General features: G+C 63.7%; 58 protein-coding genes and 2 riboswitches (2 of these 60 running past the window's edge). Of the genes, 20 read left to right on the top strand and 38 right to left on the bottom strand.

Going from position 1 to position 56,764, the window contains the following annotated elements; translation table 11 throughout:
- Positions 1–881: the 3' portion of an HNH endonuclease signature motif containing protein gene (locus YH3_RS09345; RefSeq protein ID WP_064443287.1), read on the top strand. It extends 358 nt beyond the left edge of the window; the window shows 881 of its 1,239 coding nt (coding positions 359–1,239); its start codon lies off the left edge, out of view; it ends in the stop codon at positions 879–881.
- An 88-nt stretch (positions 882–969) separates the two neighbouring features.
- Here YH3_RS09345 and YH3_RS09340 read toward each other — a convergent pair whose 3' ends face one another.
- Genes YH3_RS09340 through YH3_RS09330 form a run of 3 tightly spaced genes read right to left on the bottom strand, consistent with a single transcriptional unit; the run spans position 970 to position 4,059 of the window.
- On the bottom strand, positions 970–1,989 hold the full coding sequence (locus YH3_RS09340; RefSeq protein WP_003945035.1) for a DUF2804 domain-containing protein: 1,020 nt from the start codon (positions 1,987–1,989) through the stop codon (positions 970–972).
- Positions 1,990–1,991: 2 nt separating this feature from the next.
- Positions 1,992–2,744 (bottom strand): isocitrate lyase/phosphoenolpyruvate mutase family protein, encoded by a 753-nt coding sequence (locus YH3_RS09335; RefSeq protein WP_003945055.1) that lies wholly within the window; start codon positions 2,742–2,744, stop codon positions 1,992–1,994.
- A gap of 46 nt (positions 2,745–2,790) precedes the next feature.
- Entirely contained in the window at positions 2,791–4,059 is a 1,269-nt protein-coding gene (locus YH3_RS09330) for a cytochrome P450 (protein WP_007730097.1), read from the bottom strand.
- Positions 4,060–4,187: 128 nt separating this feature from the next.
- On the opposite strand from YH3_RS09330, the gene YH3_RS09325 reads away from it, so the two are divergent.
- From YH3_RS09325 to YH3_RS09315, 3 genes are all read left to right on the top strand, one after another.
- Positions 4,188–4,823: a TetR/AcrR family transcriptional regulator gene (locus YH3_RS09325; RefSeq protein ID WP_042926208.1), complete on the top strand. Its 636-nt coding sequence runs from the start codon at positions 4,188–4,190 to the stop codon at positions 4,821–4,823.
- A 9-nt stretch (positions 4,824–4,832) separates the two neighbouring features.
- Positions 4,833–6,260 (top strand): hypothetical protein, encoded by a 1,428-nt coding sequence (locus tag YH3_RS09320; protein WP_064443286.1) that lies wholly within the window; start codon positions 4,833–4,835, stop codon positions 6,258–6,260.
- Positions 6,261–6,327: 67 nt separating this feature from the next.
- On the top strand, positions 6,328–7,707 hold the full coding sequence (locus tag YH3_RS09315) for a hypothetical protein (RefSeq protein ID WP_223304380.1): 1,380 nt from the start codon (positions 6,328–6,330) through the stop codon (positions 7,705–7,707).
- Here YH3_RS09315 and YH3_RS09310 read toward each other — a convergent pair.
- Positions 7,664–8,089 (bottom strand): NUDIX domain-containing protein, encoded by a 426-nt coding sequence (locus YH3_RS09310; protein ID WP_007730102.1) that lies wholly within the window; start codon positions 8,087–8,089, stop codon positions 7,664–7,666. The genes YH3_RS09315 and YH3_RS09310 overlap by 44 nt on opposite strands.
- Positions 8,090–8,279: 190 nt before the next feature.
- On the opposite strand from YH3_RS09310, the gene YH3_RS09305 reads away from it, so the two are divergent.
- Genes YH3_RS09305 through mnhG form a run of 6 tightly spaced genes read left to right on the top strand, consistent with a single transcriptional unit; the run spans position 8,280 to position 14,619 of the window.
- Positions 8,280–11,117, top strand: a complete 2,838-nt coding sequence (locus YH3_RS09305) for a Na+/H+ antiporter subunit A (protein ID WP_007730104.1) — start codon at positions 8,280–8,282, stop codon at positions 11,115–11,117.
- Positions 11,114–11,746, top strand: coding sequence for a Na(+)/H(+) antiporter subunit C (locus tag YH3_RS09300; RefSeq protein ID WP_003945054.1), 633 nt, complete (start codon positions 11,114–11,116; stop codon positions 11,744–11,746). Before YH3_RS09305 ends, YH3_RS09300 begins: the two co-directional genes overlap by 4 nt.
- The gene (locus YH3_RS09295) at positions 11,743–13,443 is read left to right on the top strand and encodes a Na+/H+ antiporter subunit D (protein WP_003945059.1); all 1,701 of its coding nucleotides are present in this window, start codon (positions 11,743–11,745) and stop codon (positions 13,441–13,443) included. The genes YH3_RS09300 and YH3_RS09295 overlap by 4 nt, the downstream gene beginning before the upstream one ends.
- The gene (locus YH3_RS09290; protein ID WP_003945063.1) at positions 13,440–14,012 is read left to right on the top strand and encodes a Na+/H+ antiporter subunit E; all 573 of its coding nucleotides are present in this window, start codon (positions 13,440–13,442) and stop codon (positions 14,010–14,012) included. The genes YH3_RS09295 and YH3_RS09290 overlap by 4 nt, the downstream gene beginning before the upstream one ends.
- Complete coding sequence (locus YH3_RS09285) at positions 14,009–14,278, top strand: monovalent cation/H+ antiporter complex subunit F (protein WP_003945061.1); 270 nt, start codon at positions 14,009–14,011, stop codon at positions 14,276–14,278. Before YH3_RS09290 ends, YH3_RS09285 begins: the two co-directional genes overlap by 4 nt.
- Entirely contained in the window at positions 14,275–14,619 is a 345-nt protein-coding gene (mnhG, locus tag YH3_RS09280; protein ID WP_003945045.1) for a monovalent cation/H(+) antiporter subunit G, read from the top strand. Before YH3_RS09285 ends, mnhG begins: the two co-directional genes overlap by 4 nt.
- On the opposite strand, the gene YH3_RS09275 is transcribed toward mnhG, so the two are convergent.
- The 5 genes from YH3_RS09275 to YH3_RS09255 all read right to left on the bottom strand — a co-directional run bounded on the left by YH3_RS09275 (position 14,585) and on the right by YH3_RS09255 (position 19,057).
- Positions 14,585–15,952: a phosphatase PAP2 family protein gene (locus tag YH3_RS09275; RefSeq protein ID WP_003945056.1), complete on the bottom strand. Its 1,368-nt coding sequence runs from the start codon at positions 15,950–15,952 to the stop codon at positions 14,585–14,587. The two genes, mnhG and YH3_RS09275, sit on opposite strands and share 35 nt — an antisense overlap.
- 107 nt (positions 15,953–16,059) lie before the next feature.
- Positions 16,060–17,184, bottom strand: a complete 1,125-nt coding sequence (locus YH3_RS09270) for a glutamate--cysteine ligase (protein WP_003945034.1) — start codon at positions 17,182–17,184, stop codon at positions 16,060–16,062.
- A 90-nt stretch (positions 17,185–17,274) separates the two neighbouring features.
- Entirely contained in the window at positions 17,275–17,976 is a 702-nt protein-coding gene (locus YH3_RS09265) for a superoxide dismutase family protein (RefSeq protein WP_007730117.1), read from the bottom strand.
- Between the two features lie 95 nt (positions 17,977–18,071).
- Entirely contained in the window at positions 18,072–18,653 is a 582-nt protein-coding gene (locus tag YH3_RS09260; RefSeq protein WP_064443285.1) for a LytR C-terminal domain-containing protein, read from the bottom strand.
- A gap of 53 nt (positions 18,654–18,706) precedes the next feature.
- Positions 18,707–19,057, bottom strand: coding sequence for a DUF3263 domain-containing protein (locus YH3_RS09255; protein WP_007730120.1), 351 nt, complete (start codon positions 19,055–19,057; stop codon positions 18,707–18,709).
- 244 nt (positions 19,058–19,301) lie between these two features.
- Here YH3_RS09255 and YH3_RS09250 point away from each other — a divergent pair, with 244 nt between their 5' ends.
- From YH3_RS09250 to YH3_RS09240, 3 genes are read left to right on the top strand one after another with little or no spacing between them, the layout of a single operon-like run.
- Positions 19,302–19,901, top strand: a complete 600-nt coding sequence (locus YH3_RS09250) for a peptide deformylase (RefSeq protein WP_003945053.1) — start codon at positions 19,302–19,304, stop codon at positions 19,899–19,901.
- Positions 19,902–19,941: 40 nt separating this feature from the next.
- Positions 19,942–20,853, top strand: a complete 912-nt coding sequence (locus YH3_RS09245) for an N-acetyltransferase (protein WP_082920556.1) — start codon at positions 19,942–19,944, stop codon at positions 20,851–20,853.
- 16 nt (positions 20,854–20,869) lie between these two features.
- Positions 20,870–21,670 carry an exodeoxyribonuclease III gene (locus tag YH3_RS09240; RefSeq protein WP_054186900.1) on the top strand — a complete coding sequence of 267 codons (801 nt, stop codon included), beginning with the start codon at positions 20,870–20,872 and terminating at the stop codon, positions 21,668–21,670.
- A 44-nt stretch (positions 21,671–21,714) separates the two neighbouring features.
- On the opposite strand, the gene YH3_RS09235 is transcribed toward YH3_RS09240, so the two are convergent.
- Entirely contained in the window at positions 21,715–22,146 is a 432-nt protein-coding gene (locus tag YH3_RS09235) for a GNAT family N-acetyltransferase (RefSeq protein WP_007730124.1), read from the bottom strand.
- 156 nt (positions 22,147–22,302) lie between these two features.
- On the opposite strand from YH3_RS09235, the gene thiD reads away from it, so the two are divergent.
- Entirely contained in the window at positions 22,303–23,145 is an 843-nt protein-coding gene (gene thiD, locus YH3_RS09230) for a bifunctional hydroxymethylpyrimidine kinase/phosphomethylpyrimidine kinase (protein WP_003945044.1), read from the top strand.
- Between the two features lie 18 nt (positions 23,146–23,163).
- On the opposite strand, the gene YH3_RS09225 is transcribed toward thiD, so the two are convergent.
- The 7 genes from YH3_RS09225 to thiO form a co-directional block, all read right to left on the bottom strand.
- Positions 23,164–24,015 (bottom strand): adenylate/guanylate cyclase domain-containing protein, encoded by an 852-nt coding sequence (locus YH3_RS09225; protein ID WP_007730127.1) that lies wholly within the window; start codon positions 24,013–24,015, stop codon positions 23,164–23,166.
- Positions 24,016–24,112: 97 nt separating this feature from the next.
- Positions 24,113–25,564: a M20/M25/M40 family metallo-hydrolase gene (locus tag YH3_RS09220; protein WP_007730129.1), complete on the bottom strand. Its 1,452-nt coding sequence runs from the start codon at positions 25,562–25,564 to the stop codon at positions 24,113–24,115.
- A 132-nt stretch (positions 25,565–25,696) separates the two neighbouring features.
- Positions 25,697–26,467, bottom strand: coding sequence for an ABC transporter permease (locus tag YH3_RS09215; RefSeq protein ID WP_003945038.1), 771 nt, complete (start codon positions 26,465–26,467; stop codon positions 25,697–25,699).
- Positions 26,467–27,456: an ABC transporter ATP-binding protein gene (locus YH3_RS09210; protein ID WP_064443283.1), complete on the bottom strand. Its 990-nt coding sequence runs from the start codon at positions 27,454–27,456 to the stop codon at positions 26,467–26,469. Before YH3_RS09210 ends, YH3_RS09215 begins: the two co-directional genes overlap by 1 nt.
- Positions 27,457–27,585: 129 nt before the next feature.
- Positions 27,586–28,338 (bottom strand): thiazole synthase, encoded by a 753-nt coding sequence (locus tag YH3_RS09205; protein ID WP_007726857.1) that lies wholly within the window; start codon positions 28,336–28,338, stop codon positions 27,586–27,588.
- Entirely contained in the window at positions 28,331–28,546 is a 216-nt protein-coding gene (gene thiS, locus YH3_RS09200) for a sulfur carrier protein ThiS (RefSeq protein ID WP_003944402.1), read from the bottom strand. Before thiS ends, YH3_RS09205 begins: the two co-directional genes overlap by 8 nt.
- Entirely contained in the window at positions 28,543–29,622 is a 1,080-nt protein-coding gene (gene thiO / locus YH3_RS09195; protein WP_003944311.1) for a glycine oxidase ThiO, read from the bottom strand. Before thiO ends, thiS begins: the two co-directional genes overlap by 4 nt.
- Positions 29,622–29,768, bottom strand: a riboswitch (TPP riboswitch). (Overlaps the previous gene by 1 nt.)
- 26 nt (positions 29,769–29,794) lie before the next feature.
- Here thiO and thiE point away from each other — a divergent pair.
- Positions 29,795–30,490 carry a thiamine phosphate synthase gene (thiE, locus tag YH3_RS09190; protein WP_003944422.1) on the top strand — a complete coding sequence of 232 codons (696 nt, stop codon included), beginning with the start codon at positions 29,795–29,797 and terminating at the stop codon, positions 30,488–30,490.
- Between the two features lie 248 nt (positions 30,491–30,738).
- Complete coding sequence (locus tag YH3_RS37135) at positions 30,739–30,870, top strand: hypothetical protein (protein ID WP_003944354.1); 132 nt, start codon at positions 30,739–30,741, stop codon at positions 30,868–30,870.
- A gap of 92 nt (positions 30,871–30,962) precedes the next feature.
- On the opposite strand, the gene YH3_RS09185 is transcribed toward YH3_RS37135, so the two are convergent.
- Entirely contained in the window at positions 30,963–31,562 is a 600-nt protein-coding gene (locus tag YH3_RS09185) for an NUDIX hydrolase (protein ID WP_042925897.1), read from the bottom strand.
- 158 nt (positions 31,563–31,720) lie between these two features.
- Between YH3_RS09185 and YH3_RS09180 the strand changes: the two genes are divergently transcribed.
- Genes YH3_RS09180 through YH3_RS09170 form a run of 3 tightly spaced genes read left to right on the top strand, consistent with a single transcriptional unit; the run spans position 31,721 to position 36,418 of the window.
- The gene (locus tag YH3_RS09180) at positions 31,721–33,082 is read left to right on the top strand and encodes a hypothetical protein (protein ID WP_042452116.1); all 1,362 of its coding nucleotides are present in this window, start codon (positions 31,721–31,723) and stop codon (positions 33,080–33,082) included.
- A gap of 14 nt (positions 33,083–33,096) precedes the next feature.
- The gene (locus YH3_RS09175) at positions 33,097–34,083 is read left to right on the top strand and encodes a glutamate ABC transporter substrate-binding protein (protein ID WP_064443503.1); all 987 of its coding nucleotides are present in this window, start codon (positions 33,097–33,099) and stop codon (positions 34,081–34,083) included.
- Between the two features lie 7 nt (positions 34,084–34,090).
- A complete protein-coding gene (locus YH3_RS09170; protein ID WP_064443282.1) occupies positions 34,091–36,418 on the top strand; it encodes a serine/threonine-protein kinase in 2,328 nt (775 codons plus the stop codon).
- Between the two features lie 33 nt (positions 36,419–36,451).
- Here YH3_RS09170 and YH3_RS09165 read toward each other — a convergent pair whose 3' ends face one another.
- The 6 genes from YH3_RS09165 to YH3_RS09140 all read right to left on the bottom strand — a co-directional run bounded on the left by YH3_RS09165 (position 36,452) and on the right by YH3_RS09140 (position 42,539).
- On the bottom strand, positions 36,452–37,651 hold the full coding sequence (locus YH3_RS09165; protein WP_047269457.1) for an acetate kinase: 1,200 nt from the start codon (positions 37,649–37,651) through the stop codon (positions 36,452–36,454).
- Positions 37,648–39,732, bottom strand: coding sequence for a phosphate acetyltransferase (gene pta / locus YH3_RS09160; protein WP_042452123.1), 2,085 nt, complete (start codon positions 39,730–39,732; stop codon positions 37,648–37,650). Before pta ends, YH3_RS09165 begins: the two co-directional genes overlap by 4 nt.
- A 146-nt stretch (positions 39,733–39,878) precedes the next feature.
- Positions 39,879–40,892: a glucose-6-phosphate dehydrogenase (coenzyme-F420) gene (gene fgd, locus YH3_RS09155; protein ID WP_054186924.1), complete on the bottom strand. Its 1,014-nt coding sequence runs from the start codon at positions 40,890–40,892 to the stop codon at positions 39,879–39,881.
- A 95-nt stretch (positions 40,893–40,987) separates the two neighbouring features.
- On the bottom strand, positions 40,988–41,335 hold the full coding sequence (locus tag YH3_RS09150; RefSeq protein WP_003944317.1) for a YidH family protein: 348 nt from the start codon (positions 41,333–41,335) through the stop codon (positions 40,988–40,990).
- Positions 41,332–41,805 carry an RDD family protein gene (locus tag YH3_RS09145; RefSeq protein WP_003944375.1) on the bottom strand — a complete coding sequence of 158 codons (474 nt, stop codon included), beginning with the start codon at positions 41,803–41,805 and terminating at the stop codon, positions 41,332–41,334. Before YH3_RS09145 ends, YH3_RS09150 begins: the two co-directional genes overlap by 4 nt.
- Positions 41,805–42,539, bottom strand: coding sequence for a hypothetical protein (locus YH3_RS09140; RefSeq protein ID WP_003944326.1), 735 nt, complete (start codon positions 42,537–42,539; stop codon positions 41,805–41,807). The genes YH3_RS09145 and YH3_RS09140 overlap by 1 nt, the downstream gene beginning before the upstream one ends.
- Positions 42,540–42,654: 115 nt before the next feature.
- On the opposite strand from YH3_RS09140, the gene YH3_RS09135 reads away from it, so the two are divergent.
- On the top strand, positions 42,655–43,503 hold the full coding sequence (locus tag YH3_RS09135; protein ID WP_064443281.1) for an alpha/beta hydrolase family protein: 849 nt from the start codon (positions 42,655–42,657) through the stop codon (positions 43,501–43,503).
- A 30-nt stretch (positions 43,504–43,533) separates the two neighbouring features.
- Here YH3_RS09135 and YH3_RS09130 read toward each other — a convergent pair whose 3' ends face one another.
- From YH3_RS09130 to YH3_RS09070, 14 genes are all read right to left on the bottom strand, one after another.
- Complete coding sequence (locus tag YH3_RS09130; RefSeq protein ID WP_076948810.1) at positions 43,534–44,031, bottom strand: nucleoside deaminase; 498 nt, start codon at positions 44,029–44,031, stop codon at positions 43,534–43,536.
- A 28-nt stretch (positions 44,032–44,059) separates the two neighbouring features.
- Positions 44,060–45,202, bottom strand: coding sequence for an LLM class flavin-dependent oxidoreductase (locus tag YH3_RS09125; RefSeq protein ID WP_063314815.1), 1,143 nt, complete (start codon positions 45,200–45,202; stop codon positions 44,060–44,062).
- A complete protein-coding gene (locus YH3_RS09120) occupies positions 45,199–46,023 on the bottom strand; it encodes a DUF1684 domain-containing protein (protein WP_042925888.1) in 825 nt (274 codons plus the stop codon). Before YH3_RS09120 ends, YH3_RS09125 begins: the two co-directional genes overlap by 4 nt.
- Positions 46,020–47,390: an NtaA/DmoA family FMN-dependent monooxygenase gene (locus YH3_RS09115; RefSeq protein WP_007726841.1), complete on the bottom strand. Its 1,371-nt coding sequence runs from the start codon at positions 47,388–47,390 to the stop codon at positions 46,020–46,022. Before YH3_RS09115 ends, YH3_RS09120 begins: the two co-directional genes overlap by 4 nt.
- Positions 47,391–47,414: 24 nt before the next feature.
- Entirely contained in the window at positions 47,415–48,533 is a 1,119-nt protein-coding gene (locus YH3_RS09110) for an LLM class flavin-dependent oxidoreductase (protein ID WP_007726840.1), read from the bottom strand.
- Complete coding sequence (locus YH3_RS09105; RefSeq protein ID WP_007726839.1) at positions 48,520–50,142, bottom strand: ABC transporter ATP-binding protein; 1,623 nt, start codon at positions 50,140–50,142, stop codon at positions 48,520–48,522. The genes YH3_RS09110 and YH3_RS09105 overlap by 14 nt, the downstream gene beginning before the upstream one ends.
- Positions 50,139–51,029 (bottom strand): ABC transporter permease, encoded by an 891-nt coding sequence (locus YH3_RS09100; protein WP_064443280.1) that lies wholly within the window; start codon positions 51,027–51,029, stop codon positions 50,139–50,141. The genes YH3_RS09105 and YH3_RS09100 overlap by 4 nt, the downstream gene beginning before the upstream one ends.
- On the bottom strand, positions 51,022–52,020 hold the full coding sequence (locus YH3_RS09095) for an ABC transporter permease (RefSeq protein ID WP_003944382.1): 999 nt from the start codon (positions 52,018–52,020) through the stop codon (positions 51,022–51,024). The genes YH3_RS09100 and YH3_RS09095 overlap by 8 nt, the downstream gene beginning before the upstream one ends.
- 2 nt (positions 52,021–52,022) lie before the next feature.
- On the bottom strand, positions 52,023–53,660 hold the full coding sequence (locus YH3_RS09090; protein ID WP_003944291.1) for an ABC transporter substrate-binding protein: 1,638 nt from the start codon (positions 53,658–53,660) through the stop codon (positions 52,023–52,025).
- Between the two features lie 137 nt (positions 53,661–53,797).
- A complete protein-coding gene (locus tag YH3_RS37290; protein WP_310504006.1) occupies positions 53,798–53,887 on the bottom strand; it encodes a putative leader peptide in 90 nt (29 codons plus the stop codon).
- Between the two features lie 8 nt (positions 53,888–53,895).
- Positions 53,896–53,990, bottom strand: a riboswitch (SAM riboswitch).
- 17 nt (positions 53,991–54,007) lie between these two features.
- On the bottom strand, positions 54,008–54,598 hold the full coding sequence (locus YH3_RS09085; protein ID WP_054826010.1) for a GNAT family N-acetyltransferase: 591 nt from the start codon (positions 54,596–54,598) through the stop codon (positions 54,008–54,010).
- 8 nt (positions 54,599–54,606) lie between these two features.
- On the bottom strand, positions 54,607–55,716 hold the full coding sequence (locus YH3_RS09080; RefSeq protein ID WP_064443279.1) for an FAD-dependent oxidoreductase: 1,110 nt from the start codon (positions 55,714–55,716) through the stop codon (positions 54,607–54,609).
- A gap of 10 nt (positions 55,717–55,726) precedes the next feature.
- On the bottom strand, positions 55,727–56,698 hold the full coding sequence (locus tag YH3_RS09075) for an ABC transporter substrate-binding protein (protein WP_007726832.1): 972 nt from the start codon (positions 56,696–56,698) through the stop codon (positions 55,727–55,729).
- Between the two features lie 34 nt (positions 56,699–56,732).
- Positions 56,733–56,764: the 3' end of an amino acid ABC transporter ATP-binding protein gene (locus tag YH3_RS09070; protein ID WP_020968833.1), read on the bottom strand. Its footprint extends 754 nt past the window's final position; 32 of the gene's 786 nt are visible here — the last part of the coding sequence; the start codon falls outside the window, past its right edge; the stop codon is at positions 56,733–56,735.

Genomic DNA, 56,764 nt, shown 5'->3' with positions numbered 1-56,764 from the left:
CTCGCGGGATTCTGTTGGGTTTGGCGTCGAAGAACATTGCGGATTGTGATGCGGTGCGGGCGGCGATTCGGCGGATCGAGAAGCAGTACGGCAAACGCGAGGACGGCGTTCCGGTCGGTGAGGATTCGGAGCGCAACGAGTTCTACGCCTCGAAAGGTTTGTACGGGCGCGTGTCGGTGAAGGGTGATCTGGATGCGATCAACGGGGCCCGTCTGATCACGTTGCTGTCGAGCCTGTCGGCGCCGACGCCGGAGAAAGACGGCGTCAAGGACACCCGCACGCCGGCGCTGCGGCGGGCGGATGGGTTCTGCGAATTGTTGCGCCGGTACGAGCGGGCGGGGTTGGGTCCGATCGAGGGCGGGGTGAAACCGCACATCACGGTGACTGCGTCGGCGAAAGACATGACCGACCTCAAGGCGTTGAAAGACCTCCTGCCGTCCACGGAGGAACTCGGGTTTGCGTGGGCGGATTGGGTGGGCCCGATCAGTATCGATACCGCGCGGATGTTGGCGTGCGACTGCACCGTGACGCGGATCTTGTTGGATGCGAATGGTGTTCCGCTCGACTGCGGTAAGGAAGCGAGAACGGCGACGGTTCCGCAGCGCCGGGCTCTTGCGGTTCGGGATGGTGGGTGTGCGTTTCCGGGGTGCGGGACACCGTCGGGGTGGTGCGATGACCATCATATTGTTCACTGGAACGATGGTGGCCCAACGGATCTCGACAACCTGATCTTCTTGTGCGGTCATCACCACCGGACGATGCACCACACCGAATGGCGGGTGGAGATCGGGCCGGATCGGAAAACAGTGTTCTATCCACCGATGTCGATCGATCCGTATCAGCAGCCGATCGGCGGGAACAGCCCACCGACAGCAGCCTGAAGTGAAACAACTCGAGACGCGAGCACCGGGGCACGATCATGCCCCGGTGCTCATGCTGCGTTCCGCCATCTTCGCGGAGACGTACGGCCTACCAGCGGTTCCGAACCTCCTCGGCAAATCCGAGGAGATCTCGAACCACCACGGAGGTACCGTCGTCGAGGATTACTGTGCCGGAGAACTTTCCGAACACCTGATGCTGAATCGAACGCAGCACCCCGACGTCGAAAGTCGCGGCACGGTCGATGATCGGCTCGAAAGTCATCTCGAAGCGACCATCGTTGCTCGAGAAGTTCCACGGAGCGCCGTCGTACGTTCCCTGCGGGATGCCGAAGTCGATCCTGTCCAGTTTGTGTGCCCGCCCTCCGACAAACACGATGTTCTCGCTGGCCGCCGTAGTATCGCCGAAGCCGTACCCGATGTTGAATCCGAACCGCTCGCCGTTCACCAGTCCGGATGCAGAACCCCAGTACCAGGTGTTGTCGTAAGTCCAGACTCCCCTGCCCCAATCGAGAACGCCGAACGAGTCCTCCGAGCGAAATGTGAAGTCGTCGCTCCCGATTCGCACGGTCCCGGCAGCGGGCAGGCAGTTGATCTTCTGGTTGTAGTAAAACGAACGGGACGCCTTCGGAAACGGTGTGGCGATCACCATCCGGTCATCGGCAGGACTCGCCAGGAACAAATCGGCATGAAGACCTCGCCCACCGTCGAAAGCCGGGTAGTCGACAATCAGGTGGCGCCCACCGTCCACATGGCGAAACTCGAAGCGAGCTTTACCTTTCGACACCACCACATCACCGTCGTCCGCGCTTTCGGGCAGACCGAGCCTTCCCATCGGGAACGGCAGCATCACGTTTTCGGTGATCTCGTGTGGTGTTCGGAAATCGAGCCAGGAGACTCCGAGCAAGCCCATGTACCCGTTGTCGGCGACGGTCAGCGCGATGCCGTAATCCGCAGTGAGAACGCAGTAGTAGTCCCACTCCTTGATCCGGAACTTGGGAGCGGTGATCGCAGAGCGTCGATACTTGCGAATCTCCGATGGGGCCCAACCCGTCTCGACCAAATGTCCGCCATCGTCGAGAAGCGGGCCGGGCGACATCAGTGTCTGCATTCTTACTTCCAGCGTCCCAAGATCTCGTTCGCACGGTTGGCCAATGCCATCTGGAAGAACGGACCGAAGCTCACACGTGCCACTCCGAGCGGCCCGAAACTTGCCGGATCGTCCTGGTCCGGGATTCCGATCGCGTTGATCGGAAGTGGAAGTTCGGACGTCAGGCGGCGCTGGGTCGCGTCGTCATGCCGCCCGACGGGGTAGAGAACGTCGGCGCCGGCGTCGGCCGCCAGCTTGAGGCGTGCGATGGCGCGATCGACGCGATCGGCCTCGTCACCGACCTGCTTCACGAACAGGTCGGTGCGCGCGTTGACGACAACGTGAACTCCGGCTGCGTCGGCGGCCTGACGAAGCCCACCCACGAAGTCGGCGTGCTCCTGCGCCTCGCGCAAGCGTCCGCCTTCACTGTGAACGGTGTCCTCGATGTTGAGTCCGACAGCGCCGGCATCGATCAACCCGTCGATGAGAACTGCCGGCTCGAGCCCGTAACCACCCTCGATGTCCACCGAGATCGGGGCGTCGACCGCACCGGTGATCTGCTTGATCCGGTGCAGAAGTTCGTCGAAGGTGATGCCCTCGTTGTCCGGCTTGCCGATGGAATCGGAAACCGGATGACTGCCTACCGTCAGGGCTGCAAAACCGGCAGCCACCGCAAGATTCGCCGACCACGCGTCCCATACCGTCGGGAGAATGACCGGATTACCTGGCTGGTGCAACGCCAATAGAGCAGTTGCCTTGTCGTTGATCGAAGTCATGCGGTGGCTCCTCGAGATCGTGGGGTGTACCTCTCACCTACCGACTCTAGTGAGCGACCGGGCAGCCTGTGCTCTTGTAATCGACCTGGAACTCCTTGATGCCGTTGATCCAACCCGAGCGCAGACGGCGCGGATCACCGATCTTGGTGATGTCCGGGACGTTGTCGGCAATCGCGTTGAACATCAAGTCGATCTCCATACGAGCGAGGTTGGCACCGATGCAGAAGTGCGCGCCCGTTCCGCCGAAGCCCAAGTGCGGATTGGGGTTACGAGTGATGTCGAACGTCATCGGGTTCTCGAAGACGTCCTCGTCGAAGTTCGCGGAGCTGTACAGCATCACCACGCGCTGCCCCTTCTTGATCGACACTCCTGCCAATTCCGTGTCCTCGAGCGCGGTGCGCTGGAAGGCGGTGACGGGTGTCGCCCAACGGACGATCTCGTCGGCCGTCGTCTTGGGACGTTCCTTCTTGTACAGCTCCCACTGCTCGGGGTTGTCCAGGAACGCGATCATTCCGTGCGTGATGGCGTTGCGAGTGGTCTCGTTCCCTGCGACCGCCAGGATGAGCACGAAGAACCCGAACTCCTCCGGGCTCAAGGAGTCGCCGTCGATGTCGGCCTGGACCAGAGTGGTGACGATGTCGTCTGCCGGGCAGGTACGACGTGCGTCTGCCATTTGGTACGCGTATCCGAGGACCTCGGTGGACGCGACTGCCGGATCACCCTGGTATTCCGGGTCGTCGTAGCCCATCATCTCGTTGGACCACTTGAACAGCTTGTCCCGATCGTCCTGCGGTACACCGATCAGATCCGCGATCGCTTGGAGCGGCAGCTCGCTGGCAACCTGCTTCACGAAGTCGCCCGGGCCTTCGCTCACAGCGGTGTCGACGATGCTCCGTGCACGACGGTCCAATTCGTCGCGCATGCCGTTGATCGCGCGAGGCGTGAACAGCTTCGAAATCAGCTTGCGGAGCTTGGTGTGCTCCGGTGCATCCTTGTTGAGCAGAAGATGCCGGAGCATCTCGACGGCCTCACGTGGCATGTCGTCGGCGAAACGCGCGATCGCGGTGTTCTCCCAGCTCGAGAACACATCGCTGCGCTGGCTGACCTCTTTGACGTCAGCGTGACGCGAGACCACCCAGTAGCCCTCGTCGTGGAATCCACCGACCGTCGGCGGCTGCTCACACCACCACACGGGTGCGTTGCGACGCAGTTCGGCGAATTCCTCGAAAGGGATCCGCTCCCCGAGGACAGCAGGATCGGTGACGTCGAATCCGGCCGGCAGGTCAGGCGTGCGTGTTGTGTCCGAGATGGTCATGGCGTCCTCTGATCGGTCGAATGTGCGCTACACCACAGAGTAGCTTTCACTAACGGACTGTCAAGTGAAAGACGGAGAGTCTCGTGCAACTGACCCGTGAGAGCCCCCGCGGCACTAGGATCCTGGTAATGACAGATACCTCCGGCAGACTGACGCTGCGAGAGAAGCAGAAGCAGCGAACCCGCGCAGACCTCGTGGATGCCGCCGGCGCGCTCTTCACCGAACGCGGATACGCGGCTGTCACCGTCGAGGACATCGCCGGCCGGGTCGGTTGCAGCCGAGCCACCTTCTACCTGCACTTTCCCGGAAAGATCGACATCCTCAAGGCGCTCGGCTCGAACACCGTCGTATCCAGCACCCTCGCCATATTCCAGGATCTCGACCACGTACTCGATTCCGGTTCGCGCGAAGAATTCGCCGGCTGGATCAACCGCGCTCTCGACTGGTGCCGCGATCACCACCACATGATGCGGGCGTGGGACGAGGCCATGGTCCTCGAACCCGAGTTCCGCACACTGGCCCGCGAAGGCATCTCTGCACTGCCCAACGCGATGCCGTCGTACCTCGCCCGTTGGCCGCAGAGCCGACACGACGAGGCGAAACTCCGGGTCGAACTCCTGCTGACACAGGTCGAGCGCTTCTTCATTCGCTGGGCGGAACAGGGCGCGATCACCGCGGGTGCGGACGTCGCAGCAGACGTTCTCACCGACATCTGGTTTCCGGCACTCACGCCGCCCACGACCGATGTCGCGGCGCCGCGATAGGTTGGCCCGATGCCACTCGATCTTCGAGCGATCCTCACCACCGTCGCTGCGCTCCTGTCCGGGATACTCGCTGCGCTGGCCCTGACCAATCCGGTTCTCCGTGACTGGGCCATCGTGGCCTCTCCGTCGGAAGTAGATCGCTGGATCAGCAGTGGACCCACCGCTGTCGGGCTCGGCGCCGTGGTTGCCGTGCTTGCCTGCGCACTCTCACAGCGTCGCGGCTCCCGTCGGGCAGCCTGGATCGCGATCACCGTCGGGGTCGCCGTCATCGCGATCATTCGGGCAGTCGTGCCCGAGGTTGCGTCACTGGACCTGCTGATCGCCGTGATCATCGTCAAAAGTGTTGCAGCCGGTGCGATTCTGGGTTGTGTGGTTGCCGTCAGTTGGGATCGCACCGCCACGAAGAACGCCACCCTCCTCGGCGTGCTTGCCGCCTTCCTCGCGGTTCGCACGTTCGCCGGCGGGACGGGCCGGATGAGTACGTCTTCGGTAGGTGAGCCGTCGTGGTGGCTGATCGGCGCCACGGCCGCAGCAGCAATCGCCTGTGCAGTGACCGCGCAATCCGGCTTCCGGATCCGCAAGCCCGACGCGGGCGAAATCCGCATCGCGCTCGTGGTGATCGCCGCGCTGGCGATCGGGCATCGAGTGCTCGGCGCCGTGATCGATCGCCAGCAGTACGCGTCCGAGGCAACTGCCTGGATCGTCATGGTCTTGGCAGCGGGCGCTGCGCTCGCGTTGACATGGATCGCCGCCTACCGTCTCGGCGACACCTCCGGTGCTGGTGGCAAGTTCCTCTGGGCCGCAACCGCTCTGGCCGCTGCGTCGGCTCCGCTGTTCGTCGACATCGCGAAGGGTTCCGGTCACTGGGGTCCACTGAAGTCCCCCTGGGTACTGGTGCTTTTCGCAGCCCTGCCGGTCGCCGTCGGATTGCGACTGCACAAGCAGGTGCCAAACCTCGTTCCCATCGCCGTTCTCGTTGCGGTACCGCTGTCAGAACTACTGCCCTTCGACTCCGCGCACGGTGTCTGGTCAATCGCACTGAAGATCGCCTCGCTGGGTCTCGCCGCCGGATTGCTGTTCGGTGCCCTGGCTCCCGGCAGCCTGGTCGACGCCACACTCGGACTCGCCATTCCCTTTGCCGCAATGACCTTCTCGTCGATCGCCATTCTCACCGATCAGCTCACCGCGCCGCCAGAGTTGACAGCGGCAGACATTCAGCGATTGATGGAACTTCCCATCCCGGCGCACGTCAGCGCCAACGGAGGACTATTCGGACGCGGAATAGGCATCACCATCGACTACGTCACCCCTCAGACCGTCGGCGCTGCAATCCTCTTCGCCTTGATCATCGGCTTCTGCGGTGCAGCGATCCTCCGACGGTCCCATCCACCCGTCGACACCACGGAATCTCGGATCGAACCGGAGCCAGTCGACTGACACACCGTCACCGGACTGAGACCTGCTATTGCGGTGCAACTGGTACCGGATTGACTATTTTGGAGCAGTGCCCATCGCCCGCAGGACGCTGCTCGTCGCGCTGAGTGGTGTGACGGCATTCGTCGTCACCGTCGTCGCCTTGGCACCGTTCGTGAACAGCCAGTCGACGTCGATTTCGACGGGCGACCGATTCTGGTCCATCTCGACCATCGGCGCCGGCGTCTTGGCTGTCGTCGCGGTCGGGACAGCCGCGATGATGGCCCGCTGCCGGTTGCGGACCGCGGCCATGACGGTCTTCGGTGGACTCCTACTCGAACTGCCCGGGCTCTACGATCACAACTTCGAGGCACTCTCACCCGTCGGTGCGGGAGTCGCTGTCGGCGCGGTCACGGTTGCTGCCGCTCCCCGGGTCCGAGCCGCTTCCGTCGCGGGAACGATTGTTGCCGTGCATGTCTCGGATTCACTCCTCGACGAGGACGCTATTCCTCGGCGGTACGCAGACTACATCGCCGACAACACCAACCAGTTTCAACCACCAGTGTTGGGGGCAACACTGCTCGCGCTCGCTTTGGCCGCCGCCTGCGTCGCCGCGTTCTGGTTCCACGACTTCGACAAGGACCACCCCAAGGAACGGATGGCCGTTCGACCGGTGACTATCGCGGCGGTGCTCACTCTCTTCGGGGTCGCTGCGAATTGGTGGTTCGAGATCACCACCGTCACGGCGGCGGTGCCTCTACTACTCGTCGCGCTGGTGATCACGGTGATCTGCGCGCGGGTGCTGGGCGACGGCAGTCGAATCCTGCTGATGTGTACCGCTGCCGTCGCAACTCTGGCGGCGGTCTCGGCGAACCGTCCCGCAACCGAAGCCATGGAATGGTCGAAAACCCCCGCCTCCACCGCCGTCGTGATCGGACTCGTCATCGTCGCCGCGGCAGCGATCGGCGCGATCGCTCCCTCGCGAGTCGTCGGCTACGGATTGCTCCTGACGGTCACGGTCGCCGGGATCGTCAGCTACGCCACGTCGCCGTCGCCGAAGATCGGTGACGTTCTCACGATCAGCGATCTTCTTGTCGCCTTCACCGCTGCGGTCGTCACGTACGCGATCGCCAGCGCGATGTACCGAGAGCCACCGCGGACCGGAGCGTCACGAGCCCTCGTCGGACTCGGTGTCATCTTCGGCCCGACGGCGCTGGCCCTGCTCGTCTATCCGCAGTTCGACTACGGATGGACGGCGTACACGCCGCTCGACGAGAACAAGCCCTTCAACGGCATCACGACGGTCGGCCCGTTCGAAATCTCGACCGACATTCTGATACTCGACGCCGTGGCGCTGATCATCGTGGCCGTCTGCGCCTACGTGAGTCTCCGATTGGGGCGGATCAATCGATCCGTTCCTCCGCCGATCAGTCGATCAGATCCATCGACGCCAGGCGATGGAACACTTTGAGCGATCCGGGCGCCACCTCGTCCATCGCTGCGTACTCGGCGAGCGTGAAGTAGCGGAACTCGGCGATCTCGCTGGTCGGGTGCGGGTCTCCGGCCATCTCCGCCAGATAACAACTCATGTGCAGGCCCGTGTCCGCGGAATGTCCGAAAGCGTGAGCCTCGAAGACGTCGAGGAACGTGACCGTCCCGTCGACCAGATCGACGTCGAGTTCCTCCCGAATTTCGCGGTGCAGTGCCTGCTCGGGCGTCTCCCCCGGGTCGATCTTTCCGCCGGCCATGTAGAACGCCGTCTTGCCCACGGAGCGGGTCTGGATCAGCTTGCGGTCACGAATGTGTGCAAGGGCAGCGGTACGGATGATCGTGGTGGGTGTCGACGAATTCACGTCGTCCAACCTACGTGTATCAGCGAGTGCCGATGATGTCCGAATCGACTCGCTGCACATCGAAACTGCCACGCCCGGTAATATGTACGCAAAGACAACCTCTCCGACAAGGTGAATTGTCTCGTTAATCCGATAGGTTCGATTTTGTTCGGACACCCCGCCGCCCGCTGACAACACGACGGAGTGCCTTTTGCTCGCTATCTTGCTTGCCCATGCCGTTGCCGCCCTCTTGGCTCCGCTTGTGGTGCGCAGGTTAGGGCGAAACGGCTTCTTCCCCCTCGCGATAGTCCCCCTCGCCGGCCTCGGCTGGGTCATCGACAAATGGGGCACCGTCGAGACGCTGCACATCACCTGGGTTCCAGGGCTGTCGATGGACATCGACTTCAGGTTCGACGCGCTTTCGGCCATCATGGCCGTGCTCGTCCTGGGTGTCGGCACGCTCATCCTGGTCTACTGCGCCCGCTATTTCACCGACGACGAACCTCGACTCGGTATCTTCGCCGCCGAGATGGTCGCCTTCGCGGGTGCCATGTTCGGGCTAGTGACCAGCGACAACATGCTGCTTCTCTACGTGTTCTGGGAACTGACAACGGTCCTGTCGTTCCTGCTCGTGGGTCACTACGCCGAACGCGCCACCAGCCGCCGCGCCGCGACCCAGGCACTGCTGGTCACCACCGCGGGTGGTCTGGCGATGTTGGTCGGCATGATCATCCTCGGCCAGGTCGGCGGCAGCTACAACCTGTCCGAACTGGTCGCGAACCCGCCGACGGGGTGGCTCCCCTCCGTCGCGATCGTCCTGATCCTGATCGGTGCGCTCTCCAAATCGGCAATCGTGCCCCTGCACTTCTGGCTTCCCGGTGCAATGGCCGCGCCAACCCCTGTCAGCGGTTATCTTCACGCTGCTGCAATGGTCAAGGCCGGTATCTACCTCGTCGCGCGCCTGGCTCCCGGGTACGCCGATTCGCCGCCGTGGCGCATCACCATCATCAGTTTGGGTCTGCTGTCGATGATCCTCGCCGGTTGGCGAGCCATGCGCGCGTACGACCTCAAACTCGTCCTCGCCTTCGGAACCGTCAGCCAACTCGGCTTCATGATGGTCCTGGTCGGCATCGGCACGCGTGACGCCGCCCTGGCCGGCATGACGATGGTCGTGGCGCACGCGATGTTCAAGGCCGCACTCTTCATGGTCGTTGGCATCATCGATCACACGACCGGCACCCGTGACCTGCGCAAACTTGCTCACCTGGGTAAAGCGGCACCCGCTCTCGCGATCATCGCGAGCCTCGCTGCCGCCAGCATGGCCGGTCTGCCACCGCTACTCGGATTCGTCGGCAAGGAAGCCGCACTCGAATCGGTGCTCGAAACGAACGCGCTCGGCCACTGGTCGTCCATCGCCGTCGTCACGGTGATCGTGTTGGGCTCGATCCTCACCGTCGGCTACAGCGTCCGCTTCATCTGGGGCGCCTTCGGACGTAAGACCCTGAGCAAGCCCAGCCCAGCCGTGAGCAAGATGCACAAGCCGGGTTGGCTGTTCCTGTTCGCGCCCGGCCTGCTCGCTGTTCTCGGTCTGGCCGCCGGCATTCTCTCGCCCCAGCTCGAGAAGCTGCTGACCCCGTACTCCACCACACTGGCCCCCGGACCTCACGCCGACTACCACCTCGCGCTGTGGCACGGATTCAACACTCCGCTGCTGCTCACCTGCATCGTCATCGCCGGCGGCATCGCGCTCTACATCGCGCAGCGTCAGATCAGCCGACTGCACTTCGAGCACCCGCCGCTCGGCAACGCCGACCGTATCTACGACGCGACCCTGCGCGGCATGGACACCATCTCGATGCGCCTGACCGGTGCCACTCAGCGTGGTTCGCTCCCCCGCACACAGTCGACGATTCTCGCGACGCTGGTCGTTGTGCCACTGTTCCTGCTGATCATCGACACCGATGGCGGCGGAGTCGACCTTCGGATGTGGGATTCACCCATCCAGTTCACGATCGCGCTGATGATGATCTCGGCCGCCATCGCCGCGACGCTGATGCGCAACCGACTCGCCAGCGTCATCCTAGTCGGACTCACCGGCTACGGCTGCGGCGTGTTGTTCGCGCTGCACGGCGCACCCGACCTCGCGCTGACCCAATTCCTCGTCGAGACACTGACACTGGTGATCTTCGTGCTCGTGCTCCGGAAGTTCCCCGCCGAAGTCGACGAGAGCAAGGCGATCGGCTTCAAGTGGCCGCGTGCCGCACTCGCCGTCGCCGTCGGTATCACCGTCACCACCATCGCGGCCTTCGCGACCAATGCCCGAAACACTCGTCCGATCTACGAGCTGCTTCCCGACGCGGCCTACGACCTGGGCAACGGCAAGAACGTCGTCAATGTCCTACTCGTCGACATCCGCGCATGGGACACCCTCGGTGAGATCTCGGTGCTGCTGGTCGCGGCAACCGGCGTCGCCAGCCTCGTCTTCCGCAACCGCCGGTTCGGTATCGCGCCGCGCGTCGCGGACGCCCCCTCCGTCATCGTCGACAAGGCAGCGGCGAACTCGGACACGACGTGGCTGCGCGGCGGAGACCTCATCGATCCTCGACACCGTTCGCTGGTTCTCGAGGTCACCACGAGGTTGATCTTCCCGACCATCATGGTGTTGTCGATCTACTTCTTCTTCTCCGGTCACAATGCCCCCGGTGGCGGTTTCGCCGGAGGCCTGACGGCGGGCCTGGCGCTGGTACTTCGGTACCTCGCCGGCGGACGCTACGAACTCGGTGAAGCCGTACCCATCGACGCGGGCAAGATTCTCGGCCTCGGTTTGGCGCTGGCCGCGGGCACCGCCCTGGTGTCGCTGTTCCTCGGCGCCCCGGCGCTCTCGTCCGCCGTCTTCGAGTTCACACTCCCGCTCATCGGCCACGTCAAACTGGTCACCGCACTGTTCTTCGACCTGGGCGTCTACCTCATCGTGGTCGGCCTGGTCCTGGACGTACTCCGAAGTCTCGGCGCCCGCCTCGACGCAGAAATCGAGGTGAAAGCACCATGAGCGCAAACATCGGAATGCTGATCCTGATCGGCGTCCTCACGTCGGCCGGTGTCTACCTGCTGATCGAACGAAGCATCACTCGGATGCTGCTCGGTCTACTTCTATTCGGCAACGCCATCAACCTCTTGATCCTGACCGTCGGTGGATCGGACGGGAATCCGCCCATCGTCGGCCGAGATTCGGTCCACGAGGAAATAGCGGATCCGCTCGCCCAGGGCATGATCCTGACGGCGATCGTGATCACGATGGGTATCGCCGGCTTCGTTCTGGCACTGGCGTACCGGTCTTACAAGATCAACACCGCCGACGCCGTCGAGGACGATCCCGAGGACACCAAGGTTCTCAAGCGTCGCCTGCCTGCCGACGCTCCCGACCACGACCGCTCCGACGACCCGGTCACCGGTGCCCCGAGCATCGGCGGCGACGCATTCGACAAGGACGGCAACCCTATTCCCCTCGAACAACTGGTCAACCTCGAGGACATCGAATGCTACGACGACCTCCACGACGGCGACTTCGAGGACGAACCGGTACCCGACTGGGCCACCGACCTTGCTCGTAAGAAGGAATCCGAGAAGCGGCGCAAAGACGCTCGCCAGACCAAGATCGAGGGAGGTGGAGGCGCATGACCATCTCGGACAACCTGATGGGAGCCCTTGCGCCCCTGCCCGTCTTGATCCCGATGCTGGCCGCAGCTGCGACGCTGGTCGTCGGCCGACGTCCTCGTTTCCAGCGCGTGATCACACTGATCGCGCTCGTCGGCGTCGTCGCGGTGTCGGGCTTGCTGCTCTACCTCGCCGACCGCGACGGTACGACGGCCGTTCAGGTCGGCGGCTGGGACTCCCCCATCGGCATCACACTCGTGGTCGACCGTCTCTCGGCGATGATGCTCGTGGTCTCGTCGGTGGTGTTGCTTGCCGTCATGATCTACGCGATCGGTCAGGGTATTCGCGACGGCAGCGAGGCCCAGCCGGTCTCGATCTTCCTGCCGACCTATCTCGCATTGACTGCCGGTATCTCCAACGCGTTCCTCGCCGGTGACCTCTTCAACCTCTACGTCGGGTTCGAGGTTCTGCTCGCCGCGAGTTTCGTGCTCCTGACGCTCGGTGCCAGCGCCGACCGCGTCCGGGCAGGCGTCTCGTACGTGATGGTCTCGATGGTGTCCTCGCTGATCTTCCTGGCGGGCATCGCCTTCGCCTACGCGGCGACCGGCACCCTCAACATGGCCGACATGGCCCTGCGCTTCGACAACATTCCGCCGGGCACACGAACCGCCATCTTCGCTGTCCTGCTCGTGGCGTTTGGCATCAAGGCTGCGGTCTTCCCGCTGTCCGCGTGGCTACCGGACTCGTATCCGACCGCGCCCGCACCGATCACCGCCGTCTTCGCCGGGTTGCTCACCAAGGTCGGTGTGTACGCGATCATCCGCGCACACTCACTGCTGTTCCCGCAAGGGGAACTCGACAACGTACTGATGGTGTGCGGCCTGCTCACGATGGTGGTCGGCATCATGGGTGCCATCGCGCAGAGCGACATCAAACGTCTGCTCTCGTTCACACTGGTCAGCCATATCGGTTACATGATCTTCGGTATCGCACTGTCCACGACGTCCGGGCTGTCCGGCGCGATCTACTACGTCGCCCACCACATCATCGTGCAGACGACGCTCTTCCTCGTCGTGGGTCTGATCGAACGACAAGCCGGGTCGTCGTCGCTGCGCCGTCTCGGCGGTCTGGCGGCGGCCAGCCCGATCCTCGCGATCGTCTTCCTGATCCCGGCGCTGAATCTCGGTGGTATCCCGCCGTTCTCGGGCTTCATCGGCAAGGTCGCGCTCCTTCAGGCCGGTGCGGCCGACGCCAGCGCGTTGGCTTGGATCCTCGTTGCCGGCGGCACGATCACCAGCTTGCTGACGCTCTACGCCGTCGCCCGCGTCTGGACCAAGGCTTTCTGGCGAGCCCGGGCCGACGCGCCCGAAGGTGACCTCGCCGACGTCAGCCCGTCAGCGTTGATCGACGAGTCCGAAGAGGACATCGCGTTCGTCGACCGCGAGGATGTCGGCAAGATTCCGCTCTTCATGCTGATTCCGACGGTCGGACTTGTCATCGTCGGTCTGGCACTGACGGTGTTCGCGGGCCGGATCATCGACATCAGCGACAGAGCGGCGAAGGATCTGCAGGACCGGTCCATCTACATCGACGCGGTTCTCGGCAACCACCGGCCCGTGCCGGTCGACGAAGCTCCCGTCGCTGCAGACGACCCCGCAGCCGTTCCGAATACCGAGGCCCCGAACACCGACGTCCCGAATACCGAGGAGGCTCCGCGATGAAACGCGAACAGGTACTCCGCGTCGGGATCCTGCTGTGGCTGATGGTCGTATGGATCCTGTTGTGGGGCAACATCAGTTTCGGCAACATCTTCGGCGGACTCGCCGTCGGCCTGATCATCATGGTCCTGCTTCCCCTCCCCCGCGTACCGGTCGAGGGTCGGGTACATCTGCTGTCGATTCTGCGTCTGTTGTGGATGATCGTGTACTACGCGATCCAGTCGAGTATCCAGGTCGCGTGGCTGGCGATCCGCCCGTCGCCGCCCCCGGTCACCGGAGTTCTGCGGTACCAACTCGGGATCAAGTCCGACCTGGTTCTCACGCTGTGCATCGACGTTCTCAACCTGATCCCCGGCACGATGGTTCTCGAGATCGACCAGAACCGACGCATCGTCTACGTCCACGTGCTCGACGTCGGCTCGCAGAAAGCCGTCAGCGCGTTCTACCGCTCGGTGGAGGACCTCGAGCGGTTGTTCATCGCGTCGTTCGAACGTGATTCGGACTGGCAACCCAGCCCATGGCACCAGCGCGACTACGAATTCGATGCACCCCGGCAGGAGGACCAACCATGAACGGGTTCATCACCACGATCTTGATCATTTCCGGAGTGATTCTGCTGATCGCCGCCGTACTGACCACGTTCCGATTGCTCGACGGTCCGAGCTCACTCGACCGCCTCGTAGCCCTGGACACGATCATCGCGGTCTCGATGTGTGGACTCGCGGTCTGGGCCGCGTACAGCAAAGACACGACCATCGTTCCCGCGATCGTCGCGCTGGCGCTGGTCGGCTTCATCGGTTCGGTGTCCGTCGCGCGCTTCCGGGTGAGTGACCAGTGATCGGCAACATCCTCGACACGATCGGGGCCATCTCCATCTTCCTCGGCGCGCTGCTCGCGCTGACCGCCGCGGTGGGAATCGTTCGCTTCCCCGACACTCTGCGTCGTATGCACGCGGCCACGAAACCTCAGGTGGTCGGACTGATCCTGGTCCTGATGGGCGCCGTGTTCCTGCTTCGTGGGAGCGTCGACATCTGGATGTTGGTCCTGGTGGGCATCTTCACGCTGCTGACGGCGCCCGTGATCGCGCACAGCGTCGGCCGAGTCGCCTACCGCGAACAGCGCGAAGAGGACGACCTCATGAAGATCAACGAGCTGGAAGACCCGGACTCTCTCCTGTAACGGCATCCCACTCGCCGTCGCGCTCGCCCCACACCGCAAGAGCAGTGCCGGGGCGGGCGAAGAAGGTGGCGAAGTACGCCACCGACATGAGAACCAGGACAGCCATCAGCAGCGGCCCGAAGATCGCCGGGTACTCGGCCATCTGCACCGCAGCGAACCGGTACGAGAGCAACAATCCCGCCAGGAGTGCCGAGCCACCGATCAACAGACGCACTCGGAACCACCCCCAGCCTCGCTCCGGATCCCGTAGCGCCGCATCGAGGGTCAAGCACAGGACGGCACCGGCAATGAGGTCGACGCCGTAGTGGAATCCGAAACCGAGCGTCGCGGTCAGGGTCGCAACGAGCCAGAACGATCCCAGGCTGCGAATCCACCACGGCCCGCTGCGCGAGTGGATAAACAATGCGACCGCCCACGCGGTGTGCAGGCTCGGCATGCAGTTTCGCGGTGCGGCGTCGTCGAACGGCAGCGACGACGGTGATGCGAAGTCGAAGTTGGGCACGATGTTCGGCCAGTAGTCACCGATCTGGAATCCGAACCCACGCGGACCGAAGGCGAACACCGGGCCGACCACCGGGAACAGGACGTAGAAGATCGGGCCGATCAGCCCGATGAGCAGGAACGTGCGCAGCAGGTGATGCGACGGCCATCCCTTACGTACTTGATAGAGAGCAACCACGATCACCGCGACCGGCAGTTCGACGTAGATCCAGTCGAGGGCTGCTGCACCGACGGGGCCCATGGCGTCGACGATCTGGCCCATCACCCACGACGGATTCCCGAGAGCCTGGTCGGCGAGGAACACGTACTCGTCCCACACGTCGGTGCCGACGAGAATGGTGATCTCCAGCCACGTCTCGGCAACCTTGGCCGCGATGATGAGCAACGCGCCCAGCGCGACGCCGTGCAGAACGCTGAGTCGACGCTCACCGGACAACTTCCACACCGCGTACACCGCGATGGCCGTCAGCACCCAGGTGCCGCCGGTGCCCATAGTCAGCGGTCCACCCGAGAACCAGCGGATCGCGCCGACGACCACGTCGATCACGACGGCCGCGGATACCGCGTAGATGCGTTCTTTGTTGTTCAGTCCGACGAGCGCGAGAGCGAGGCCCACCCAAGGCATGGTCGCGGAGCGGGGAACGAGGAAGTAGTCACCAAACAGGCTTTCCACCGGACCGAGATAGCCCTTGTACGACGCGAACGCCTGCACGCCCAGGACCAGCACGGTCAATGCTGCTGTGCCGATCAGAAGGAGTCTGTGAGAACTCGACCACGAACGGTCCGACTGTCCGGGTGCGCCCCCTCGTTGGGACCAACTGTCTATCAACACCGGACAATAGTAAACGGCGTGTGAACTGAATATGGACACCCACTGGACAAACGGTTGGGATGCCCGGATTTCCAGTCCGCGAAACAGTCCTTCGCACTGTGAACCTGCTAGGTGCCCAACTCTGCGACCAAGGCGTCGACGACCGCAACCAGATCGCCGCCCGTCGCTTCCGCTACACGACGTTGCCGCTGGTAGGACGCGCCGCGACGGGGAATGTCCGCCACCGACGCCAACTCGTCCGCGCAGCCGAGCGAGACCGCGATCGGCGCCAAGTCGTCGAGTAGGCGATCCAGATCGTCAGTGACGAGGCACTCGTTTGCGTCGGAGTCGAGGATGATCTCGGCGTCCAGTCCGTATCTCGCTGCGCGCCACTTGTTTTCCTTGACGTGCCACGGCTGCATGTTCGGCAGAGTCTCACCGGCGCTCAGTCTGCGGTCCAGATCGACGATGAGGCAGTGGACCAGAGCAACGAGGGCACCCAGTTCGGCGCGCGTCGAGACGCCGTCGAAGACCCGGACCTCGATGGTTCCCCACTTCGGCGCAGGACGGATGTCCCAGTGCATGCCACCGATCTTGGTGATCACACCGGTCTTCATCTGGTCGTCGATGAACGACTCGTATTCGGCCCAGTTCTCGAACTGGTACGGAAGACCTGCGGTGGGGAGCTGCTGGAACATCAACGCTCGATTGGACGCATAGCCGGTGTCGACACCGGCCCACATCGGCGAGGATGCCGACAGCGCCAGCAAATGCGGATAGCGCTGCAGCAGTGCGTTGATGATGGGGAAAACGCGGTCCGCGGACGAGACACCCACGTGGACGTGCACGCCCCAGATCAGCATCTGCCGACCCCACCACTGCGTGCGTTCGATGAGCTCGTCGTAGTCGGGCGTCCGGGTGACCAACTGAGTCGACCATTGCGCGAACGGGTGCGTGCCCGCGCTGATGAGGTCGACGCCCAGCGGATTCGCAGCGCGACGCAGCAGATCCAGTGACCTGTCGAGATCACTCATCGCCTCGCCGACCGTCGAATGAATACCCGTGACGAGTTCGACGGTATTTCGCAGTAGTTCCTTGGTGATGTGCGGGGTTTCGGAGCCGGCAAGCTCTTCGACCGCCGAAAACACCTCGGCTGCTGTGTTGGAGAGATCTCTGGTCTTGCGATCGACCAGCGCGATCTCCCACTCCACGCCCAGCGTCGGGCGCGGCGAACCTGGAAATGGAACTACCACGCAGAGAATCCAATCACAGTGTCGGTAAAAACACCGTGCTGGCTACTGCGTGGTAGTCGCCGGAAGTGATGCAAAACTCAGGTGAGTTTGTCAGCTCTTGGTGATGACACCGCAAGCAACGCGTCCGCCTGCGTCACCGGTGTCGAGGGTCTGCTGGTCCGGTGCCGGCGCGTAACGCGTCGGGATGTTGCCGAAGTTGTCCGCTCCGGCGTGGATCATGACGGATGTTCCACCGTTTGCGACCAGTTCGTCGACGGTGAATGCATCGGTGGTGGTGACCAGCGTGGCGGTGCCGTCTTCGAGGACCTGAACCGAAGTGAGGTCGCCGCTCGCCGGGTGGCCCGTGTGACCCTCGGCCTGGAAGTGTCCGCCTGCCGAGAGGAAGTTACCCGGCTCTCCGCCGCTGGGGGCAACGGAATTGGTCTCGCACTTGGCGACCTGGTGGACGTGGAATCCGTGGAAGCCGGGGGTGAGGCCCTTGGCGTCGAGGGTGACCTTGACGTCGCTACCTTCCTGCGCGAACGTGACCGTTCCGACCTTGGCGCCGTCGGTGCCGTTCAGCGTTGCGGTGACCGTTTCGGCAGAAGCGCCGGCGTGCGCCGTCTCGGAACCGTGGCCGCCCGCGCTTTCGTGCGCGCTGGGATCGGCTGCACCGGTCCACACCGGAGGAGTCGTGCCGGGGACGCTGCTGGGCTCTTCGCTGTTACTGCAAGCGGTCAAGCCGAAAGCGGCAATCGCGACTACAGGGGCAACGACGCGCCAGGACATACGCCGGGTGCTGCTGGGGGCCATCGAACCGCTCCTTTGAGGTGGCGAGAAAGTGCTTCTGATCATAACGGCGCGTGTAGTAGCTGGAACCGACGGGTCAGTTCCACCTTCACGACCGGTCAGTTGGAGGTCACGATCACGATCACGCCAGGTGACGCGTTCGCGATGCCGGCGAATCGAGGCTCTGCGGAGACTCCGAGTTCAGCCGCGATCTTCTGCGCCGCTGCCTTCTCCGCCGCGGACGATCCGTAATACACCGTCGTCGTACTGACGGTGCCCTCGCTGTAGTTACCCGTCTCCTCGACGTTCCAACCTGCTGCCGTCAATTCCTCGGCGGTACCTGCTGCCAGACCCGAGACGGTGCTGTTGTTGAGAACTCGAACGCTGACATTCGACGTGTCGGTGCCGCTCGCGGAGCTGGAAGTCGTGGTCGTCGCAGTTCCCGAGGGACGCGAGGTAGTGGTGGTATCGCCCGAAGCGGGTTGCGTCGTCGCTGCCGGCTTGGAAGTGGCAGGTGCCGGCGCGGGGGCGCTCGTCGTGGCAGGCGCCGAGGATTCGGTCTGCTCTGCTGCGGTGTTCTCGTCGCTCGATCCACCGAGTGAGGCTGCTCCGAGACCGATGAACACGATCGCCAACGCGATCAACACCATGGCGATTGCGCGAAGCGGAGGTCCGGACGGCTGCTCTTTCGGGGTACTCACGATGTCGACCTTATCGCCAGTGCGTGGACAGCCCGATCATATGTACGCGTGATTCAGGTGACCTCGAAGCCGAGGCGACGCGCGGCCCTGGCCTTCTGACGGCTGGCGCGCAGACGACGCAGGCGCTTGACCAGCATGGGATCAGCCGCCAAGGATTCGGGGCGATCGACCAAGGCATTGAGAACCTGGTAGTAGCGGGTTGCCGACATGTCGAACAACTCCTTGATGGCTTCTTCCTTCGCACCGGCGTACTTCCACCACTGACGCTCGAAGGAGAGGATGTCGTGCTCCCGGCGGGTGAGGCCGTCTTCGCCGACCTCGTGCATGCCTGCTGTATCTACTACCGAATCGTCGGCGCCAGTGCCTTCGGACTGGTTCCGACTACGCGCGGTTGCGCCGTCCATGTCACTCCTCGACTGCTGTGCTCGGCGTCAGCGAGACTCGTATGCCCGGTGTTCTTTTCCGACCGATATTCTCGCGGCCGTGAGTTTCCCGGTCCCCTGGCCCGAAGGTAACTCACAATTTCCCCCGCGGCCCACGTTCCGACCGAGCAACGAATTACATCGCTGTTCTTCAGCAACCATTGAACCATGATCGAGTGTGCGGGCCGTGATAACTACGCGGGCGCGCCGCACTATCCTTGTCCGCATGGCTATCCTCCCCATCCGAATCGTCGGCGACCCGGTACTGCACAAGGCGACAGAGCCGGTCACTCAGTCCCCGGCCGAGATCGCCGAACTGATCGCAGACATGTACGAGACGATGGACGCTGCCAACGGCGTCGGTCTGGCGGCCAATCAGGTCGGTGTTCCACTGCGAGTCTTCGTCTACGACTGCCCCGGCGACGACCGCAGCAGCGAGCGTCGACGCGGCGTCGTCGTGAACCCGGTACTCGAGACGTCCGAAATCCCCCAGACGATGCCCGACCCGGACGAAGACTTCGAGGGTTGCCTGTCCGTTCCGGGCGAGCAGTTCCCGACGGGTCGCGCCGATTGGGCGAAGGTCACCGGCACCGACGCCGACGGCAACCCGATCGAGGTCGAGGGCACCGGATTCTTCGCACGGATGCTCCAGCACGAGACCGGGCATCTCGACGGTTTCCTCTACACGGACGTACTCATCGGCCGCAACGCGCGTGCTGCCAAGAAGATCATCAAGCGTTCCGGTTGGGGCAAGCCCGGTCTGACCTGGACGCCGGGGACCGTCGACGATCCGTTCGGTCACGACGACGACGATTACGAAGACTGAGAATTCTGCTCTGAACGGCAACATTTCGATCGGTAGCCGGGTGGTTTTGCGATACAAGCTCCCACCCGGCTATTCGCATCCCATGACCGACGTCATCGGCATCCTCGAGGGCGCCGATCCCATCGCCGTCCGCGCCGGCGACGGTCGGCTGGTCCAGGTCTCCGCCGATCAGGTGATCGCGCTCAAGAGTCTCTCGGCCCGCCCGATTCGCATCGGCGAGATTCGAAACCTCGAAACGGCTGCTGCGGCGGCGTGGCCGGGGGTCGAGCAGGCGTGGATCGACGGTTGGTTGCTGCGCGCCGGTCACGGTGTCACCGGCCGCGCCAATTCGGCTTTGCCGCTCGGTGGTGCGGGGGCGGTTGCCGGCTTCGACGCGAGCACCATCGAGCGGATACGCCAGTGGTTCGGTGACCGCGGCCTGCCGACCCTGCTGCTCCTCCCCGATCGACTCGGCACCGCTCCGGACGGGTGGACCAGCAAGAAGGAAACCATCGTGATGGCCGCCGATCTGGACAATGTCACGCTGCCGCTCGGTCCTCCGGTCACCTCGTTCGCCGACCACCCCAACCACAACTGGCTGTCGATGTACGACGCCCACGGCGATCCGGCGTACGTCGAGGCGGTCCTCACGGCTGTCGTGGGCACTGCAACTTTCGGCGCGATCGGAAACACCGACACGACGCTTGCCATCGGGCGCGCTGCGCTCACCGAGGCACCCGACCACAAACGCTGGGTAGGACTGACCGGCATTCACGTCGCCCCTGAACACCGTCGTCACGGAATCGGGTCGCTGATCTGCGGAGATCTACTCTCCTGGGGTCGTGAGAACGGTGCGACGCACGCGTACCTCCAGGTTTCGGCGGACAACTTCGCGGCGATCGCGCTGTACGAGCGGCTCGGATTCGTCGAACACCACCGCTACCGATACGCCACCGATCCTGTCGGCGGCTGACGCTAGGCTTGCCCTCGTGCGCATCGCTACCTGGAACGTCAACTCCGTCCGTGCCCGTACCGACAGGATCATCGACTGGCTCGGTCGATCCGACGTCGACGTCCTGGCAATGCAGGAAACCAAGTGCAAGGACGAGCAGTTTCCGTACGAACGCTTCAAGGAAATCGGCTACGAGGTCGCCCACGTCGGGTTGAGCCAGTGGAACGGTGTCGCCATCGCTTCCCGCGTCGGCTTGGAGGACGTGCAGATCGGATTCGAGGATCAGCCCGGATTCGACAAGGATCCCGAGGCAGACCCGGTCCGCGAGGCACGTGCGATCGGTGCCACCTGCGGCGGTGTGCGGGTGTGGAGCCTGTACGTCCCCAACGGCCGTGAGCTGGAAGACCCGCATTACGCCTACAAGCTGGATTGGCTGGCCAAGCTGCGCGACGACGCGGAGGGCTGGCTCAAGCAGGATCCCGACGCGCAGATCGCCCTGGTCGGCGACTGGAACGTCGCTCCCACTGACGACGACGTGTGGGATCCCGCTTTCTTCGAGGGCAAGACCCACACGTCGGAGCCGGAACGAGCTGCGTTCACCGCCTTCACCGAGTCCGGGTTCGCGGACGTAGTTCGCCCGTACACACCCGGTCCCGGCGTGTACACGTACTGGGATTACACGCAGCTTCGCTTCCCGAAGAAGCAGGGTATGCGAATCGACTTCATCCTCGGCTCACCGGCATTCGCAGCTCGCGTCGAGGCGGCCGAGATCGATCGAAACGAGCGAAAAGGCAAGGGCGCCAGCGATCACGCTCCGGTGATCGTGAATCTCGGGTGATCGTGAATCTCGGAGCCTGATCGTCTGTTTGCACCCTCGGGCTTCTAGTCCTCGACGAGCAGTTCCAGATACTCGGGGTGCTCGCCGAGGTACCGCTGAACATAGGTACACACGGGCCGTACCGACCATTCACGTTCTCGGGCGCAGTCCATTGCGAACTGCACGAGTACGGCTGCCAGTCCCTGCCCGCCGTACTCCTCTTTGACGACGGTATGCATGTACGCAACCACGTCGCCCGCTTCGGCTCCGCTCCCCGAAATCTCGTCTTCGTCGCGGTATCCGAGGATGCCGACCAACTCGTCGTCGGAGAGCAGTTCGAATCGTTCGTGCGACGGATTGTCCACGAGCGTGACTTCCGGTGAGGTTCCGGTTTTCGAATTTTCGATGTCGTTCATTGCGGCGACCTCCACGGCACGATGTGCACCTGCGCGATCGGCGACAGCTGCGTTCGCACGCTCTCCATAACTGTGATCCATGCCACTCATAGAATCAGCTACCGACGACGCTGTCCCGGGTTCGACCAATTTTTGCACCGGGAACGACCGGATCGCAATCGCAGTTCGCGCCGTCGTTCCCGCGAGAGGTGGGACCGAGCTGCCGTTTCCCCAGGTCCGATCGGTAGGCTCGTCGTCGTGAAGCTGCTGCCCCTGACCCCCGCCGGACAGACCCCGATTCGGGCATTGACCATCGCCGGAACCGACTCCGGTGGCGGAGCCGGCATTCAAGCCGATTCCCGCACGATGGCGATGTGCGGAGTGCACGCCTGCGTGGCCGTCGCCGCAGTGACGGTCCAGAATTCGGTGGGAGTCAGCGGATTCCACGAGATTCCGCCGGAGATCGTCGCCGACCAGGTGCGCGTCGTGGTCTCGGACATCGGCGTCGGTGCGGCGAAGACGGGAATGCTCGCGTCGACGACGATCATCGAAGCGGTGGCCGCGGTTGCCGCCGAGGTTGGGATCGGCCGCGACCGTCCGATTCCGCTCGTGGTCGACCCGGTGTGCGCGTCGATGCACGGCGATCCGCTGCTGCACGAAGAAGCTCTCGACGCGGTCCGCAACACCTTGATTCCGGCAGCCACGGTGGTCACTCCGAACCTCGACGAGGTTCGGTTGATCACCGGTATCGAGGTCGTCGACGACAAGAGCGCCCGCCAAGCGGCAGAAGCGCTGCATGCGCTCGGCGCTCAATGGTCCATCGTCAAGGGTGGCCACCTTCGTACTTCGGAGTTGTCCACCGACCTGTTGTTCGACGGCGACCGTTTCCTCGAATTCAGCAGTGCCCGGATCGACACCGGCAACGATCACGGCGGCGGAGACACGCTGGCTGCTGCGATCACTTGCGCTCTCGCACACGGCTATTCCGTTCCGGACGCGGTGGCGTTCGGCAAAGAGTGGGTGACCAAGTGTCTCGAGGCGTCGTACGACCTCGGCGCGGGACACGGTCCGGTGTCCCCGCTCTGGCGGCTCCAGGTCTAGCGCTCGAGGTCCAGGGCGCTAGTTCCGGCGCACGCGCCAGATTCCCAGGTCGACGGGAACTCCGTTGGGCGTGGTCGCGAAAAACCCTCGCCGCCATGGCCGGATCGTGAGATCGAGATCCTCCAGGGTGCCGGCTTCGAGTTCCTCGAGAGTTGTCGCCGACATCATGACGTTGCCGTCGCCGCCCAAGCCCATCATCCGGGCGGCGATGGTCACGTCGACGCCGAGCCAGTCGTCACCGATCTGACGCGGGGTACCCGTGTGTAGGCCGACGCGCATGCGCGGGGTGTATCCGTCGAGATCGACTTCCGCGAGCGCGTCCTGCGCGGTGAACACCGCCTTCAAAGCCGCATCCGGGCGAATGAACACTGCCATCAGACCGTCGCCCATCCGTTTGACGACGTGTCCGCCGTTGTCGGTGATCGGAGTTTCCACGGCCTGCGCCACCGCACGCAGAAGGGTCAGCGTCGCGCCGTCACCGGCTGCGAGCGACCAGGTGGAGAAGCCCACCAGATCGGTGAAGACGATGGTCAGTTCTTGATCGCCACGTCCGCGGCCCATCTTTTCCAGCGCTGCCTGCCACACCTGCAGTGCTCCGAGGCTCACTTCGCGAGTGGCTGCCGGCTTCTGATCGAGCAATCTGTCAGCGACGCGCGCCACGGCGCGGGCACCGCCGGGGCCGGCGAGCGAGAGCGGATCCCCAAACCCTGGATCACCGGGTAGTGCCCGCCTGAGGCGTCGTAGCGCGTCGATGAGCTGCTGCCGACGGTTAAGTTCTGCCGCAGAGTTCAAGACGACGTCGACGACGCCTCGAACCGAGGAGGAAGAAGCACCTGCCGTGTCGGTGTTCTCCGGGGACAGATCAGCCATAACTCAAGCGTAACTCAGAGTTACAGACAGTGTGCTGCCGCCGTTCTCGCACGGTGGCCTCCTGGTCGCTCGCACAGTCGATCATTCGGTCAGTCGATCATTCGGTTCTGGCCTGTGTCCGGGCATCGCCGACGGGAACTCCGTTCGGTCCGCTCAAATCCTGGGCATACGTCGCAACTCCGAAGGCTACTGCAGAAGCGTTGGCAGCGAGCGCTTCGCGATCGATGTTCGCGAGGTTGTCCTGGGCACTGTGGTAGTTCGGGTCGAAAGTCTCCTCCGCCTCTCCGCCCCACTTCTCGGCCTGTGCCGGCGTCTTGCGCTCGTCCGCGCCGCTGAACACGCCACCCGCCGGGATCCCGATCTCGATGAACGGGCCGTAGTCGGAGCGCCCGTCGAAGTCCGTTCCGTCCGCCGCAATCCCTCGCCCGGCGAGAAAATCGACGAAGGTGCGCTCGATGCCCGCCGACCCCTCGGGCCCGGGCCCCTCCCCGACGGCATCCGAGTTGTCGCCGTCGTAAGCCAGGTATCCGGCGTTGGGCGAACCGAGCATGTCGAAATTCAGGTACAGGGCGATGTCGGCCCGTTCCTGATCGCTCAGACCCTCGACGTAGCGGGTGGAGCCGACCAATCCCACTTCTTCCGCTCCCCAGAAAGCGAAACGCACGGCATTTTCGATGCTCGGTGAGCTTCCCATCTGCAGCGCGGTTTCCAGCACGGCTGCGGTGCCGCTTCCGTTGTCGTTGATTCCGGGACCTTCCGGCACACTGTCCAGGTGGGCGCCCACGACAACCACGTTGTCGGTCGCGCCGGTCTTGGTCTGTGCAATCACGTTGCGCGACTTCGTCGTTTCCGTCGACGTGTCGAGAATCAGCGTGAGGTCTCCGGGCGCTGCGGCAAGAGCCTCGCCCGACGCCTTACTCACCCCGCCGGTCGGAATGCGGGCGTCTTCGGGTTCACCCAAGGTAGCCCCGCCCAGCATTGCGTCCTCGTTGTTGGCAACCAGCAACGCCGCCGCGCCGCGATCAGCGGCGATCTTCTGCTTGTCGCCGAACGGGCACACTCCACGGGTGACCAGCACGATGGCACCGTTCACGTCGCGGCCGTCGTAGTCGGTGGCCTCGCAACCGGGGGTCTCGTCGGCGGGAATCGCCACCAGACGCGCCGTGATTCCGGTCGGTCCCGTGGAGGTGGAATATGTCAGCGCCCGCACCGGAACATCGGAGCCGTCAGCGGCTTTCAGGGATTCGGTGCCGGGATCGAAGGAGCTGAAGTCGAATTCCGGGGTGCTGACCTCGAAACCCTTGTCTTCGAGCAGGTTTGCCACGTAGTCGACACTGGCGTCATAGCCGGGGGTACCGGCCGATCGATTGCCCTCGTTGTTGGCGGCGATCTTCTCGAGTTGCTCCAGATGCCCGGTCACGGCGTCGACGGTGACGGTCTCGGAGAATGCAACCGGGTCTGTCGGGACGGCCGCTTCACTTCCCGACGCGCATCCACTCACCACGAGTGCTCCAGCCATTGCGACCACAACCACACCGAAGAGTCTCATCTTCGGAGGATATCGGCCGGAGCACAGGAAAGGGACCCAGTACGAATGGTTTTTCGTACTGGGTCCCTACTCTGCTGTCACTCCTTGTTCTCGGTAGGTCTCCCGACAACACCTACCGAGGGAGCGACAAGATCAGGCGTCGCGACGATTCACGATGACGATACTTGCTCCGAAAATCACCAGAACGAAGGCCGCGAAGTAAATCAGGCTGCCCCAGGGTCCCCAGTGGAAATCAAGGCTTCCGCCACCAGGGCTGAGGAAGTGGTTTGCATTCGCGAACGGCAGGAACGGAGTGATCTTCTCGCCGACACTGCCGAACAGTCCGAACAGGCTCTCGATGAGCAGCGGCCAGAGCAGGAGCAACGCAATAGCGCCGGCCGACTGACGGATGATCGATCCGACGCCGACAGCGAGGATCACGCACAGGAAGGCGTAAACCGGGATGCCGTAGATCGCACGCCAGTCATCGCCGGTCGACAGGGTCAGACCCGTGCTGGCCTCGGAACCGGCCATGGCCTTGGCCACCGCGTAGGACCCGAAAGCGAGGACAAACGTCAGCACCGCACCGAAGGCACCGATGAGGCCGGCCTTGGCGATCAGAACCGAGGCACGGTTCGGAACTGCCTGGAAGGTGGTGCGGATGGTCCCGAAGCGGTACTCACTGGTGACCGCGAGGGCCGCCATGATCATGAGAACCATGATTCCGAAACCCGAGATGCCTGCCGTGGCAACGGCGGTGTCGAGGTCCGGTGCTCCCTGGACGTCGGAGGACGTCAGAGCCGACTTGGCAACCGCGCCCATGATGGCCGCGAAGCCGAGCGCGAGCACGACGATGATGACCGAGCACCACAGCGGCGACTTGGTCGTGGTGATCTTGATACGTTCAGCACTGAGAACAGCCATTACAGTGCACCTCCCATAGCCTGCTGCGTGTTTGCCTGCTGTGTATTTGCGTGGTGGGCTCCGGCACCCGGATCGATACCGGATGCGTGGTACTGGACATCGTCCCCGGTCAACTTCATGAACGCATCCTCGAGCGACCCCTGCACAGAAGCCAACTCGTACAGCACGATCCCCTGCGAACCAGCCAACCCACCGATCACATCAGTGGTCGAATCCACCACCACCAATGCCGGGGCAACACCGGAACCGTCCTCACGCACCGTCAGCCCCTGCGAGAGCAACACACTGCGCAACGCATCGAGCTGAGGACTACGCACCCGCACCGTCGACTCCGACGAACGATCCACGAACTCCGCCACCGTCGAATCCGAAATCAACCGACCCCGACCGATCACCACCAACTGCTCCGCCGTGAGCGCCATCTCCGACAGAAGGTGACTCGACACCAACACCGTGCGGCCCTCGGCCGCCAACCGCTGCATGAACTTACGAATCCAGACGATGCCCTCCGGATCGAGACCGTTGACCGGCTCGTCGAACAACAACACCTTCGGATCCCCCAACAACGCACCCGCCAACCCGAGACGCTGCGACATACCGAGCGAGAACCCGCCGGCCTTCTTACCCGCCACCTCGGACAATCCGACGAACCCGAGCACCTCGTCGACGCGGGACTTCGGGATCCCGTTCGAAGCAGCCATCCACTGCAGATGCGCCCGCGCACTGCGATTGGGGTGCACCCACTTCGCATCCAGCAACGCACCGACCGTCCGCAATGGCGTCTTGAGCTCGCGGTACGGCTTGCCCTCGATCAACGCCGCACCCGACGTCGGCTGATCCAAACCCAGGATCATCCGCATCGTCGTCGACTTACCGGCACCGTTCGGGCCCAGGAAGCCCGTCACGATGCCCGGCTTGACCGTGAACGACAAATCGTCCACCGCTTTCGTCGGTCCGTAAACCTTGGTCAATCCCCTCAGTTCAATCATGAGGAGAACTTTGCCCTACCGGCAATGACCAGCACATCGGCCACAGGTCTAGTTCCGAGTGGTACTCAGGTAGGACACGAAGCCGGATAATCCGGGCATAACCCTGAGAAAACACCCGGAAATGGTCCGTCAGGACGATGCTTGGGCCCAGAACCGCTTGGGAATCCGGCCGGCGTGACGCGCTTCGAAACCTGCTACCACTGCGTGCCGCATCGCCGACGCCATCAACGCGGGATTCTTGGCCCGCGTCACCGCTGTCGCAAGCAGGACGGCGTCGCAGCCCAACTCCATGGCAAGGGTGGCGTCGCTGGCCGTTCCGATTCCGGCGTCGAGGATGACGGGCACACCGGCGCGCTCGACGATCATCTCGATGTTGTGCGGATTCGCGATACCCAGCCCTGTCCCGATGGGTGAACCGAGCGGCATGACTGCCGCGCAGCCGACCTCTTCGAGGCGAAGCGCCAGCACCGGATCGTCCGTCGTGTACGGCAGGACGGTGAATCCGTCGTCCACCAATTGTTCTGCGGCGGAGACGAGTTCGATTGCGTCGGGCAGCAGAGTCCGCTCGTCGGCGATGACTTCGAGTTTGACCCAGTTCGTCTCGAGCGCTTCGCGTGCCAACTGCGCCGTCAGGACCGCTTCGGCGGCGCCTCGACACCCGGCGGTGTTCGGCAACGGTTCGATTCCGAGGCGACGAAGCAGGTCCAGAACGCCGGTGCCGCCGGCCGCGTCGACTCGCCGCATCGCGACGGTGGTCAGTTCGGTACCGGAGGCGACAAGCGCTTCCTCGAGCACCGCAAGGTTGGCGGCGCCGCCTGTCCCCGTGATGAGCCGGGAACCGAAACTGCGGCCCGCGATAGTGAGAAGGTCCTGCTCAGCCACCCTGCACCGCCGTGAGGATCTCGATTTCCCAACCACGTCCGACGGATTCGTCCCAACGCCCGCGAGGAAAGAGCGCACCGTCGACGGCGACGGCGATGCCTTTGCTCGGCAACTCGAGGTGCGTCAGAAGTTCGGTCACCGTGACTGCTCGATCGAACTCGAGATCTTCGCCGTTGACGGTGATCCCGATCGGGACCTGCTCACTCATGAATTTTCCTTAGCTACTGCGAACCGCTCGGGTTCGGTTCCTTTTACCTCGACCAAAGATGTGCCGTTCAGCAACGCGACCGTCGCATCGGCGGTGACGGGCGTCAGCAGGACTCCGTTGCGGCCGTGCCCGGTGGAGACGACAACACGATCGGACACGCGCCCGATCAACGGCAGGTTGTCCGGCGTCATGGGACGCAGACCTGCCGCGCACTCGTACAGTTCGTATTCGCCGATCGCCGGCATCAGTGCCTCGGCGTCGTTGATCAGGTCCCGTACTCCGGCCATCGTGACCTGTGTGTCCTCACCAGACTCGTATTGTGTTGCGCCGACGACGATTCCGTCACCGCGCGGGACGAGGTAGGCGGGCCGCCCGTGGACGCTTCCGCGGATGGTGCGGCTGGGCGCCGGGGTGACTCCAGGCCTACTGCGCAAGCGAAGGATTTCGCCCTTGACCGGGCGTACAGGTAGCCCGGGCCACAGCTTGGGTGACGCGATACCGGCGGTGAGCACTATCTGATCGGTATCGAGTTCGGCGAGGTCGTCGACGGCCCGCGCGATCAATTCGACGCCGGATTCCGCACAGGCCTTCTGCAACGCCGCCAGCAGAAGTCTGTTGTCGACGGCGGACTCACCAACAGCCATCAACCCCGACCGGATGCCCCGGCCCAGCATCGGTTCGAGTTCACGGATGCGCGCGCGACCGAGAACTTCGAGTTCGTGCCCCTGCGAGCTCACCCACTCGGCGATGGTCTGCAGGTCCTGCGCGTCGGCAGCGTCGAGTGCAACCGTCAGCGAGCTGTCCGCGGTGAAGACCGATTGCCCGAATTTTCCGAGCTCCTCACCGAACGTCGGCCACCGTTCCAGGGACGCTGCACCGATTGTCAACGCGGTTTCTTCACCCGGCCAGCCTTCGGAAAGCGGGGCAAGCATTCCGCCCGCCACCCACGAAGCACCTGATCCAATGGACGGGTCGTACAACCGAACGGCCCACCCGTCGCGGGCTGCTCGCCACGCGATAGCGAGACCGATGACACCGCCGCCGACAACCGACACCGTACGAGCGTGTGTACTCACGAAACTCCACCTCCACTTCCTGCGCCGGCATGATCCGGGTCAGGTCTGACGGTCGGGATCTGGTCGCGATCCCCTCTCAGCCCTACGAACCTCGCAGTCACGACAAAAAGTGACGACGACGTTTCAGGACTCCCGTGTCGAACCTTGCTCCCTAGAGGCTACCGTTTGCTCCGTGCACCCCACACATCCCAGTAACGACATCGACCGGCGCGAGCGCCTGGCAGCAGCACGGCTGTACCTGTGCACCGACGCGCGCCGCGAGAAAGGCGACCTCGCGCAGTTCGCCGAGGCAGCATTGTCCGGCGGAGTCGACATCATCCAATTGCGTGACAAAGGCTCTGCCGGTGAGCGCGAGTTCGGCCCGCTCGAGGCCAAGGACGAACTGGTGGCGCTGGGCATTCTCGCGACCGCAGCGCGACGCCACGGCGCATTGTTGGCCGTCAACGATCGCGCGGATCTCGCGATGGCTTCCGGCGCCGACATCCTCCACCTCGGCCAGAACGACATTCCCGTCCCCTACGCGCGAACCGTTGTCGGTGAAGACGTAGTCATCGGCCGTTCGACGAGCAGTCGCGCGCAGGCGAGTCTGGCCGCCATCGAAGAGGGCGTCGACTACTTCTGTACCGGGCCGGTCTGGGCGACACCGACCAAACCGAATCGAAGTGCGTCCGGTTTGGAACTGGTTCGATCGACCGCCGACGCCGCACCGCCGCGGCCCTGGTTCGCGATCGGCGGCATCGACGAAGAACGTCTGCCAGAGCTGCTCGATGCCGGCGCCACGCGCATCGTCGTCGTGCGTGCAATCACGCAAGCATCGGATCCCCAGGCGGCCGCGCAACGCCTCGCCGCAGCCGTCGCTGGGCGCTGAAAGCCGGTAACTGGCGTTCGTCAAGTGTTTGCCGGGCGATTTCCGCACAGTTACGGGTCAGCACGCCTGACTCGAATTGTGAACGGAAGTTGTCCGATCAGACAACAAACTCCCAGTTCCTAGGTGCGATTGGATGTCCGAAAAGTCGGATTAAGTGATCTTGCTCACAGTTGCTTCGATTGCGTGTCACATCCCATTCGGTTTGTTGTAGTTTACCTCCAGTTACTAACTGAACCTAGGAGCACTAAATGGGATCCCTCGACACCGGCTCGCTCAGCACCGAATCGCTCGAAGACCTGAACCTCGGCAAGATCAGCGAGCTGCTCAAGCTCGGTATCACCGCGGTCAGCTTCATCACGGCGCTGAACTCGCTCAGCTGAGCCTCGTTTCGGTCGACGACCGAAACACCGAAGGGCCGGACTCCCGCGGAGTCCGGCCCTTCTGCTGTGTATGAACTGTGAAGACTCGAGTGCTACGACTGCGTACTCGACGCCTCGGACAGGTTCTGGTCACTGCCTGACTGCTCACTGCCTTGGTGGGAACTACCCGACAACCATCCGAATCCGCCGTCCTCGAGCACGACTGTGTGCGGATCGCCGTCCACGGCCACAACAGGCTCGGTCCGGAGGTCGGGCCATGAGGAACCGAAGCCCGGATGCAGCGGCAGTGAGTCGACGTCGGCTTCGCGTACCCACCGCAACTCGGTGCTCTCACCATTGGCAACCGTCGACAGTGGATGCGCCGCGTCAGCCACGACGGTGGTGTAAGTCCACCCGCTCTCGGCGCGCATCGTCACTACTTCCCCGCGGACACGGACGGCGTCCTCGGCGATACCTGCTTCTTCGTGTGCTTCCCGGACGGCAGCGTGCGTCGTGCTCTCGTGTGAGTCCCGCGCACCGCCGGGCAGTGCCCACGTTCCGCCCTGATGGCTCCACGCCGCACGATGCTGCAGCAAGACCATGGGTGATCCGTCCGAATCGGGGGCACGCAGAAGCAGTCCTGCGGCTCCGTGTTTACCCCAATGCCGAGTACCGTCCGATCCGATGGACCAACCGTCACCGTCACCACGCATCGACTACCTCGCTCCGCCTGCTCTCGCCGTTGTCCCACACTAACCGTTTCAAACTGCTCCAGGTGTAGGTGATGCTTATATGCTCGCGAAGATGCCCTGAATCATTTCTCGGCGGCATCATTTCTCGGTAGCCCGCCTACAGCGAAGTGAGGTGCTCGATGGTCGACCGTGTCGTCCCGTCCATCGAACCCCGGTCGCTGCCGCCCTCCGAGGCCACATCAGTGTCGGCGGAGGACGAGCAGGCACTTCTGCGGCGCGAACTGCAGGCCTTCATGTCCTCGACGCCTGGCCGGTTGACCGTCGTCGGACTGATCCTGATCGCGATCACTTTGATCGCCGGACTCCTCGCCACCGCAGCGATCGAGAACCGCCAGGCGAACCTCGACCTCCTCCTCGTCGAAACCGAGCCTCTCGCCAACTCGGCCCAGAATCTCTACAGTGCGTTGTCCTTGGCAGACGCCGCCGCGGCCACCGCCTTCATCTCCGGCGGCCTCGAACCCGCCGAAGTCCGCGACCGATACACGCAGTCGATCGGTGAGGCCTCTGCGGAGATCGTCCAGGCGTCGGCCGGTCTCGACTCGACCGATCTTGCCGGTCACAGCGCGTTGACCACCATCTCGACCGACCTCTCCGTCTACACCGGGCTGGTCGAAACTGCACGGGCGAACAATCGCGTCGGAAACCCGGTCGGGGCAGCATATTTGAGCGAGGCCTCGCAGTTGATGCAGACCTCGCTGCTGCCGATGGCCCAGCAACTGCACGCCTCGCAGGAGACGCTGGTCTCCCAAGTACAGCGCGATTTCGAGACTCCACCGTGGTGGCCGATCGTGGCGTTCGTCTTCGTGCTGTGCGCGCTGGTGGCGACACAGATGTACTTCTCCCGCAAGAGTCGCCGACGCTTCAATCTCGGGTTGATCCTTGCCTCGCTCGCGGTCGCTGCAGCTCTGCTGTGGCTGCTCACGGTCGGACTGGTCTCCGCACTGGCCACCGGGCGCGCGCTCGACGCCGGGGCCGAGCCACTGCACGAACTCACCGAGGCACGAATCATGGCGCAGCAAGCACGCACCGTGGAAACCCTCACGCTGGCGAGGCGGGATTCGACCGCCGAGGACAACGTGACGTTCACCCGCAAGGTCGATGCTCTGCGGGACATCCTCGAGGGCCTGCAAAGCGACGAACGCGCCCGAGTGAACAGCGAAGTGCTGACCGCCGCACTCGACTCGCGCCAGCAGTGGGTGGCTGCGCACACGCGCATGTACGACCGTCTCGGAAACGGCGACTTCACGTCCGCCGCAGCCATCACCATCGGCGCCGGAGAACAGGATTCGGCCGCGGAGTACGGAAAGCTCGATCACGAACTCTGGCAGGGAATCGTGGATTCGCGCACGAATCTTCGGTCCGACGTCTCGTACGCCTCCCGGGTGTTGGCTGCCTCTGCACCGGGCATGTCTGTATTGGCAGTTCTCGGAGTTGCCGGAATCTTCATCGGATTCTGGCCTCGACTGCGGGAGTATCAGTGACGGGAGTACCGGTGATGCGGAGGAAGAGCCCGGCCGTATGTGTCGCGGTTCTGGCAGCGGCCATGCTGGTGCTCGCCGGTTGCGGTGCGGATGGAGCCGAAGACTTGGACAACGCAGGCGCCACGTCGTACACGGACCCGCCGCTGCCGGCCGAGGCCACCATCGCTCCCAGCCCGACACCGACGACTACCGCGTCGTGCACCAACCTCACCGCGAGCCTGCGGCCCACCCCCGCAGACGCATCTCCGCAGCCACCCACGCCGAGCCTCGACGCCATCCGCGCCCGCGGGCGGCTGATCGTGGGCCTGGACACCGGTTCCAACCTCATGAGCTTTCGCGATCCGGCCACCGGGCGCCTCGAGGGTTTCGACGTGGACATCGCCCGCGAAATCGCCCGAGATCTGCTCGGTGACCCGGAGAAGATCGAGTACCGAATCCTGACGTCGGACGATCGGATCGCCGCACTCCAGGAATCGATGGTCGACGTGGTCGTCAAGACCATGACCATCACGTGCGAGCGGCGCGAGAAGGTCGACTTCTCGACGCAGTACTTCTCCGCTGAACAACGAATTCAGGTCTTGCAGGGGTCATCCGTCCGCGGCATCGACGACCTCGCAGGCAAGCGGGTCTGCGCTGCCCGGGGAACGACCTCGGCGACTCGAATCCAGCAACTCCAACCCGAAGCCACCGTCGTCACCGTCCCGATGTGGTCCGACTGCCTCGTCGTCCTCCAGCAGGGGCAGGTGGACGCGATCAGCACCGACGACACGATCCTCGCGGGCCTCGCCTCGCAAGACCCGTATCTGATGATGGTCGGTGGCTCACTGGGCGTCGAACCGTACGGAATCGGAGTGAACAAGGACAACCCCGACTTGGTCCGATTCGTCAACGGAACACTGGATCGGATCCGGAGCGACGGGACCTGGAACCGTATCTACGACCGCTGGCTCAGCGTCCTCGGTCCTTCGCCCGGTCCCCCGCCGGCCGTCTACCGGGATTGAGGCTGACATGACCGAAGAAACCGGCCCCGAGCCCGACGCCACGCAGGCTTCCATGCGTCCCGAACCCGAAGCCACCGGCGCCTACGAGCGGCCCGAGCCCGAAGCCACGGGCGCCTACGAGCGTCTCGAACCGACCTCGGCCCAGATACGAGGAACCACGCCGTCCGCGTCCTCCTCCCCTACCGGCCGCTCCACTCGATCCCGCCGCAGCCGGTCGGGGCGAAAGCTGCGTCTCGGCGGCGGCCTGGTCGAGGTTCCCCCCGTCCCGCAGATCGACCCCGCGTCTGCGGTGATGAGTGACCCGACCGTCCCCGAGCGGAAACGCTTCTGTTGGAAATGCAACGAACCAGTCGGTCGTAAGAGCGCAAGCACCAAGGCAACTCAGCACGGCACCTGCCCCAAGTGCGGTTCCACTTTCGACTTCCGCCCACTCCTCGAAGAGGGCGAATTGGTGTCCGGTCAATACGAGGTTCAAGGGCCCATCGCGCACGGCGGCCTGGGATGGATCTACCTCGCGATCGATCGCAATGTCAGCGACAGGTGGGTAGTTCTCAAGGGGCTCTTGCATTTCGGTGATTCCGAAGCGCAAGCCGTTGCGGTGGCCGAGCGTCAGTTCCTCGCCGAGGTCGCCAACCCCAGCATCGTCAAGATCTTCAACTTCGTCGAGCATCCGCGCCCGGACGGCACACCCATGGGGTACATCGTCATGGAGTACGTGGGTGGGCGATCATTGCGCGAGGTGCTGGCCGAATTCCCGGACGGCAAGCACATGCCGATCGAGCAGGCAATCGGCTACGTACTGGAAATCCTTCCGGCGCTGAGCTATCTGCATTCCACCGGCCTGGCCTACAACGACCTCAAGCCCGAGAACGTGATGGTCACCGAGGATCAGTTGAAGCTGATCGATCTCGGCGCCGTGTCCGGAATCGAAGACTACGGATACCTGTACGGTACCGCCGGCTATCAAGCACCCGAGATCATCGAGACCGGTCCGACCATCGCCTCCGACATCTTCACCGTCGGAAGAACACTCGCGGTTCTCACCCTCGACATGCCTTCGAAGCACGGACGGTACCTCGACGGCCTTCCCGAACCCGAGGACGAGCCACTACTGCGCGACCACGAGTTCTTCCACCGTCTACTGCTACGCGCCACCGACCCGGATCCGAAGAAGCGATTTCAGTCCGCCGAGGAAATCGCGGGACAACTCACCGGCGTTCTGCGAGAAATCCTCGCCGAGCAGACCGGGCAGGAGAATCCCGGACTCTCGCTCGTGTTCAGCAGGCAGCGAACGTCTTTCGGCACCGATGAATTGGTCGGGCAAACCGATGTGTACGTCGACGGTGTCAGCCACGACGCCGCTCTCGATCCGCGCGAAGTTGCGCACGCACTTCCCATTCCGTTGGTCGACCCCACCGATCCCAGCGCGCCGTTGCTGGCAGCGGCGGTGCACAGCGAACCGTCTCAGACTCTCGATGCTCTCAAGCATGCCCGCGAGAACGGAATCGACCGAACGTCAGGCACACCGGCGGCCGCCGTCTCGGGCGAAGTTCGACTGGCCGAGGCCAAAGCTCATCTCGATCTCGGTGATCCGGAAACCGCACTGACAGTTCTGGGCGAACTCCAGCAGAACATCGGGGACCACTGGAAGATCGAGTGGTATCGAGGACTTGCGGCGTTACAACTGGACCGATTCGAGCCCGCTTTCAGTCACTTCGAGGCAGTTCTCACCGCACTGCCCGGCGAGGCTGCCCCCAAGCTGGCGTTGGCAGCGACGGCAGAACTGATTCTCCAGCACTGGGAGAGCGACGACCCGGACCAATGGTGCCGATTCTCCGAGAAGTACTACCGCACCGTCTGGCGGACCGAACGAAACTACGTGAGCGCAGCATTCGGGCTCGCCCGACAACTCGCCGATCACGGCAACAAGAAGGCAGCCATCGCCGCCCTCGACGAAGTACCCACGTCTTCCCGGCACTACAACGTCGCACGGATGTCCAGCGCTCTGACGATGCTGTCCGGCGTTCCGATCGCCGAACTCGACGAATCGACTCTGCGGGAAGCCGCCCGTCGTGTTCGGGCGCTACCCGCTGAAGAGAGCCGAAGCCTGCAGATGCGAACCCTGGTGTTGGGCACGGCACTCGATTGGATTCGCTACGGCAATCGCTCGCACACCGAACTCGAACCCATCCTCGACCTGCCCTTCACCGAGCAAGGTCTGCGCACCGGAGCCGAAGCCTGCCTTCGCGCCCTCGCTCGCGCCACGACCTCCCGCACGCACCGCTACGCCCTCGTGGACCGGGCGAATGCGGTGCGTCCGCGCAGCAATTTCTGACGGACGCCCCGAGGTTTACAGTGCTGCAGAAACCTATAGTGCGGCCACCAAAGCCTTCGCCGCGCGGGCGATCGCCAACTCCTCGTTGGTGGGGACCACCAGCACCTCGACGGCCGACGAGGATGCGGAGATACGACGCTCGTCGCGACTCTTCGCCTCGTTGAGAGCCGGATCGACCTCGATACCGAGACGGGAAAGCCCGGCCAGGCTGTCGCGTCGTACGTCGACGTTGTTCTCCCCGACGCCGCCGGTGAAGGTGATGACGTCGACGCCACCGAGTTGAACGATGAAGGCGCCGATGTACTTACGGAGCATGTGCACGTAAACGTCGTACGCAAGTTGTGCGTCTTGGTCGCCGCCCTCGATCAGTGCGAGCAGGGCACGGAAATCGTTGACTCCCGACAGTCCCTTCAAACCGGAGCGCCGGTTGAGGAGGTCGTCGATCTCGTCGACCTTCATTCCCGAGTTGCGGTTGAGGTGCAAGATGATGCCTGGATCGATGTCGCCGCTGCGGGTGCCCATGACAAGACCCTCGAGCGGGGTGAGGCCCATCGTGGTGTCGATGGCCTTGCCGCCCTTGATTGCCGAGGCCGAAGCGCCGTTTCCGAGGTGCAGGACTATCTGATTCAGCTCGGCCGGATCCTTGCCGAGGAACTCCGCGACCCGTCCAGACACGTATTCGTGTGAGGTCCCGTGGAAGCCGTACCGGCGAATCTGGTTGGCCTTGGCCACATCCCGATCGATCGCATAGGTGGACGCCGCCGCGGGCAGTGTGTGAAAGAAGGCGGTGTCGAACACTGCGACGTGCGGAACGTCTGGCAGTTCTTCGCGCGCCACCTCGATACCGATCACGTTGGCCGGATTGTGCAGCGGCGCAAGGTTCGACAAATCCGCGATGGCTTTCACGACGCCGTCGTCGATGAGAGTCGGCGAATAGAAGATGTCACCACCGTGCACGACTCGGTGACCGACTGCGATGATTCCGGCCTCACTCAGCGGCCGCCCGACCTCGGCGACGATGTCGAGCACCATCTTCAGACCTGCGCGGTGATCGGCGATCGGAAGGCTCCGGTCTTCGACTCCGGTGCGGTGGTTGTAGACGATGTGGCCGTCGGGCTCACCGATGCGCTCGATGAGACCGTGCGCCACCGATTCCGCCGTATCCGGATGCACGAGTTGAAATTTGATGGATGACGAGCCGGAATTGATGACCAGTACGGTGCCGTCGCTCACGCTTGCGCTCCCTGTGCCTGTATTGCCGTGATAGCCACGGTGTTGACGATGTCCTGGACCAACGCTCCACGCGAGAGGTCGTTGACCGGCTTGTTCAGTCCCTGCAGAACCGGCCCGACGGCGATAGCACCGGCGCTACGCTGCACTGCCTTGTACGTGTTGTTGCCGGTGTTCAGGTCCGGGAACACGAACACCGTTGCTTTGCCCGCCACCAGCGAATCCGGCATCTTCTTGTCGGCGACACTCTGCTCGACGGCGGCGTCGTACTGAATGGGCCCTTCCACCAACAGATCCGGTCGACGCTCGCGCACCAAAGCGGTCGCGGTGCGAACCTTGTCGACGTCGGCTCCGCTGCCCGAATCCCCGGTGGAGTACGAGAGCATCGCGATGCGCGGATCGATCCCGAACTGCGACGCCGTCTGTGCGGACGAGATCGCGATGTCCGCCAACTGCTCCGACGTCGGGTCCGGAACCACGGCGCAGTCACCGTAGGAGAGAACGCGGTCGGCCAGGCACATCAGGAAGATGCTCGAGACCGTCGAGACACCGGGGGCGGTCTTGATGATCTCGAACGAGGGTCGAATCGTGTGAGCGGTGGTGTGTGCAGCGCCGGACACCATGCCGTCGGCAATTCCCAAGTGCACCATCATCGTTCCGAAGTACGAGATGTCGGCGATCACCTCGCGGGCCCGCTCGATGGTCATGCCCTTGTGAGCACGCAGCGCGGTGTATTCCTGTGCGAAGCGCTCGGTGTACTCGGACTGCGCGGGTGCGAGTACCTGCGCGCCACTGATGTCGACGCCGAGTTCCGCTGCGCGTCGACGCACACTGGGTTCGTCACCGAGTATCGTCAGGTCGGCAACCTGGCGCTGCAGCAACCGGCCGGCCGCGCGCAGGATCCGGTCGTCGTCACCCTCAGGCAGGACGATGTGCTTGCGATCGCGTCGAGCACGGTCGATCAGCTTGTACTCGAACATCTGTGGGGTCACGACGGACGGGATCGGCAGTGCCAGTCGGTCCATCAGGACGTCGGCGTCGACGCGCTGTTCCATCAAGCTCAACGCGGTGTCCACCTTGCGCTGCGAACCGACTGCCACGCGTCCGCGGGTTTGGGCTGCGGCGCTTGCGGTGTCGAAGGTACCGAGGGTTGTCGTCAGGATCGGAAGACGCTGTTTGAGGCCGGCCATCAACGCTGCGATGGCTGGGTGCGGCGTGATCCCGCCATTCATGATGATGCCCGCGAGCGACGGAAATCCCTCCGCCTCATGCGCATTGAGCAACGCGAGCAGCACGTCCGAGCGATCGCCCGGTGCGATGACGACCATGCCCTCGACCAGACGCTCGAGGATGTGCTCGGCGGTCATGCCGCCCACCATCACCTTGAGCGCTTCGCGGTGCAGCAGTTCCGGGTCACCCGAATACAACTCGCCGCCGGTGGCCTCCATCAACTCGGCCATCGTGGGCGAGACGAGCAACGGAATCTCCGGCAGGCTCCACGTCGGAACACCGATGTCGGACAGCGCTGCGGTGACCTCGTCGAGCTTGTCGGGATCGCAACGATTGGCGACGACCGCGAGCAGATGAGCGTGGTTGGCGGCCAACTCGGCGGCGCATAGATGCGCGAGCTGGGCGACCTCCTCGACACTGCGCCGAGCGCCGCGTACCGCCAGCAGAACCGGCGCGCCGAGGTTCACGGCGATGCGGGCGTTGAAGCTCAGCTCGCTCGGGCTTGCTACGTCGGTGTAGTCACTTCCGATGATGACGACGGCGTCGCACTGCTCGGCCACGGTGTGGTACTTCGCGACGATGTCGGCCAGCGCGGCTTCAGGATCGGCGTGAACCTGCTCGTAGGTGACGCCGAGTGCGTCGGCGTAGGAGAGATCGGCGGTGGTGTGCTCGAGCAGCAGTTCGAGGATGTAGTCGGTTTCCTCGGTAGAGCGGGCGATCGGGCGGAAGACACCGACCCGGGCGACGGTCGCGCACAGCATCTGTAGCACGCCAAGCGCGATGGTGGATTTTCCGGTATCACCTTCAGGAGAGGCGACGTAGACACTCGACACGGCAGCGGGCGCTTCTGGCATGCCCAACAGCCTAGTGTGGGCCGCCGCCCACCTTGCCACTGATCGTGGTCACGCTCACGCTCGTGCCGACAACCGGCGGCTACGAGAAAGACGAACGGTGCCTGCCACACGTCGAGTGGCAGACACCGTTCAGTTGATCTCGAGGATCAGCCCAGAGCACGCAAGCGAGGCGCGAGGTCACGCTCGAACAGTTCGAGGAACCGGCGCTGATCATGGCCCGGTGCGTGGAACACCAGGTGATTGAGACCGGCATCGACGTAGGCCTTGACCTGCTCGACGGCGTCGTCCGGATCGGAAGCGACGATCCAGCGCTTGGCCACCTGCTCGATGGGCAGAGCGTCGGCAGCGGCTTCCATTTCGATCGGATCCTCGATGCTGTGCTTCTGCTCCGGCGTCAGGGACAGCGGAGCCCAGAAGCGGGTGTTCTCGAGTGCAGCCTCCGGATCGGTGTCGTAGCTGATCTTGATCTCGATCATCTTGTCGATGTCGGCGACGTCGCGCTCGGCCTTGGCTGCGCCCTCGGTAACGGCTGGAAGCAGCTTCTCGGTGTAGAGCTCCATGCCCTTTCCGGAGGTGCAGATGAAGCCGTCACCGGCACGTCCCGCGTACCGGGCGACAACGGGTCCGCCGGCCGCGATGTACACGGGAATGCCACCCTCGGGAACGTCGTAGATCGACGCGCCACGAGTGGTGAAGTACTCGCCTTCGAAGTCGACACGATCGCCCAGCCACAGCTCACGCATCAACCGCACGGACTCACGCAGCCGCGCGAAGCGTTCCTTGAACTCGGGCCACTCGCCCTGGAAGCCGGTGGCGATCTCGTTGAGAGCCTCACCGCTGCCGACGCCGAGCATGATGCGTCCCGGGTAGAGACATCCCATCGTCGCGAACGCCTGAGCGATGACTGCCGGGTTGTAGCGGAACGTCGGCGTCATCACGGACGTGCCGATCTGCACGCGCTCGGTGCGCTCACCGACGGCGGTCATCCAGGCGAGCGAGAACGGTGCGTGGCCACCGTTGTGGCGCCACGGCTGGAAATGATCGCTCACCGCAACGGAATCCATGCCGTGCTGCTCTGCCAGAACTGCCAGCTCTACCAGTTCGCGAGGGCCGAATTGCTCAGCCGATGCCTTGTATCCGAGCTTGAGTTCCTGCGCCACAGTGCACTCCCTTGTCGTCTGTTTCGTTTACTTCTCTGACATGCTTCACGTTCTTTGCAGACTATCCAGACACCGCTCGGACTTCTCTGCGTATCTCAGCGAGCGAGGCTGGTGACCACCGTTGCCACGCCGGCTGCGACGGCAACCCCGGCCAGTGCCAGTGCAAACAGCCACAAAGCGTGCGGTTCCGGCATCGCCGCTCCGTCCTCGAGCGCCTTCTTCACCTGTAGCCAGCGTCGCATACCTACCAGTGCGGCCGCCGCCGCGAGTGCGATCAGGGTCAGACCGAGAGTCGTGCGAACCCACCCTGTACTCCATTCCGGTACCAATTGGACGACGGCGATGCCTCCGGCCAGCAGGGCGAGTGAGCTACGCATCCAGGCGAGGAAGGTGCGCTCGCTGGCAAGGGTGAAGCGCTCGTCCGGGCGGTTCGGTTCACTCATGCGTGCTCACCTCCGTGCGGTGCCACCAGATCCGGGTCCTGACGCCAGTCGTAGACGACCTCGGTGCGCAGAACGATGTCCTGCAACGAACGTCGTCGTCGATCGACCGCCGACCACAGCAATCCGAAGGCGAAGAGCACGCAGAGCACCGCACGGATGAAGGCCAACGGCCAGCGCACGAGGCGATGCCCGGACGTGATCACCCGCAGCCCCATCACGAGGGACCCGACGGTCCGACCGGTGGTCGCCCAGCAGGCGGTCAGATACGCCACCGAGACACCGAGAAATGCCGTCGTGGACAGGAAGATTCCCGGTTCCGAGAAAGTGAAACTCTGTGGCGAGAAGAGCAGTCGGACGAAGGCGAAGCCCACGTACACGGAACCCATCAGGAGCAGGACGACGCCCAGGTCGATCAGTCCGGCGAGTCCACGGGTGACGATGCCGGCTGGGCCGGAACTCTCCTGGGCCACTAGCGTTCGCCTGCGTTCGTCTTCGGATCGGTCTCTGTCGACGGTTTTTCTGGTGACGGTTTATCTGATGACGGTGCGTTGTCGCGGCCGAAGAGTCGCCCGACGAAGCCGGCGACAGCGTCGTCCGCCTGCATGCCCTGCACTCGAGCTCCGTGCACGGCTTCCGTGGAGAGTGAACCGGTCGATTCACGAATCATCTGGGGCAGGTCGACGCCCTCGATGACCTGGTCGGCGATCTTGACGAGGTCGATGCGGTTGACCTGGCGTTCGAGGTCGACCGTGTCGACTATCCCGTCGAGATCGAGGCGATCGATCACCGCTTTGACGTCGAGGCGGCTTGCGATCTCGTCCACGTCGACCCGGTCGATGATCGGTTCGAGCGAGACCCGCTCGGCAATCTTGTCCACGTCGATGTTCTCGGCGATCTTGTCGATGTCCACGTGGTCGACGACGATCTTGGTGATGTCGACTTCGGACAGAGCAGCGTCGACGACAGCTTTGATCACCGTCCGCAAGGTCGAGTCGGCGAACTCCACGGTCGAGTGCATCGCTTCCGTGCCGCGAGTGGTGACCTGGGTGATCGCGCCGTCGAGTGCGTCACCGACGACAGGGATCCGCTGCACGGAATCAAGTGCGAGACCAGCGGTTCTGCGCGCCGCACCAGCCGTGATCGCGGCCAGCCCGAAGGCCAGCCGAATCACGTCGGATTCGGGGTGGTGCGACTGCGATCCCACGCAATTGTCTCCATCTTCTTATACGACTGTTACCCGGACATTCGTCACTCCTCTTCGCATTGTGCCACTGTTGGAAGGCACAAATACGCTGTCCGGCTTGCGCCTGGGGGGAAATATGAAGACACGTCGTTTCACGGTTCGGCTGACGATGGCGGTGGCCATGGCCGCCGGCTTTCTCGGCCTCAGCGCGCCGACCGCGAGCGCGGATTCCGTGGTCAGTCGCATCGACGTCTACTCCCCCTCGATGGACCGCTGGATCGCCAACGACGTGATTTCGCCGGCCGGAGGAGGCCCGGCCCCGACCTTCTATCTGTTGACCGGTGTCGGCGGCGGCGAGGACGGGATCTCGTGGTTCAACAACACCGGAGTTCGTGACTTCTTCGACGACAAACACGTCAACGTGGTCATGCCGGTCGGCGGCAAGTTCAGCATGTACACCGACTGGAACGCCGACGATCCGGTGCTGGGCCGTAACAAGTGGCAGACGTACCTCACCAAGGAACTACCGGCGGCGGTCAACGCTCGGTACAACACGACCGGTGTCAACGCACTCGGCGGTGTGTCGATGGCCGGCGGACCGGTTCTGGACCTCGCGATCCAGTCGCCGGGCACCTACCACGCGGCCAACATGTGGGGGCCGTGGGGTAGCCCGCAGTGGGCGGCGCACGACCCGTTGATCAACGCCGAGAAACTGCGTGGCACAGCGCTGTTCATCTCGACCGGCAACGGCCTCCCCGGCCCGGTGGACGGAATCAACTCGCTGGCGATGGCCGCCGGCGTCGTTCCCGGCGCGGTCCTCGAAGGCATCACCAACATGTGCACCGCTGCCCTGCAGGGGCGATTCGGTCAGCTCGGCATTCCCGCGACGTTCAGCTTCCGACCCGAAGGCACCCACACCTGGGGGCTCTTCGAAGCCGACATGCGCGCGTCGTGGCCGATGATCGCGGGCGCTATCGGGGCGTGAGCCTCACGGCCCTCCTTACAAGCCATGGCGTCAGGTGAGACTGCGCGCCCAGTCCCGCATCCCGGCGGGGCCAGTGCCGGTGGCGTATTCAGCGAACAGATTTCGCGCTTCGTCACGGCGGATGCCGCCGAGGACTTCACGCGGCTTACAGAAAAACGGAAGTTCCACAGGCGGCGCCCACAGCTGCACGAGTTCCGCCGCACCGTCGTTCGGGGATTCGAGAGCGAACCACACCCGGGTCACACCGAGCGTGATCGCGGCACCCATACACATGAGACATGGTTCGAGATTGACCGCCAATGTCAATTCACCGGACGCTCGAGTGAATCCGAGAGCCTCGTCGGCCTGCAAGAGCGCTTGAAGGTCCGCATGGACTACCCGTCGGCCGAGTGCCCGTTCTTGCGTATACGCCCGCCCGAGCACACGGTCGTCGTCGAACACGACTGCGCCGATCGGCATCTCCCCGAGCTCCATGCCCTCACGCGCTACGTCAAGAGCAACCGCAAGGGCATCTCGAGGTGAAAACATCACTCGACACTAATGGACCAAGGCAAACTCACGCTGCCAGTAGTGCGGGTAGTCCCCATTCCTTGGCAAGCAGCTCGTACGAGCGCAGACGATCCTCGTGCCGATGGGTCACCCCGGTGATTACCAATTCGTCCGCTCCGGTGAGCTTCTGCAAACTGTCGAGCCTGTCGGCGACGGTAGACGGTGAACCGACGAACTGCGTGATCAGCCGATCCTCCACCACTGCTTTGTCGGCGTCGGAAAGTGGGAGCGCTGTCGCGGGATCGGGGTACGGGATGGCGCCGTGTCCGCTGCGAATGCTGTGCGTCCAGTGCCCGAACGTAGACGCCAACTCTCTCGCCGTCGCATCGTCTTCCGCAGCAACAACATCCGCGGAGACGACGACATACGGCTCCGACAGAACTGCCGACGGTCGGAATGCTGCACGGTATGCCTCGACGGCATCGAGCGTACTCGAGGGCGCCACATGGTAATTCGCACCGAACGGCAATCCGAGTCGTCCGGCGAGCTCGGCACTGGGGCCCGCGCTGCTTCCGAACACCCACAGTTCGACGTCGGCATTCTCGCCGGGACTGGCGTGCAATTCGATGCCGTCGCGGGTTCTGTAGGTACCGTTCAGGAGCGAGCGTATGTCGTCGACCTGCTGCTTGAAATCGGGCGCCTGCGCGCCCGGAAACGCCAATGCCTCGAACGACGCCTGCAACCGCGGTGACGTGAGAAGACCGGTTGGATCGAAGGGTGCCGGGATCACGACGCCGTCGCGTACGACGTTCTCTCGCTTCGATTCTGCCGGCGCAGGCGTTCCGGCAGCGACGGCGCGAAGTGCCTCCACCCGACGCTGTCCGCTGCGCCCGATACCGAGATCGATACGACCCGGATACAACGCTTCGACGGTACCGAAGGCCTCGACCACCTGAGCCGCCGTGTTGTTGCCCAGCAGCACGGCGGCCGAGCCGACACGAATGGTGTTGGTGGCGGCCGCGATCAGCCCGACAAGCACTGCTGGCGACGAAGAGGCAACGCCGACGAAGTGGTGTTCGGCGACCCAGTAACGCTTGTATCCCCACGCTTCGGCAGAACGAGCGAGGTCCAGCGAGTTCCGCAAAGCCTGGCGGGCCGTTCCGCCCTCACTGATCGGCGAGAGGTCGAGTACGGACAGCGGCGCGCTCACCTCGGTCCGCTTTCGGAGCGGGTGTCCGGTGTCTTCTCGCCGGCTTCCACCGCGAACGCCAGGCGGTTCTCGGCGGGGGCCACCGGGCACGTCGCGTAATCGGTGAACGCGCAGGGCAGGTTCGACGCCCGATTGAAATCGAGGACTACCGCGCCACCGGGTTCAGGTGCGCTCACGTGCAGCGAGCGTGCGGCCGGGTAGGTGGACACACCACTGGTCGCGTCGGTGAACAGGATGTGAAAGCCGTTGTCCTTGCCCGCGAACGCAATCAGCGTATACGTTGCACCGTCGTGTTCGAAGCTGATGGTTCCTAGGGCGTCGTGATGATGCTCGAGGCGCTCGACGACCGCGCCCGTCGTCACCGTGCGAGCCTCCTCGAAAGCTGTGAAGACACCCTCGATGCGCCACTGCGGGTTCGGCTCGAAGGTCGGGATACCACTGAACTGCGCCAATGCCGGGGCCGACGAATCGTGGATCCGCAGAGCCACCTCGCCGGTGCGGCGGATGACCTCGACCAACCGTGCGCCCTGCTTGACGATCAGTCCCGGCGCCCCCTCGATCGGATTCAGAGTGGCCGAACCGTCCACGGCGACGCCGTCGATCGACAAGTCGTCTGCGGGCGTCGCGGTGACGACAACGGCATTCGCGTCGGCGCGCCATGCACCGGGCAGGTCCGCGAAGGTGGAATCGGTGTCCACCAGCCAATGCAACGCAGTCAGGCTCAGCCAGCCGAGGGGTTCGCCGAAGGTGGCGTCGCGCGAGGCGTGCCAGGCATTCCAATCGCCGGTGAAGGTACTGGTGGAAGTGTCGGTAACGGTCATGATGCGCGGACTCCTTCAGCCTGCTCGTGCGGGTGGCGCAGCCCGAGATGGCTGCGCAGGGTGGTTCCTGAGTACTCGGTCCGGAAACTGCCGCGGTCCTGAAGTTCCGGTACGACGGTGTCGATGAACTCGTCGAGGCCCGCGGGGGTGATGTGGGGAACGAGGATGAATCCGTCGCTCGCGTCGCCCTGGACGTAGGTGTCGATCTCGGCAGCCACCTCCGCTGCACTACCCACGAACTGTTGGCGGGCAGTCACTTCGATGATGAGTTCACGGATGCTGAGGTTTTCGGCCTCGGCCTTGGCACGCCACTGATCTGCGACCGCTCGCGGATCCTTGACGTGGCGGACGCGTCCGCGGGTGATGTTGACGTCGTCCGACGGATCTTCCTTCGGCAACGGGCCGTCGGCGTCGTACTGGGAAAGATCTCTGCCCCACACCTGTTCGAGAAAAGCGATGGCAGTCTGGGGCCCGACCTGCTGCCGCCGGATGTGATACGCCTTCTCCTGTGCGTCCGCGGCGTTGTCACCGAGGACGAAGGTGGCGGCGGGGAGAATCTTGAGGTCTGCGTGCGTGCGTCCGTACTTGGCCAAGCGTCCCTTCACGTCGGCGTAGAACGCCTTGCCTGCTTCGAGCGTTCCGTGCCCGGTGAAGATGGCATCGGCCTTGGCCGCGCCGAACTCGCGTCCTTCGTCGGAGTCACCGGCCTGCAACAGAACTGGGTGCCCCTGCGGACTCCGTGGAACTTCGAAGCGTCCGGCGATGTCGAACTGCTTACCGGAGTGCTGGAACTGGCCGACCTGCTGGTCGGTGGCGAAAACACCGCGCTCACGGTCGACGATCGGACGATCGATGCTCCAGCTGTCCCACAGCGTCCGTACTGCGTCGACCAACTCGTTGGCGCGTGCATACCGCTCGGAATGCTCCAGATAGCCACCGCGGCGGAAGTTCTCGCCGGTGAAGGCGTCCGAGGAGGTGACCAGGTTCCAGGCGGCGCGGCCGTCGGAGAGATGATCGAGCGTCGAGAACTGCTTGGCCAACTCGTACGGTTCGTTGAACGTGGTGTTGATCGTCCCGGCCAGGCCGAGATGCGTTGTCACACCGGCAACCGCATTGAGAATGCTGAAGGTGTCCGGGCGACCGACTACGTCGAGGTCGTGAATTTTGCCCTGATGCTCGCGTAGGCGCAAACCCTCTGCGAGGAAGAAGAAGTCGAACAATCCGCGTTCGGCACTGCGGGCGAGATGCTCGAACGAGCTGAACTCGATCTGGCTCTTGGACGCCGGATCGGTCCACACCGTGGTGTTGTTCACGCCGGGGAAGTGAGCGCCCAGATGAACTTGCTTGCGAATCCTGTTCTGTGTCATCGGTGTTCCTGTTCTCTGCTCGCGCTACGCGAACTGATTGACGGGCAACTCGAAACCCAACCGCTCGCGCAGCGTCGGGCCGGTAGTCGGTCGCGGATTGAGATTCGGCACCACGTCCGCCGCGATCTTCTCCACGGCGGCAGCCAAAGCCAAGGGACGCAGGACAACACCGTCGACCCCGGCCAGCCCACCGATCTCGCGAAGGAGGACAGTCAGGCCGGCACTGTCACCGCGATAGAACAGCGAGTGCGGGGCGTACGGCGCTCCCGCCCATTCCTCGAGTTCGGCCAGAGCGTCGTCGGCGGCTCCGCGATCAGCGCCGAGAAGCACGTCGACGTCGAGGAGAACCCTGACGCTGCGCCCGAGGGCAGCGGCATTCGCGTGGACCAGCTTGGCCGTGGCGTTGGCCACGCCGAGGTCGGTTGCCGAGATCCGAATCAGATCTCCGCGCGCAACAGCGAGCTCGCGTGCCTCCGGCCTGCTCGCGTCGACGGCGATCAGCGGCTGCCCCTGCGGGGAGCGCGGCGTGATGGACGGCCCTTTGACGGAAAAGTTCTTTCCCTCGAAGTCGATGTAGTGCAGCTTGTCTCGATCGATGAATCGTCCGCTCGCAGCGTCCCGTATCTCGGCGTCGTCCTCCCAGCTGTCCCACAGCCGACTGACCACCTCGACAGCCTCGGACGCTTCCTCCCACGCGGACTCGGGGCCCTGCACTGCCTTTCGGCCGAACAACGACGCCTGCTCAGCGGTGTCGGACACCGCGACCTGCCAGCCGGCCCGCCCCGCTGAGGAGTAGTCGATACTCGCGACGGCCTTGGAGATGTGGAACGGCTCGGTGTGCGTGACTGTCGCGGTGGGGATCAGGCCGATACGCGAGGTCACAGCACTCAGCCGCGCCGCAGTTGCCACCGCCTCCAATCTGCCCCGCACTGCGTGCTGGCCCTCGGATTGCAGTCCGAACGAGTCGGGGAGGAACGCCAGATCCACCCCACCCCGATCCGCGGCGGTCACCAGGTCCACCCAGTACGAGGGCGTGAACAGATCTTCGGCGCGCGAATCCTCGCGTCGCCAGGAGTACGGATGAGCTCCGGTTCCCTCGAATTCGAGGCCGACCAGGAATGCTCCGGAACTACGCTCGGACATGTTCGGCCTTTCGTGTCGAATGATCCCGCCCGGGGATCGCGTCGAGAAGTGTGCGTGTGTACTCGTTTCGGGGATTGTCGAAAATCTCGGTGGTAGTGCCGATTTCGAGCAATCGCCCGGCCTGCATGACGCCGACGACGTCGCTGATCTGGCGAACAACCGCAAGATCGTGGGAGATGAAGAGATAGGTCAGGCCCAGTTCGCGCTGCAACTCGTCGAGTAGCGCCAGAATCTGCGCTTGCACCGAGACGTCGAGAGCGGAGACGGGTTCGTCGAGAACGAGCAGGTCCGGCTTCAACGCGAGCGCACGAGCGATCGCCACCCGTTGACGCTGGCCGCCCGAGAGTTCGGCCGGTTTGCGGCTCAGAAACTGCTCGGGAAGTGCAACCTGATCGAGCAACTCTGCCGCACGAGTCTGCTGCTGGCTGCGTCCACCAACCTTGAAGGCCCGCAGCGGCTCCGCAACGATGTCCTGGACGGACAATTTCGGGTCTAGTGATGCATAGGGGTTCTGGTACACGAGCTGGATCTTTCGGCGCAGCTCGCGCAGATCGCTGCCCTTGACCTTCGTGATGTCGTGTCCGTCGAAGGAGATGGTGCCGGCATCCGCCTGCTCCAACCGCACGGCGATGCGCGCCGTGGTCGACTTGCCGGAGCCCGACTCCCCCACCAGCGACACCGTCTGACCCCTCGGAACAGTCAGCGACACTTCGTTCACCGCGGTGATCGAACTCCCGCGTCCGACGTTGAAGTGCTTGGTGATTCCCGTCAGGGTCAGCAGCGGGCTGGTGTCCTGGCGGACCGGGCGAACGACTGGTCCCGAGGACAGGCTCGGCGCAGAGCTCAGAAGTTTCTTCGTGTACTCGTCTCGCGGGTTGTCCAGAATATCTGCGGTGCGGCCGGATTCGACGATCCTGCCGCCCTGCATCACCAGGATCCGGTCCGCGCGGTCTGCGGCCACACCCAGGTCGTGCGTGATCAGGAGCACGGCGGCACCGGATTCGGCGATTCGCTCGTCCAAGTGGTCGAGGATGCGTCGTTGAACCGTGACGTCCAGAGCACTGGTCGGCTCGTCGGCGATGACGAGGGCCGGGTTCGCGACAAGCGCGATACCGATCAGAACTCGTTGCCGCATACCGCCGGAGAGCTCGTGTGGGTACTGGCGTGCTCGGATTTCCGGCCGGTCGATACCCGCACGCTCGAGCACCTCGACGGCGTCCAACCGGGCTTTGCGGCGGTCTGCGAGGCCATGGATCCGCAGGACTTCTGCAACCTGGTCGCCGATCCGGGTCACCGGGTTGAGCGAGGTCGTCGGATCCTGCGGCACCAAACCGATACGCGCGCCGCGGATTCGCTGCCACGCACGGTCGGAATACGAGTCGATCTGTTCACCCTCGAACTCGACGGTCCCGCCGGTGACGTGGCCACTGCCGGCGAGCAGACCCAATATCGCGTGGGCCGTGGTCGACTTACCGGAACCCGATTCCCCGACCACCGCAACTACTTCGCCCCGACCGACGGTGAAGCTCACACCGGATACCGCGGGCTCGGCGCCGTAGGCGATCTGTAAGTCGGTGACGGAAAGCAGCTGTTCTTCGGTCGTGCTCATCGCCGGTTGTTCCTTTCGATCTCGTGGCCGATACGGTGTGCCGAGATGACCACGGCGACAATCGCGAGACCGGGAAGTGTTGTCATCCACCAGGCATTGGCGAGGAAGTTACGCCCCTCGGATACCAGCGATCCCCATTCCGGGGTAGGCGGTACCGCGCCGAATCCCAAGAAGCTCAGTGCCGACACTGCAAGAACTGCCTGCCCGAACTCGACTGCGGACAGCGCGACCACGGGCGCGTACGAGTTGGGAAGCACGTGCCGACGCAGGACACCGAGCCACCGCACACCCGAACCGAACGCGGCCTCGACGTACTGAGCGCCGCGCACCCGCATCACTTCGGCACGCATCACTCGCGCAAAGTTCGCGACCATGCTGACGCCGACCGCGATGGCGACGTTGATGGTGCCGAAGCCGAGTGCGGTCACCAGTGCCAACGAGAGCAGCAGCGCCGGAATGGACAGCAGCACGTCGACGATACGCATCAGCACGGCGTCGACGACGCCACCGACAAAGCCCGCGAGCAAACCGATTATCGATCCCGCCACCAATGCGATTCCGACCGCCACCAAGGTTGCGGTCAGGGACAGCGCGGCGCCGTGCACGAACCGTGTGTACAGGTCACGACCGAGATTGTCGGTTCCGAACCAGTGAGCCAGGCTCGGGCCCTGCAGTTTGTCCGCCGGGACACCGGACAACGGATCGCCGCTGGCAAAGAATCCGGGTGCGACGGCAAAGCCGATGGCAAGCAACACGATCAACACCGGAATCACCAAGCCGGGCTTTCGGATCCAGCCGATGGCCGTGGACTTTCGGCGCGAAACAACAGGTGCCTTCGCCTCGACGGTCGGATCGAGGAGTAGGGGTTCGATCAATGTGTCAGACATGAGCCGGCTCCAGATCGGTCGAGCTTTCGGTATTCGACTTTTCGGTGTGACTCTTCTTCGTCTGGATGATCCGTGGATCTATCAAGGGGTAGAAGAGGTCGACCGCGAGGTTGACGAGCACGAACACGAGAGAGGCGAACACAACGACTCCCTGCACCACCGGGATGTCCTGCGCCATCACCGACGTCTGTGTCAGACGGCCGACGCCCGCGCGAGAGAACACCGTTTCCACAACCACCGAGCCCGCCAGCAGCGTGCCGACCAGTACACCGGCGATGGTGAATGCCGGAATGCTCGCCAGTCGCAACGCATGACGGGTCTGCACGCGCCAGCGGCTGGCGCCCTTGGCATACGCAGTCTCCACGTGCGGCGAACGCAGCGTCGACTGCAGGCTGGTCGTGAGTACCTGCGCGATCACCGCGCCGGTCGGGATCGCCAAGGTGATCGCCGGAAGAATCACCGTTGCGAATCCCTTGTCTCCGAATGCCGGGAAGATGTGCAGACGGAACGAGAAGAGTTGCAGAAGAATCAGGCCCACCCAGAAAGTGGGCACTGCCACACCCAGCGGCGGCAGCGAGAACAACAGATTCGCGAGCCACCGCTTGCGGGTGTAGGTAGCGAAGAACGCGATCGCCACTCCGAACAACACGGCCAGAACCAAAGCGGTGGTTGCCAAGACCAGAGTGCTCGGCAGCGCCGAGAAGATGGCATCCGTCACCGACTGACCGGTGGAGATGGACGTACCGAAATCGCCGCGAAGAGCATTCGTCAGCGACGTCCAGTACTGCACCCACACCGACTGGTCCAAGCCGTACCGTGCCCGAAGCTGATCGAGCGCAGCCTGATCCACTGCAACACCCTGACCGGACGAGTCGGCAGCCATGCTGACGGGATCACTGGGCAGGAGGAACAGAATCACGAACGAGATGGTGAAGGCGGCCCACAGAACCACTGCGGCCTGGCCCAGTCGGGTGAGTACGTATCGAGTCATGATTACTTACCCGACAACCATGCGTCGTAGAACTGCAGGCGCGAGGAGGCTTCGAAGTTCAGGTCCTGCACACTCGATCCGGCGCCGATGGCCTGCGAGAGCTCGATGGTGGGGATGGAGAGTCCACGGTCGAGGATCAATTCCTGTGCGGTGGATACCAGTTCGCCGCGTTGGCCGTTGTCCGTGGCTGCAAGCTGGTCTGTGAGTACCTTGTCGAGCTCCGGATCTGCGCCGCGACGGTTCAGGTTGCGGCCTTCGGTGCTGAACGATGCCCGCAAGATGTCGGCGTCCGCGCGAGTGCTGTTGTAATACAGCGAATCGTAATCACCCGATACTCCCTTCTCGGTCCATTCACCGTTCGAGACCAGGTTGAGCTGCAGGTCGACGCCGACCTTCTTGAGCTGCTGCTGCACGAGCTCGAGGATGGCCTGGTTACCCGAGAACACCGGACTGAAGGTGACGCTGAAAGTGAGCTTCTGCCCGTCCTTCTCGCGGATACCGTCGCTGCCGGTCTTCCAACCAGCCGCGTCGAGGAGTTTCGCCGACTTGTCGGCGTCGTACGTCACGACACTGGATTCGTCGCTGTAGAGCGGAGTGGTGTGAGCCAGCGGGCTCGTGGCCGGGAAGAACGACGGATCCAGAACGGTGTCGACGAGTTCTTGGCGGTTGATCGCGGGAATGATGGCCTGACGAACAGCCTGATCAGCGAGAACGCCGCGACTGACGTTGGGCTGGAAGAAGAAGCTCACACCCGGGTTCGGCCTTGTGAGGATTCGTCCACCCGCGCCCTCGATTTGCGGCGCATCCTGCGGAAGCGCATCGCTGACCGCATCGAGCTGGCCGGAGGCCACGCTGCCCGCCCGCACACCGGATTCGGGAACCACCGTGAAGTCGACGCCATCGAGGTACGCCTCGCCCTGATGCGCGACCGCATCCGAGGCCCAGTTGTATCCCGCACGCTTGGCGATCTTGACGCTCTTGTCCTGCTGCCAGTCGGTGTACACGAACGGTCCGGAGGCGATCACCGCTGCACCGGGGCAGCGCTGCTCGGATGCCAGCGCGGTGGTGGAATCGGCGAGGATTCCGAGCTGTGGTGTCGAAGTTGCCTGCAGGAACTGAACATTGGGTCCGGAGAAATTGATCTTCGCCGTGTGAGCATCTACGACGTCGGTACCGGTGTACGAGGACAGGTAACTCTTCGCCAACGACGCGTTCGGTCCCAGGTTCTTGACCGAGTCGAAGGTCTTCTTCACCGAATCCGCCGTCACCGGGGTGCCGTCGCTGAAGGTGGCGTCGTCGCGAAGGACGAACGTGAAGCTAGCGGCGTCGGGGCTGATCTCCCAGCTCTTGGCGAGCCACGGGGTGATCTCTCCGGTGTCGGGATTTTGATCGGTCAGCGAATCCACCACGGTCCGAGTGACATACACGGTCTGGTTACTGCCGGCCTGGGCCGGATCGGCGCACGTCGGCGCCTGCGACAGACCGTAGCGAAGGGTTCCGCCGGACTGGGCGGGGCCTGCGTCGGCAGCACTGTCACTCCCGCTGCTGCAGCCGGCGAGGACGGTGCCGAGAACCGAGACAGCACCGATACCGGCGATTACGGTCGCGCGTTTGCGGGCACCGAATGAGGGCGAAGACACCAAGAACTCCTAAAGAGGCATGCCGAAGAGCGCACCCGTCGCCTGAGACGAGAAAGGCGATCGAGCACGAATCACTTGTGAGAGAAGAGAAAACAGACTTGTCGACGACTCGCCTGAGTGTGAATGACTGACCGAGGTCAGTTGGTACAGAAAGATCCCGCGGTGCGGCACAGGTCTACGTGACGACGCGACCAGGCGGTATCGAAACCGCCTTCGACTGCCTTCATTTCGTGTTCCTCCATCGGTCCTGGCGGTAGCACCCGCACCCGATCACTCGGGGGGTTGCTGCGACTTCAATGAGCCAGGTCTCTCGGTCGCTCTGGATGGTCGTTCGCAAGTGTACGAGGTCAAACCCGGGTGTTGTCAACCCGGTCGGTAGGAATTGCTGCTCGAGTCACATTTTCGAGCACCCGAAGCTGCTTCTCGAACGGGTGGACGCCCACTTCTTCGGGCGAGAGCGAAGCGTCGTAAAGCGGTGTGTATCCACTGGACAGATACAGCGCGACGGCCTCGGGTTGCCGAGGGCCCGTCGTGAGAAACACCCGGTTGTATCCACGAAGTTCGATCTCTCGTTCCAACTCGCGAACGACGGCCTTGCCGAGGCCGCGCTTCCGATAGTCGACCGATGTCCAGATTCTCTTCAGTTCGGCAGTGGTGGAATCGAATTGACGAAACGCACCACCGGCGATCGGCAGACCGTCGTGGGTGAGCACCAGAAGCGCACCCTGCGGGTAGGCAAATTCTTCTGCCGGATACGTCGTGAGATCCTCGAGCATCGCTTCGCGAGTCCCGCCGTAACGCGAACTGTATTCGAGTGCCAACTCCGCGATCAGTGGAGCTGCCAAGGGATCGTCCTGCGATACCGAATAGACCTCTACCGCTCCGACACCCTCGAGCTGTCGAGTTCCGAGCTCCAGTGCCACAACACTTTCCTCCATGAATCTGGTCAACGCTCCCCCAGCCTGAAAACTTCCGGAGCGAGGGTGGTTCCGTCGACGAGGTCCGCCACAAGTTCACCCAAGGCCGGACCGAACTTGAACCCGTGCCCCGAGAATCCCGCCGCCACCGTGACGGCGCCGACTCGGTCGATGACGAAGTTACTGTCCGGCGTGCTCGTGTACAGGCACGTGATCGACTCGACACGGGTGGAATCGACGCCGGGCAACCACGACTCGGCGTACTGGGCCAATCGCCGCTCTCCGTCGACGTCAGGGGTGTAGTCACGGGTCTGCGGAGTCACCACCGGCCCGGTCGCGTGTTCGCCGATCTTGATCCCGTCCTCGGAACCGAGCCCGTAGATCCCCGCGGTCTCCAATTCTGCGCCGGTGTGGTGAACGAAACTCGGCCACTCGACTCCGGGATCGAGCGGTGCGAAGTGTGCTGGTTGTTCCTGTGTCGTGCGCAGTGTCGGCAATACGATCTCGGAGCCGAGACCGCTGTCTGCGATCAGGTCCGCAGTCCACGCACCGGCCGCGATCACGACCTGACGAGCTGCGAGCGTTCCACTGTCCGTCACCACGTCCACGCCGTAGGACGCTCGCGCGAGTGCCAACACCCGAACATCGTGACGGACCTCGGCACCGGCAAACACCGCTCCCGCCTTCAGAGCGGTCACGGCGCGGTCCGCGTGCAACCGGCCTGCGTCGGGGTGATGGAGCACCGTGGTGTCGAATCGCAGCCCCGGCCAACGGGCGGACGCCTCGGCAGGAGTGAGGATCTCACCCTTGATGCCCGCCTCGCGAAGTATCTTCGCCTTGGACTGCACTGCCTGCGGCAGGCCGTGATCGACGGCACCGGTGAGTTCCAGGAACCCGATGTCCGTCGTGGTCTCCAACTCCCGCCACAGCGGCAGCGCGCCGGCCGCCAAACCTGTGTACAGGTGATTGTCGTACGCCTGCCGGTAGATACGCGAAGTACCGTGCGACGCACCGTGCTTGTGACTCGGCCCGAACTGTTCCAGCTGAACTACGCTACGTCCGCGTGCCGCGAGCCGCCATGCGGCGGAGGACCCGACGAGTCCTCCGCCGATGACGATCACATCGAGAATCTCACTCATGGACGAGAGCTCACTTGGTCTTCGGAAGGCCGGGCGGGTTGATCAGGGACGTGTCGACGGCTTCGCTGGTGATGTTCCAGCGCTCGAGGATCTGCTGGTACGTGCCGTTCTCGATCGTGTGGTTGATCGCGTCGTTGATCGCCTTGATCAGGCCGTTGTCCTTCTTCACCAGCACCGCGATCTGCCCCTGCAGGGTGTCGCCGGCCCCGGAGAACTCACCGACAACCTCGGTCTCCCCCGACTGCTTGGCGTGGAACTGCGACGACGGGTTCGGGCCGAAGTAGGCGTCGATCCGGCCGGACTGCAGCGGGAGGTAGTAGTCGGTGGTGTTCTGGTAGTAGGAGATGTCGGTAGGCGCCAGGCCGGCCGCGACGTTCTGCTCACTCCACTTGACCAGCAGCGCTTCCTGATTGGTGCCCGAGGAGACGGCGATCTTCTTGCCCGCGACGTCCTTGGGTTCCTTGATGGAGATTCCGGCACCCTTCTTGGCTTCGAAGGCGAGGGTGTCGAGACGGTAGGTCGCGAAGTCGTACTTCTCCTTACGCTCTTCTGTGACAGTCACATTGGAGAGGAAGGCGTCGGCCTCACCGGAGTCGATCCGGACGAAGTTCTGTGCCCAATCTGCTGTCTGCAGGTCGACCTTCAAGCCGAGAACGTCACCGATCAGATAGGCGAAGTCGGTCTCGGAACCGATGAGGGTGGTGTCGTCGTCGGCGTAGAAACGGAGCGGCGGAGCGGAACCGGCACTACCGGTGACGCGCAGCGTGCCACGATCGCGGATGTCCTGAGGTAGCTCGGCGGCGATTGAATCCACCTTGTCGGTGGTGATGCGGTTCTGATCGGCCGTGAGGTTGTAACCCGCAGCAGCGGTGACCTGGGCGCCGTCGGACTCGGCGTCCGCGCTGCTGCATGCAGCGCTGAGCAATCCGACGGTGGCAAGCGCCGAGATCAGAAAAGTCGCGCGACGGGATGTGGAGAACATCAATTTTTCCTTCCGGGAATGAGTCTGGGTCGCGTCAGAGGACGCGGGAGAGAAAGGCTTTGGTCC

The sequence above is a fragment of the Rhodococcus sp. YH3-3 genome (genome assembly GCF_001653035.1).
Classification (GTDB): Bacteria; Actinomycetota; Actinomycetes; order Mycobacteriales; family Mycobacteriaceae; genus Rhodococcus_F; species Rhodococcus_F qingshengii.
Note: the sequence above shows the minus strand (reverse complement) of the source record. Positions and strands in the feature narration are given on the sequence as shown.

Bases quoted from the DNA above. Each gene is read 5' to 3' on its own strand.
- YH3_RS09340 (WP_003945035.1), bottom strand. From the start codon at position 1,989: ATGCAGACACTGATGTCGCCCGGCCCGCTTCTCGACGATGGCGGACAT.
- YH3_RS09335 (WP_003945055.1), bottom strand. From the start codon at position 2,744: ATGACTTCGATCAACGACAAGGCAACTGCTCTATTGGCGTTGCACCAG.
- YH3_RS09330 (WP_007730097.1), bottom strand. From the start codon at position 4,059: ATGACCATCTCGGACACAACACGCACGCCTGACCTGCCGGCCGGATTC.
- YH3_RS09325 (WP_042926208.1), top strand. From the start codon at position 4,188: ATGACAGATACCTCCGGCAGACTGACGCTGCGAGAGAAGCAGAAGCAG.
- YH3_RS09320 (WP_064443286.1), top strand. From the start codon at position 4,833: ATGCCACTCGATCTTCGAGCGATCCTCACCACCGTCGCTGCGCTCCTG.
- YH3_RS09300 (WP_003945054.1), top strand. From the start codon at position 11,114: ATGAGCGCAAACATCGGAATGCTGATCCTGATCGGCGTCCTCACGTCG.
- YH3_RS09295 (WP_003945059.1), top strand. From the start codon at position 11,743: ATGACCATCTCGGACAACCTGATGGGAGCCCTTGCGCCCCTGCCCGTC.
- YH3_RS09290 (WP_003945063.1), top strand. From the start codon at position 13,440: ATGAAACGCGAACAGGTACTCCGCGTCGGGATCCTGCTGTGGCTGATG.
- YH3_RS09285 (WP_003945061.1), top strand. From the start codon at position 14,009: ATGAACGGGTTCATCACCACGATCTTGATCATTTCCGGAGTGATTCTG.
- YH3_RS09265 (WP_007730117.1), bottom strand. From the start codon at position 17,976: ATGGCCCCCAGCAGCACCCGGCGTATGTCCTGGCGCGTCGTTGCCCCT.
- YH3_RS09255 (WP_007730120.1), bottom strand. From the start codon at position 19,057: ATGGACGGCGCAACCGCGCGTAGTCGGAACCAGTCCGAAGGCACTGGC.
- YH3_RS09250 (WP_003945053.1), top strand. From the start codon at position 19,302: ATGGCTATCCTCCCCATCCGAATCGTCGGCGACCCGGTACTGCACAAG.
- YH3_RS09235 (WP_007730124.1), bottom strand. From the start codon at position 22,146: ATGGATCACAGTTATGGAGAGCGTGCGAACGCAGCTGTCGCCGATCGC.
- YH3_RS09225 (WP_007730127.1), bottom strand. From the start codon at position 24,015: ATGGCTGATCTGTCCCCGGAGAACACCGACACGGCAGGTGCTTCTTCC.
- YH3_RS09220 (WP_007730129.1), bottom strand. From the start codon at position 25,564: ATGAGACTCTTCGGTGTGGTTGTGGTCGCAATGGCTGGAGCACTCGTG.
- YH3_RS09215 (WP_003945038.1), bottom strand. From the start codon at position 26,467: ATGGCTGTTCTCAGTGCTGAACGTATCAAGATCACCACGACCAAGTCG.
- YH3_RS09210 (WP_064443283.1), bottom strand. From the start codon at position 27,456: ATGATTGAACTGAGGGGATTGACCAAGGTTTACGGACCGACGAAAGCG.
- thiS (WP_003944402.1), bottom strand. From the start codon at position 28,546: ATGAGTGAGCAGGTCCCGATCGGGATCACCGTCAACGGCGAAGATCTC.
- YH3_RS37135 (WP_003944354.1), top strand. From the start codon at position 30,739: ATGGGATCCCTCGACACCGGCTCGCTCAGCACCGAATCGCTCGAAGAC.
- YH3_RS09185 (WP_042925897.1), bottom strand. From the start codon at position 31,562: ATGCGTGGTGACGGTGACGGTTGGTCCATCGGATCGGACGGTACTCGG.
- YH3_RS09180 (WP_042452116.1), top strand. From the start codon at position 31,721: ATGGTCGACCGTGTCGTCCCGTCCATCGAACCCCGGTCGCTGCCGCCC.
- YH3_RS09175 (WP_064443503.1), top strand. From the start codon at position 33,097: ATGCGGAGGAAGAGCCCGGCCGTATGTGTCGCGGTTCTGGCAGCGGCC.
- YH3_RS09170 (WP_064443282.1), top strand. From the start codon at position 34,091: ATGACCGAAGAAACCGGCCCCGAGCCCGACGCCACGCAGGCTTCCATG.
- pta (WP_042452123.1), bottom strand. From the start codon at position 39,732: ATGCCAGAAGCGCCCGCTGCCGTGTCGAGTGTCTACGTCGCCTCTCCT.
- YH3_RS09150 (WP_003944317.1), bottom strand. From the start codon at position 41,335: ATGAGTGAACCGAACCGCCCGGACGAGCGCTTCACCCTTGCCAGCGAG.
- YH3_RS09135 (WP_064443281.1), top strand. From the start codon at position 42,655: ATGAAGACACGTCGTTTCACGGTTCGGCTGACGATGGCGGTGGCCATG.
- YH3_RS09130 (WP_076948810.1), bottom strand. From the start codon at position 44,031: ATGTTTTCACCTCGAGATGCCCTTGCGGTTGCTCTTGACGTAGCGCGT.
- YH3_RS09120 (WP_042925888.1), bottom strand. From the start codon at position 46,023: ATGACCGTTACCGACACTTCCACCAGTACCTTCACCGGCGATTGGAAT.
- YH3_RS09115 (WP_007726841.1), bottom strand. From the start codon at position 47,390: ATGACACAGAACAGGATTCGCAAGCAAGTTCATCTGGGCGCTCACTTC.
- YH3_RS09110 (WP_007726840.1), bottom strand. From the start codon at position 48,533: ATGTCCGAGCGTAGTTCCGGAGCATTCCTGGTCGGCCTCGAATTCGAG.
- YH3_RS09105 (WP_007726839.1), bottom strand. From the start codon at position 50,142: ATGAGCACGACCGAAGAACAGCTGCTTTCCGTCACCGACTTACAGATC.
- YH3_RS09100 (WP_064443280.1), bottom strand. From the start codon at position 51,029: ATGTCTGACACATTGATCGAACCCCTACTCCTCGATCCGACCGTCGAG.
- YH3_RS09095 (WP_003944382.1), bottom strand. From the start codon at position 52,020: ATGACTCGATACGTACTCACCCGACTGGGCCAGGCCGCAGTGGTTCTG.
- YH3_RS37290 (WP_310504006.1), bottom strand. From the start codon at position 53,887: ATGAAGGCAGTCGAAGGCGGTTTCGATACCGCCTGGTCGCGTCGTCAC.
- YH3_RS09085 (WP_054826010.1), bottom strand. From the start codon at position 54,598: ATGGAGGAAAGTGTTGTGGCACTGGAGCTCGGAACTCGACAGCTCGAG.
- YH3_RS09080 (WP_064443279.1), bottom strand. From the start codon at position 55,716: ATGAGTGAGATTCTCGATGTGATCGTCATCGGCGGAGGACTCGTCGGG.
- YH3_RS09075 (WP_007726832.1), bottom strand. From the start codon at position 56,698: ATGTTCTCCACATCCCGTCGCGCGACTTTTCTGATCTCGGCGCTTGCC.